The following is a 56,958-nucleotide window of genomic DNA, read 5'->3' as shown; positions in this document are numbered from 1 at the left end:
TGTAATGGCAATTCGCAGGGCGTGTGGAGTTAGTTTGAAACCATTTGCAACTTGCGTTTCTATTCTAACTGCTAGAGCATCGCAACACTCAACGATATCTGAATAGGCTGGCCAACTTGGTGCGGTAATGATAACTTCATTTCCGAAATCCAGCGTTGACATCATGGTCGTAAGTACTACCTGTCTTACACTCCAGGAAAGGGAGATTTGATCGACGTCGTAGTAGAGGTTTTTTTCTCGGCGAAGAAGTTCAGAGACATCACACTTGAGGTCATGATGACTTGAAGAAGTATCTTCGGTATCAATGTCAGGGGTATGCTCGCTTCGCAATAGATGGCGGGCATCAACCGATGTATGGAAATCGGGATTCTGCAAGCCAAGATCCAAAATGTGGAAACCTGCTTCTATCAGTTCTAGTGCTGCGGCCTGAATACTATGGGTGATGCTTGCCATCGAAGCTGCCTCTACTGCACAACAACTTATAATACTTATCTAGCGCCGGAAATGGCTTTTTCTTAAAATACTTCAATTAAGTTTCTAGGCTTGAAGCTGAATAATTGAATTTAGGTATATTAGCAAATATCTACTACATATCAAGAAGCATCTAATGTGCCGTCGAAAATGGTGGAAACTGCTAAAGCTGAAGGGAGCTAAGTTACATGGCAAAGTATTCTCATGCGAAGCTGTATGAAACTGAGTGGATCATGCTCAAAACGGCCTATCTGTTTCAGAATCGTCTAATTGGTCTGGCGCCGCAACTCAACGATACAAACGCAGCTAACAGTGATCCGCGCCATTCTCGCCGCGTCAGAGCGTCACGTAGGCCAACCTGCGATAGCTGCTGAAGGGCATGCGTTTCCGCTTACCTTCCCAGTAGAAGCAAAGGCGCTAAAACTTTCCACGTCGGGCTGTAACGTTCAACATCAGCCCATCAAAGGGCGAGAGTGTAGTCCTTGCCGATAGCTCAAGCATGCCGAATTGCCAATTCCGAAACTGTCATGGGGCCTCCCTAAGCACGTCGGAAGCCTACTGCTCGTCTTGTACGCGATACTGCTCCATGGAAGACCGAATTGGGGTCTTTCCAATACTTGCCTTGTTCAATGATCTACAGACTTCCACGGGGCTCTGGAGATCTGCAACTGGAGAGGGAAACGAGGCCACCATCTTCCGCCAGTTTGCCGTGGCTGAGCCTGCCGCCTACTCAAACGCGACCACGATTTCAACATCCGGCGTCTGCTGGAACACATAAACTGGCAGCCGGCATCTTGGGCATGATCAATGACAGCCTGGGCGCAGGTTTCCTGTCGCTGCTTCAGGGCACAATGTTGGACTCGGCCAAGAATCAAGGCGGCAAGCGCGACTTGGAAATGACCAAACCAAGAAAGGTAATTAGTACCACTTCGGTATGAAGGCGCTTATCAGAGAGTAAATGACGAGTCTGGTCTGATGACTCCGTGGTGGGTACAGCGGTCAATGTTGCAAACGATACTCAGGTCGATAAGCCGCGGCGTAGTGCGGAGCCCCCTATACGGAGCTCTAAAAGCGGTAAGAGAACACTGAGTGTCATGTCATCTGGCAAATCACGCCCGGCGCAGCACTTAAAAAAACATAGCTAAGGCCGTGCCCTGCACAAATCGATCCGCAAGATTGAAAAGGCCAAGGCTCCGATCCGCGCCCCGCGCTGTCGAACCTGTGGATGGGGCTCCGGCCTGTGCTAGGCAATACAGGCGAGGTGCGCCTGTGATGTGGAAGCTGGCCGTTGCGAGATGTCCACCGCGGCGAAAAAGATAGGAAAGCGCTGAAGATCTGAGTGTTTCTGATCGATTGACTGCTTTCAAAAAACGGCGGGGCTTAAGTTTGCCCCGAATACGCGGCTATTTCCGACCATCCTTAAGCTTTCCCTCATGACGAGGTTTGGCGCCAGGAATCCGATTTGCTCAACTGCAGGTCGGATCCTGGCGCCTAACTGAACGATTCAATACGTACCGTCGCCCTTGGTATATGCACTCGCGAGCTGCGGACATTCTGAAAATTCTAATGCCAGCGCTCTCGAGGACTGCGCCAGAAGGGTGGCATCAACGCCTACCGCGACGAATAATGCTCCGTTCTCCAGATAACGTTTAGCCTGCGCAACATCTGAGGTAAGAATCCCTGCAGCCTTACCGTGACTCTGGACGGTGGCTATTCCTTCTAAGAGTGCACGTTGGACTTCTGGAGCAGAGGCGTTTCCGAGGTATCCCATGGAAGCTGCCAAATCCGCTGGCCCAAAAAAAACGCCATCAACACCATCGGTATTTAGGATCTCGACCAAATTATTCAGTGCGGTGGCGGTTTCAACTTGCACCAGTACGCAAATCTCTTCATTGGCTTTGTGCAGGTAGTCTGATATCCCGTTCCAGCGCGAGGATCTGGCGAGGGAACTACCAACGCCACGAACGCCCTGGGGAGGGTATCGGGTAGCAGATACGGCCGACGCCGCTTCTTCTGCAGTATCGATCATCGGAACAAGGAGTGTTTGTGCTCCAATCTCAAGATATTGTTTGATAAGTGCTTTGTTTGCTTCGACTGGCCGAACGACTGGGTGGGACGGGTACGGCGCTGCGGCTTGAAGTTGGGTGAGTACGCTCCTAACATCATTCGGCGCGTGTTCGCCATCGATCAGCAGCCAGTCGAAACCCGCTGTCGCAACGATTTCTGTGGAATAGGAGCTTCCAAGACCGACCCACAATCCGATTTGTCGACGCCCTTCACGAAGAGCCTGCTTAAAGTGATTTTTATTACTTAGCATGTTATTTCCTGTCTTTGATTTAGGAACTATTAAATTTAAGGCTATATGCCGGTGTAAGAGTGTGGCCCTATAGAAGCTAGAATAGTGTATATCCGAGCTGACACTGTTTTTGCTGAAAAACTGTTGTGCAGTTATACAAATGTCTCTATATTTACGTTGTAGTAGTCTTCAGCCCGCTATTGATAAGGTGTCTCTACATGCTCAAAGCGCAACCGTCGATCGCGAAACTCAAAATTGACCGTATAAACCGCAAGATTCTCATTGAACTTCAAAAGAATGGCCGTACCGCAAATGCAGATTTGGCTAAATTAGTAAACTTGTCAGCAACACCCTGCTTGAGGCGAATCCGGGACATGGAGACAAGTGGTCTTATCACGGGTTATCGAGCAATAATAGATCGTAAGAAAGCTGGGTTCGGCTTCCGAGCATTTCTAGGAATTATGCGAAGCAGAGATTCTGATCGACATGTAATGTGGAGCCAGATTACCCAATTGCCAGAAGTCATCGGTTGCTACCTTATAAGTGGGGAGTTTGACCTTTTGGTAGATGTTGTTGCGGAAGATCTCGATTCGTTCTCAAACGTCTTGCTTGAGAAAATTATTGAAATTCCAGGTGTCCGACAAACTAGCACCATGATTATACTTCGTGAGCTTGTATCTGGGGCGTCTTTGCCAATGGAAGCTCTCGATCGCATTGATGATTGAATTATTGAGTTCTACAATTTTTCATGGCTGGTAGAAGGCAAGATTTTGAAATGCCTTATAATCACTAAGCCCGTTGCTGTAAACGAGTAAAATATTGGGCTTAGTGGCAGCTTGTATTGGAATGCACCAATTTACAGTTAGTGAGAAAGAATTTTTGAGAGGAACGCTTGCGCTCGAGGTGAACGACTTTCAATATTCCCAAAGAAAATCTCTTTTTCACAGTCCTCGACTATGGAGCCTGCATCCATGAAGATCACCCGATTGGCTACCTTTCGTGCGAATCCCATCTCATGGGTTACACACATCATAGTCATGCCCTCATGAGCGAGTTCAGTCATAACATCCAGCACTTCTTGCACCATCTCTGGGTCAAGCGCGGACGTCGGTTCATCGAAAAGCATGCAAACCGGATCCATTGACAAGGCACGAGCAATTGCTACGCGTTGCTGCTGCCCACCTGACAATTGACTTGGGTACTTGGTGGCTTGTTTAATCAGGCCGACTCGATCCAGATAAGCTTTGCCTTTTTCATAGGCCACACTTTTTTCGCGTTTCAAAACTTTGATCTGTGCTAATACGAGGTTTTCCTCAATTGTTAAGTGAGGAAAAAGCTCAAAGTTCTGAAACACCATGCCTACTTGGGATCGTAGTTTGGGCAGATTCGTTTTTTTGTCTCCGACGGAGATTCCATTGACATGAATCTCGCCTCTCTGGAAGGGCTCAAGGCCATTCACGGTTTTAATAAGCGTGGATTTGCCGGATCCAGATGGGCCGCAAACAACGACAACGTCTCCTTTGTTAATCGACGTCGTGCAACTGTTCAATACCTGGAATGCGCTGCCGTACCATTTAGAAACTTCGGAAATTTCAATCATTATCATCACCCTGATTATTGTGTATTGGGCTTGAGAGTAGTTATGCGGCAACCTTTCTTTTGAGTTTGTTGACCATGGTCGAGCACATAAAACAAATGATGAAGTATGTCGCGGCTACAAACAGGTACATCTCAACCATGCGGTTGTCACGTTGTGCAATTTTGGATGCTGCTCCAACAAAATCAGTCAATGACAGGACATAAACCAAGGACGTGTCTTGAAACAGTACGATGGTCTGAGTCAGGATTGCAGGAAGCATTCGACGGAAAGCCTGAGGTAACAAGATCAAACGCATGATCTGAATGTATGAAAGCCCCAGCGCTTTACCTGCATTCATCTGACCGGTTGAAATCGACTGCACACCAGCACGCATGATTTCTGCAAAGTACGCCGCTTCAAAAACCATGAAAGCCACGTAAGCGGATGCGACTGCTCCTACCTGCACTGGTCGTTCTGATCCTGTAATCCATGCGCCAACGTATGGCATCATGAAATAAAAGAAGAAGATTCCCAGCACGATAGGGACGGTACGAATCAGGTTTACGATTGCCTTGGATGTGCCCGCTACAAAGGGATTACCGCTTAGTCGCATCACGACCAATATCGAGCCAAAGAACAGGCCGCCAAGTGCAGCGACAACTGTTAACGAGATTGTGAATTTCATGCCTGTGATGAACAGGTAAGACCAAGACTTTTCCAAAATTGAAAAGTCTAAATTTTGCAGATATTCCATCACTTAGCTCCCATCGAACCAGGAATGTAAAGTTTTCGTTCCAGGCGGCTCATCACGAACACGATGATGTAGTTGATGATCACATACACGGCAATGGCGATGCTGAATGCTTCGAATATCTGAAAGGAGAACTCGGCTGTAGCACGCGATTGAGCTGTTAACTCCATTAGGCCGATAGTGAGAGCAACTGATGTACACTTCACCGTATTCATCATGTCATTGGTCATCGGCGGTAAGATTATACGCAGTGCCATAGGGATCAACACATATCGGAAACATTCGAACGGTTTCAAACCAAGCGCTAACCCTGCTTGGTATTGCCCAGTTGGAAGCGCTTGAATGCCCCCCTTCACCAACTCAGCGATTCGTGCGGACATGTAGAAGCCGATACCAATTACAGCAGTGTAGAAAGGGGCGTCCTGCGACTGTTTGATAACGCGTCCAAAATCATTAGGTAAGAACTCTGGGACAACGAAATACCACAGGAAGAGCTGTACGAGTAAAGGTATATTACGGAACAGTTCTACATACCCACGGCTAAATGCCCGAGCAACTTTGGAAGGGTATGCCCTCATTATCCCGATGACGATGCCTACGGACAACGCCAAAATCCATGATGAAACAGAGGTGACTAGCGTCCACATCGTACCGTTGATCAGCAGATCTAAGTAACTCCCTTCGCCAGTAGGCGAAAGCTGGAAAATAACTCCCCAGTCCCAGTTATAATTCATGATGACCTCTTAACTTCAGTTTTTTTACTTATAGGCAGTAGGGTCAATCGAGTCTGAGGCTTTGCATTGCTCTGCAATGCCGACGCAGATCTCATGGAGAAGCTTAGGTTTATTGTCCATTCTCAGGATGCAAGTCCAAACCATTTATTATTAGAAGGCGCTCTTAAGTGAAAGCAGTTCCAGCTATTGCAATTGGCAAATTCTCTTCAGTCGAACGCAGGCTTCCTCGATCTCCTCCAGCGACGCGGCAAACGAAAGCCGTAGGTAACCTGGCGAGCCAAACGCGGAGCCCGGCACTACAGCCAATCCCTCCTGATCAAGCAGCAAGTGAGATAGCGCCATATCGGTTTTTTCTTTAAGTAGGCCAAACTTAAACAGATGCTCAATGGCTTCTTCGACTTTCACGAAAAGGTAAAAGGATCCTTCGCTCGGTATGAAGTCGATTCCTCGTACACCTTTAAGTGCAGCGCACATGGCCGTGTGTCGCTCACGATACGCAGACGCCATGGGGGCAACGAGTTCAGCTGAGTGATTGAGTGCTTCGATTGCTGCAGCTTGTGCAATTGCATTTATCGGCCCAGTGGTCTGAGCCTGAACGAGTTCGAAGGAGGTATGCAGATCGCCCAGGCTGGCAGAGTAACCAATTCGCCAGCCTGTCATTGCGTAGGCTTTTGAGACGCCATTGACAACAACTACGCGATCAGCCAGGTCGGGGCACGCGTTCGCCAGGTTTAGCATCGGCTTGTCACTTACAAGCACGTGCTCGTAGATGTCATCGCTTATGACGATAACGTTGGGGAACTCTCGAATCACATCCCCGATGGCGACGAGCTCTTCCAGGGAATACATCGCTCCACTGGGATTGCTTGGGCTATTGAGCATGATCGCCTTCACTCGCGGGCCCAATTTTGCGCGCAGCTGCTCGGGTTTTAAGCGGTAGCTCTGCTCAATGGGGCACTCAATCGGGACGACGACACCCCCGCAGAATGCCACCATGTCGGCATAACTTACCCAATAGGGTGTCGGGATGATTACCTCATCGCCATCCTCCACGATCGCACTCAAAACGTTATTCAGAGCTTGTTTTGCGCCGCTGGACACAACAATTTGCTCAGGGGTGTAAGACAGCCCATTCTCCCGCTTGAGCTTGGCCACGATTGCCTGGCGCAAAGCGAGCGTTCCAGGTGTCGGTGTGTAGCGGGTTTGACCATTGTTCATGGCCTCGATCGCAGCTGCGCGGATACGTTGAGGTGTATCGAAGTCGGGCTCACCTACTGCCATGTTCACGATCTGCCTGCCCTGGGACTTCAGTTGAGCAGCCTTGGTACTGAGGGTGAGGGTGGCGGGCGGTTGAATGCCGCTAAGTCGCTTCGTCAGGATAGATTTAGACATAATGACCACTTCTATATTTATTTGTTTTTTTGGTCGCGACCAAGGGAAAACGGCGTTCGTCGTGTTTTAGCCCACATTTGGAAGGCCGTAGCCATGGCCGCGTCGTTCTGTGTCTTTATCTTATCTTTTCTGCTTTTTTTGGGTGTAAAATGTTCTTTGTATGCAAATATTTGGTCGATTATGCTAATTATTCCACTTTCATTATTGCCTCTAAGCCAATGGGCGTGCCTTGTCCGACCTCCAATTAGCAGAAGCCACTCATAAATGGCCTATTTTTGGCTGGCCATATCGTTCCTACACTGCCATGGCCGGTTTTGTTAAGTGAGGCCTCAGAGTTGAATTGGTTTGGATGCCCCATAGGCATGTTTAGCTTTCTAATCCCAGAGCGGCATAGATCGCTGATTCAGCGCTACGGGAAGCAGAACCTTAGCGATCGAGTCAAAGGTTGTCGGAATAAGGAAGCCTTCCGTGAGGAGGGCTTTTACCGCCTGAATAGGGCTTGACTGAGTGTTCTAAGTGCCAAGGCATGCACTTAGTAAGTGCCATCACCCGTACTTTTCGCCGCGTTATGCTCTTGGCTAGGCAGAAAACTCTACTGCGAGTTTTCTGGTCGCTTGCGTGAGCAGGGTGCTATCCACCCCTACAGCGATAAAGAGCACACCGCGTTCGATATAACTTTTCGGTCGAGTAGCCCATGCAACCAAGGAAGGTCTCGATCTCGCACTCGTCACGACCGAACGAGGCTTCTAAGTCTGGAGCAATATGACAACTGCAAACGCAGCGTAATCATGCGTCGCGCTGCGGTGCCGATTCGAGCGCGCGAGCTAGATTGCGCGCGTTCTGACCCAAGAACCGGGTAAACCACTAGGTGAGGCGCAGTTGGAGGTTGCTTCGGCTTTGAACGTCAATGAGTGGTTCGTGGAAGAGGGCTGACTATAGATATGTGTGGGCCTTTAAACGACGAAACTCCTATCAATGCCATTGCCTCACCTCAAATCAGGCCTCCAGAACTCTTTGGCTTGCGCCATGATCCATGATCGGAATGCTTCGAGTGGGGCGCTGTGCCGCATGTTATTCGGGTAAACCAAATAGTAGGAATGCATCGCAGTGATCGTCATGGGATGTACTCGAACCAGGCCGCTCGCCCAGGCCGATTTCGATACAAAGAATTCGGGTACCAAGGCAATGCCCAGGCCTGACTCGGCAGCCTTCACCACCATGGAGTGCAGTTCGAACCCTACGGTGCGCGTGGAACCCATCCCATCAGGCATTCCAGCAGCTTCGAACCACTGCGGCCATGATTCGGGGCGGGTCGTGCAATAGAGGAGGGGAAATTTGAGGACATCGAGGGGGGCTTTAATGCATTCGTCGACCAGATCTTTGCGTGCTATCACAACCATGGCCTCACCGAAGAGCAAATCCGAAGTCGCCCTTGGCCAGACCGGTTTGCCGTGATGGATGGCCACCTCAAAGTGTTCGTCTTCGAATGAGAACGGGTTTGTCCTCACTCCCATGTTGATGCTCATTCCCGGATTCTGTTCATAGAAGCTAGGCAGCCGGGGGATTAACCATTCTTGGGCAAATGTTGGCATTACGGCCAGTTCAAGGCTGTTCTCGCCAGTCCCGTGTGCGGCCAATGACAGAGTGTCCCGCTCAATCTTCTGCAACGACTCACGTACCTGCTCACTATATAAGCGGCCTGCCTTTGTCAGCTCTACCCTCTGTTTCACCCGCACAAATAGCCGAATGCTCAGATTGGTTTCAAGTAAGTTGATCTGCCGAGAGATGGCGCTCTCGGTCAGCGAAAGCCCTCGTGCCGCAAGGGCGAAGCTTTCGTGGCGGGCCGCCGCTTCGAAAGCGATCTAGGCTGACATGGAAGGAATGCGTGAGCGACGTACCATGGTTCCTAAAACTCATTAACTGGCAATTTTTAATTGCTTTACGAAGCTTTCAAAGCTGCAAAAATATCTCAATAGGCTTTGATGATTCGGTCGTTTTTGCGCCGTAACGCTGCTACAGCTAACGTTTGCAGACAAATGAGTTTTAAGCAAGACGTCTTGTTGGCCCTGAAGGATGCCTATGTAGAGCTTCTCTCCAGCGTTTGCAAACTCAATCAGTTCCCCCAATCGAGCACTCTTCTAGGCGAAGCTGAGCAACACTGTCAGTGCGGCTGAAATGTTGAAGGAGGCTATCCACTAGGGCGTTGCTTTTGCCTGGTACTGGCTTCCACGTTTAGCTCCTGATCTATCCACGCTTTGCCTTTCGGTCGCTGCATCCAGTCTGAAGACTTGGAATAGGGTGTGGGCCGCCTTATCCGTTGAGACCTTTACACCTGAACTAGGTAAGTCCGACAACACGGTCTTTGATTTGTTAAGCAAGGGCCGACACAAAAAAGTAATGGAGTTGAGCATGATGAGCGGTGCTAAGAGTCTTGTACAAACCTTGCTGGATTCGGGGATAGACACATGTTTCGCTAACCCTGGTACTAGCGAACTGCATTTTGTTGCAGCCCTTGATCAAGTCCCTGGTATGCAGTGTGTGCTGGGCCTGCAGGAAAATGTCGTAACCGGCATGGCTGATGGCTATTTCCGTATTGCGCGCAAGCCTGCATGTACCCTGCTTCATTGCAGTCCGGGATTAGGCAATGGGTTGGGCAATCTGCACAATGCCCGTCGAGCTAATGCTGGCATCGTGAATATTGTTGGGGATCAAGCTACCTTCCACCGCCCCTACGATGCCCCTCTCACGGGAGACACGGTTGGATTGGCGCGCACCGTTTCCCAATGGGTACATACCAGCACTCAAGCCAGCGATCTGGGCCGCGACGGTGCTCTCGCAGCGAGAGCGGCTCGGACATTCCCTGGACAGATTGCTACTCTGATTCTTCCTGCTGACGTCTCCTGGGAAGATGGTGGTCGAATTGCGGCACCTATTGAATCACCTTTACCGCCTGCGATTGACACCCATACGATCGAGAATGCTGCTCGTGTTTTGCGTCAAGACGGATCCAAGGTATTGATCCTACTCTCGGGTCATGGCGTATTCGATGCAGCTCAGTCGCTTGCTTGGCGCATTGCAAAAGCTACTGGCGCTCAACTCATGGCTGACTATGTGATCGGACATGTTGCGCGTGGACGAGGCCGCTTGCCACTAGAGCGAGTTCCATACGGTATGGAAGCAGCAATCAACAAGCTCAAGCCTTTCGAACACATCGTCCTTGTGAGCGCAAAGGCGCCTGTCGGTTTTTTCGGATACCCGGGACTGCCATCTGCTCAGTACTCACCTACCGCGCAAATTCATGAACTGGCTCGTCCGGATCAAGACCCGGTTGAGGCGTTGCAAAGGCTAGTTGATGCGCTGGATGCTCCAGATGCGGCAATCCCTGATTCAGGCCCTCGTCCGAGTGTTGTAACTGGAGCGCCTACTTCGGAGGGCCTGGCGCTGACCCTTGCGGCCTTGATGCCTGAAAATGCTATCGTCTCAGACGAAAGCATTTCTTTCGGCCGAGGCTTCTATGCCTCTACTCACGCAGCGCCTGCGCATGACTGGCTGCATTTGGCTGGCGGCGCGATCGGCGACGGTATGCCGGTAGCGACTGGTGCTGCAATTGCTGCGGGTAAGCAACGCCGCGTTATCAACCTCCAGGCAGATGGCTCGGCAATGTATTCGCTGCAATCGCTGTGGACTCAAGCTCGGGAACAACTGCCCGTAACCACAATCATCCTGAACAACAGTAAGTACAACATTCTGATCGATGAATATAAGAATGTTGGAGCGTTTTCTGGCAGCACAGCCATGAGCATGCTTGATCTTGGCAATCCTGATATTAGCTGGGTGAAACTAGCGAATGGTATGGGGGTCGAGGCGGCGCGCGCAACCACGCTCGAGCAGTTAGCCGATTTTCTTGCTGGCAGCTTCAAAAGAGTTGGCCCATTCCTCATCGAGTTGATGATCTGATTTCGCCTTCCCGATTGGGCGGATCCCCCGTGAAGTTTTTTCGGCATGCAGGTGTGTAGCCTGGCAACCTCTTATCTGCGTGTATGTTGAGCGGTTGCGAAGGCATCTACCAAACCAGCAGGTCGAGAGCGATAAGGGGAAAAGCGTCTACGTTTTTTATGCGGACGCATTACCCTTAAAGCTAGGGCCGGCATGTACCAACGACATACCTATTTCTCACACGCTCGGTTTTGCGAGGTTTGTTCGCGGTTTAAGGCGATACGCATTAACTTGATTTGGTTCGCTACCGAGGCCATGGACATGCGCGCTGGCACCGAGAACGCGTTGGCCAAAGTGGTCACGGTATTCAGCGCGGCGAAGCCGCACTACGCTTATATCTTTGCCAATCGGAAGGCCAAGCGAATGAAAGTGCTGGTTCACGACGGGATTGGTGTCTGGCTGGCGGGGTGGCGGGTGAATCAGGGCAATTCCATTGGGCAAGGCCCTGGATTACCTTTTGAAACGCTGGGTAGCGCTGCCGCGCGACCCGGAAGATGGTGCTACTAGCTATTATCGAATCAATGGATACCAGCCTAATTTGCGCAAGGTCTATTCCGCCGGTTTTGGGAAAAAAATTAGCACAGGATGCTCAGATCATAGGGTGGAAAGGCGTAAAATAGAACTAAAATGAGTTTTGGTGGGGTGGCATGAGTTGATTCGTCTAAAGATTTTAGATGCCGCAAAATCCCTGCACTGAAGAAACATCTGGTGGTAGCATTAATAAATCGAATCTAAGGCATGTCTTTCTGTAAATTTAACGATTTGACAGTGCTTAAGCTATTTAAAATATCGAAGGTATTATCGAGTTTTGTCCATGTGCGCTATTTTTTTGAGATGGTTTGTTGTGTTTAAAATTTCATGTAATCAGTGCCGATAGCCATGTATATGCGGATGGATCAAATCGAGATTTACCTTGATCAAGTATTGAGGTAGGTAGCTAGTGGTCGGGCGAATTTTGCCTTCTGCTTTGCATGGTTTAAATAAACTGAGAGCCTGCGAGTACAGGAGCCGTTTTGGGTCAATCTTGATGTGAGTTGTTCGCAGCGCTGTGAATCATAATATAATCGCTCGCCTTGGGCGCTTCATTAGTTTCCTTGGAAGCGGTTAGCGTCCGCTGGTCTTGATTATTCCTTCGTCTAAAGATTGTGCGCCTAACAATAATAAGTGTGGAGCCGCTCATGAAGTCACTTGTAAATAGCCTCGAGGTTCCGGTAAGCAATCGGGTGCCGGAGATCGCCACCAAGCGAACTCAGGTGCGTTACATGATAATCGCAATGCTATTTATTGTTGCGATGTTAAATAACGCTGATCGGGCTATCTTGTCGATCACTGGCACGGAGATTCAAAGTAGCCTAGGAATTGATTCAATCACCTTGGGGTATTTGTTCGCATCGTTTGCGTGGGCCTATATGCTTGCGCAACTTCCTGGAGGCTGGTTGCTCGATCGTTTCGGCTCAAAACGAGTTTACGGGGTGAGCATTTTCTTATGGTCATTCTTTACTCTCATTCAAGGCTTCGTTCCAATATTGGGTATCGGCGCTTCTATCGTCGCGTTGTTTGTACTGCGCATAGCAGTAGGGGTAGCTGAAGGGCCGGCTTATGCTAATAACAGTCGCGTCGTTTCTTCTTGGTTTCCGTCATCGGAGAGGGGCACAGCGTCCGCAATTTTTGTGTCTGGCCAATACGCGGCAGCTGTTGTTTTTACACCGCTGATGGGATGGTTGACTCATGCACACGGCTGGCCTTCTGCCTATATAGTGATGGGTGTTATAGGAATTGTTGTTGCCTTTGGATGGATGGCGTGGTTTCACTTCCCCAGTCGCCACCCTAAGGTCAATCAGGCGGAGATCGATTACATCCGTGAAGGTGGTGGCATGGTTGACATGGATAGCCAGCCTGCGCAACAACGCAAAGCTAAAGGGGAAACAATTGCCTGCCTCAAACAACTCTTGAGCAATCGTATGTTGCTGGGAATGTATATCGGTCAGTACGGTATAACTACCATTGTCTACTTCTTCCTGACCTGGTTCCCGATATATTTGATCAAGGGGCTGAATATGCCGATAATGAACGCCGGGTTTGTTGCTGCCATTCCCGCAGTATTCGGCTTTCTCGGTGGGGTGCTGGGGGGCGTTTTCTCAGATTGGCTTTTACGTCGTGGACACTCAATCACATTCTCGCGCAAGGTGGTAATTGTAGTCGGGATGATGTTATCTATGTCGTTAGTGCTCTGTAACTGGGCAGGTGGTAACCAAACTCTAGTTATACTGTTCATGACGCTGGCATTTTTCGGTAAAGGGCTTGGCAGTCTAGGATGGGCGGTGGTCGCCGATACGGCACCTAAAGAAGCAGCTGGGATGACTGGCGGTTTATTTAATACCTTCGCAAACATTGCTGGTGTCACCACACCTATCGTCATAGGTTATTTGGTGCAGAAAACCGGCTCATTTGAGTGGGCTCTAATCTTTGTAGCCGCCAATGCACTTCTGACAATAATCAGTTACCTATTTATTGTTGGCCCTATCAAGCGCGTGGAACTTAATTAAGCAAACTATTGTCGGCCCCTGCTCGAGTTAAGTGCTTGGCAGGGGCACAAGCTCTTATGCTCGCCTTCTTTGCTAAAAAGTCAGCAGAGGAGATTGAGCGCTAACCGATAAAACTCGTAAACACGTCCAATCCCGAGCCCGGGTGTTTGGTGTTCTAGGCAGAGCATTTACAGGAGTCTTGAATGGCAGAAAAGTCTAAAAGTTTTATCCCTCGGGAGTTGATGATTTTTTATTTTCCATTTGGGTCTGAAGAGATGTCGGCCCAGATGAGCTTACTGATAGGAGCCCAAGTCTGTGGCCCAGTAGTGTGAATCGACTCGCCGGTAGAAGATACTGCGACTGTGGTAGGCATGTCTTTGAGCTCAAACTCATAGATTGCTTCCATGCCTAGATCTGCAAAGGCCACAACTCTCGATTTGGTAATGGCTTGAGAGACGAGGTATGCAGCACCGCCGACCGCCATTAGGTATACCGCCTTGTGCTCCTTGATCGCCTCGATCGCTACCGGGCCGCGTTCGGATTTTCCGATCATTCCCAACAGCCCAGTTTCGGCTAGTATTCGAGGCGTGAATTTATCCATTCGAGTAGAGGTTGTTGGCCCAGCTGGGCCGACTACTTCATCTCTAACTGGGTCGACGGGGCCTACGTAGTAGATGAACCTACCCTTTAGGTCTACAGGCAATGGATCGCCTTTGTCCATCATTTCGACCATCCGCTTGTGCGCAGCATCTCTCCCGGTCAGCAGCTTTCCACTCAACAAGAGTGTTTCACCAGGTCTCCAGGTTATAACATCTTCAGGGGTAACAGTATTAAGGTTGACGCGGCGAACACTGTCACCTGTTTCCCAAGCAACTTCTGGGTAATCGTCAATGCTCGGGGGGGCTAGTCGCGCAGGCCCTGAACCATCCAGAGTGAAGTGAATGTGCCTAGTGGCGGCGCAGTTAGGGATGATGCAGACCGGAAGCGATGCGGCATGGGTCGGATAGTCGAGGATTTTCACATCCAGCACCGTGGTCAGGCCCCCGAGGCCTTGGGCGCCGATCCCTAGCTGATTGACCTTGCGGTAAAGTTCTATGCGGAGTTCTTCAATTCGATTGCTCGGGCCGCGCTCAATCAGCTCATGTATATCGATAGGATCCATCAAGGACTGCTTTGCCATAACGGCAGCTTTTTCGGCGGTGCCGCCGATACCAATACCGAGCATGCCTGGCGGACACCAACCTGCTCCCATGGACGGAACAGTTTTAAGCACCCAGTCAACAATGGAGTCCGAGGGATTTAGCATTGCCAGCTTGGCTTTGTTCTCAGACCCACCGCCTTTCGCGGCGATATCGATTGTCAGTTCAGTTCCTGGAACTATGGAGTAGTGAATGATGGCCGGAGTGTTGTCCTGAGTGTTCGATCGTTTGCCTGCAGGATCACTTACGATGGATGCCCGTAGGAGGTTATCGGGCTGCGTGTAAGCGCGTCGAACTCCTTCGTTGATCATGTCATTGAGGCTCATCGTGCAGCCCCCCCATCCAATATCCATACCCGCCCGGACGAATACCGTGACAATGCCAGTGTCCTGACAAATCGGCCTGTGTCCCAGCGCGCACATTCGCGAATTGGTAAGAATCTGCGCCATTGCGTCGCGCGCTGCAGGTGACTCTTCACGTTGATAAGCGGAATGTAACGACTTAATAAAGTCTGTCGGATGGTAGTAGGAAATATACTGCAGGCTATCTGCGACACTTTGGATAACATCTTCTTGTTCGATACTACGCATGCTGTGCCAAATCCACTTTTTGTAAGTGCCGCAGATATATGAGTTGTTTGAATGAGGTGAGTGTCAACCACTTATTCGACGTCCCAAAGACTGCTGCTTGTAGGTTGAAATTGATAATGAGAGCCTGTAGGTGTTTTGTGAATTATCGCTTCATTAACGGGGCGTTAATTTTTGATGAACACCACCTAGCGCGGAATCCTCATGCATCTTGATCTGACTGACCTCAAGCTCTTTATCCACATTGCGGAGGCGCCAAGCCTTACCAAGGGGGCCCGGAAAATGTTCATGTCGCCGGCAGCAGCCAGCGTGCGTATCAAGGGGATGGAAGTACGGCTCGGAGCAACGCTTTTCTACCGGGACAGTCGCGGCGTCGAACTCACGGAATCGGGCAAGCGTCTGCTCGTTCACGCTCGCATAATCCTGCGACAAATCGGCTATGTGCTGAGTGAGTTTGCAGAGTATGCAGAAGCAACATCTGGCCACATCCGGATATTTGCCAATAGCACTGCGGTCACCGAGTTTCTGCCTGAAATTTTGGCGCGTTACCTGGCGGATAACCCCGGTGTGACGGTTGATCTTCAGGAACGGTTGTCTCGGGACATCGTACGAGGCGTTTTGGAGGGAGCCACGGACATGGGTATCATCGCGGGGCCGGTTAACACCAGTGGTATCGAGGTGCTCAACTTCAGCACTGATCGACTGGTCGTCATCGTCCCAAAGGATCACGAACTGGTAGATCGCGGGGTAGTGCGTCTTGCCGACATCCTTGAGTTTCAGCATGTGGGGCTGCATTCAGGCAGCACGCTGAGCTCGTTTTTGCGCGAGCGTGCTGAGGAGATTGGCTCGCAGTTGTACTGGCGAATCCAGTTAGCGAGCTTCGAAGCGGTTTGCCGGATGGTAGAGGTGGGGGTAGGCATCAGCGTGGTGCCTGAATCTGCTTCACTGCGGCATAGCAAGACTATGCAGCTTGCTGTGCTGCAATTGGCTGAGCCTTGGGCGGTGCGAGAGCGGAGTATCTTGGTGCGGGAGCTGGACGCGTTGCCTGGATGCATGAAAAAGCTTGTTGAAGCGATTCGCCCCTCGGACGATTAGGAGAAAATTTGACCCGGTGGCAGCTCTGGCTTCCAGTTAGGAGAAGGTCAGTTGACATTTTGGTAACTGACAGGAGAACCCTGTTCCCTATAATCGGAATGGCGAGACCCATGTGATAAATGTAAATCAATAAGATCGGAGTTTCCATGTCCAAGACCTTCGCCAAGCGTATCGGCTTCCTGCAAAAGCGCAACGATCTGACCTTAGAGCAGTTTGCTGCACACTGGAGAGGTGTTCACGCCGTACTGTGTCAGCGCATCCCTGGCCTCAAACGTTACGCCATCAACATCATCGATCGTGAGGCGAACCCTGACGTTCATTACGATGGCTTTTCCGAACTGTGGTTTGACAGCCGCGAAGCCCATGATGCTGCGTTCTCCAGCCCAGAAGGCGTTGAGCTGTTGGCAGACATTCCAAATTTCGTGGGTAAGCTCAGTGGAGTGATGGTCACCGAGGAACGTTTCATCTGGCCAGCCGGCGAGTGAAATAATCTCTGAAACGAGGAGGCAACTGGCTTCCTCGTTTCGTGCCCGTTGCGAAAGTCCGAAGTAGGCATCGATTTTGATGCTCTCTCGGCCGGAGCATAAAAACCTCGCCCGATCAGATAATCATGATCTGCCGCGTTTCGCTCATCATGTTTCCTTCGAATAGTGCCTTTCGAAAACGGTTTTCTGCATTTCTGCATTACAGGCGTACCTCTACCATCGCCGACATTCGATCTTGCGGTATACCCGAGTGGTCAAATTTAACTTGATCTGCTTTTCGCAACTGCATGGGCGGCGGTAATCGACCCAATCATCTGACGATCCTTATACTCCAGATGCTGTTCCACACGGTGTCGTATGCATCCTCCTTTGGGTAGTGCGGCTCGGTCAGCTTGACCAAACCTTCCCAAGGAACTTCCTGATCCATCTCGATCAGGAAACGTTCAAGGCGGGTCTATTGGCGTTTGCCAGCGTATTTGGCATCAGCGATGGTATTTACTCACTGGGGCGCAACCGCTCCTCTTTGAGGACAGGCGTATCTCACTAGATTCGGTAGTTTTTTTCATAGTTTCCTAGCCTACTCTAGTTAAGGTTAATCGCGGGATTAATGATATTTCTGTATTGGAATAGTATGGTGATAATGCAAAAAATTATTTGTTATTTTGCTCCTGAGGGTAATTTAATTGGATTATAAATTGTCGGGGGGTAATGTTAGTATTTGTCTGCAAAACCAACTATCCGCACTATTTTTAATCGCCGATAATTGAATAGATTGATCCCGTCTAGGTGCTCATCTGCTAATTTTTTAGCTATATCACCCATGTCAATCAAGAGAGCCCACTTGTTATCATAAATCAATGGAATTTTTCTGGCGGGCGTGTTAAGTATATGCTTATGCTAGTTCTTTGTTGAGTAAAAGCAGTGGGGATGCAGTGTCAAAAACGTGTTTAATGCCCTTGTTGCTCTTTAGCTAAATTTTGCTAGTGCGAATGGTAATTCTATGACTCAACCATTGACCGTAAGCGCCACGTGGCTCCTAGGAGTCATTGATGAACTCATCAGGCAAGGCATTTCCCCTGAGCAATTGGGGGCATCCTGGGCCCGAGAACTGAAAGGTCTGGCTCCTACGCGTCAACTTCAATTGGTGCAAGTAAGAAGGTTATGGTATCGCGCTATTGAGGTCACTGAAGACCCATTGCTGGGTTTGAAAGTTGGCATGTCGCTACCATTGCAGTCGATGAACATCGTTGCATTGATTTTAGTGCACAGCAGTTCATTGCGCCATGCACTTTCCAATACGGTAAAATTTCAGCAGTTGGTTAGTAATTCGGGACGATTTATTACAGAGTCGCTTTCTGACCACGGCATCCAATTGGTTTATCAGGTTACGCCTAGCCATTTGGCGATGCATCCAGCCCAACTCGACTCGCTGTTTGCCGCCTTTTTGGGGCTGCTTTATCGCTGCATGCCACCTGACCGCAAGCCAAGTTGTGTGGAGTTGCCAGGCACTGACTCGAGCCTAGCTGAGAACTATGAGGCCTATTTCAATTGCCGAGTAATTTTGGGTGGTAAGCAGGGACGTGTTTTATTCGACGCCGAGATGTTGGATGTCCCATGGGAGGCAGCTGACCCAGCATTGCTCCGCGTACTTTTGGGCCGAGCGGAAGCGTTGCTTAAAACTCAGGGCCGCTCTGAAACTCTTGTTGATTATGTGGCCGCGGCGATTGTCGCTCAGGGGTTTACAAGTGCTAATTGCGATACCGTAGCGCGTTCCCTAGATCTCAGTAGGCGAACCCTGCAGCGTCGGCTTGCTGAATGCGGTTCCAGCTTCCGGCAATTACTGGAAGCGGTGCGCATGCAAGAAGCTCTGGAGGGGCTTGCCGATCACACCCTGCCGCTTGTGATGCTTGCTGAGCGGCTGGGTTACGCTGAACCCAGCGCATTCTCGCATGCTGTACGATCGCACTTTGGTAAGGCACCTCGGGCACTTCGTCTTGAACTGGCAAGGACATTGAACGAAAGCGATAAGATCCTTGAACGACACGAAATGGCCCCCTTAAATCGAACCTTTATATGAAGCGGTCTGCTTTGTTAAGTGAGATAAAGCGCAAATCTTACGTTCGGAGCTCTCGAAAAAGGTCTCGCCCAAGTATGGCGCTTGCTGCGACCAAGCCACTCACCATTGCGCCGCTGACTCCTGCAGCCGTCACATCCTGGCCGCTGAAGTAGAGTCCTTCTACCGGGCCATGCGCGCGCATCCATCGCTGAGCAAACCGAAGTGGTGTTTGCTCGTACCCCATAAAATTGCCATGGCTGCGGTTAAGAAAGTGGTTGAATGTCAAAGGTGTGGCCAACTCAGTATGGCCTATGCGCCCACGGATTTGCGGATAGTGCTTCAAAGCCTCAATCAGTAAATTTTCTTTCAACAGTGCAGTCATATCCTCGTACTCAATGCCTCTGTTTTTCCACGTTGTACCTGTAAACCGCTCAAAAACTTTCCAGTCAGTCAAGCCGCATACATCCATCGTGCTTTTTTTCGGGAAGCGTTCAGTCCAACTTGGGTCACGCAAAGATGGATGCGAGATGAAGTACAGTGGCATCGGCTGACCTTCTGGATCGGCCTTGTAACGTGCGAGGTTAGCTGGCAAATCGTTGCTTGGGTGCACCCAAAGATTAGCTGGATGAATATTTAAATCAGCGGTGGGAATGTCGATTCCGATATTAAGAACAGCGAAGCACTGTGTCGTACCAAGGGTTTTCGTAGCCTCGGCCAATGGCTGCGCGAGAATAGGGTCGGAATGAGCCAACAAGGGCACAGTCTGAGAAATACCAATAGCACTCACTACCTTGTGAGCACGTATCATGCTCCCACCTGCCGTTTGCACACCGACAACGCAACCGCTTGCCGTTTCGATACCTACTACCTCTGCCGCGACCAGGCAAGCTCCCCCCGCAGATCTAACAGTGTCGGCCATCGCTTCGGCGATGCGTGGTGCGCCGCCAACCGGGTAACTCGCACCATCTATATAGTGGCTGAATACCATTGCATGGATTGCAAAAGAGGCTTCAGAAGGAGAGTTGCAGTAGTCACCGTAATTCCCACACCATACCGCTTTGAGGTCGGCGTTATCGGTCAGTTCGTTCAAAACTTCCAACACGGTACGGCGCGCCAGTGGCATAAATACAGCCTGTACACGGGAGAATTCCAGTTCCGATATTGACTGCGGCATTGCTCGTTCACTGAAGAAGGATTTTGCTGCCCGATTTGCTTCACCCACCAGTTCTACATAACGATCAATTGCTTGTGCGTCTTTCGGAAAATAATTCTTCAGCCGATCCTTGTACGCTTGTGCTCCTGCAAGGTGATCATACTGGTGCGAACCGACAATGATGCGGTTATAGATTTCGGGCATGGGAGCCCATTGAAGCTTGCCGCGAGAGACCTTATCGAAGAGACGATACAGTCCGCTAGTTTTACGATGAACCTCACCTATGTAGTGCAGTCCTACATCCCACTCGAAACCCTTGCGCTCGAATGACTGCAGACAGCCGCCAAGAACAGCGTGACGCTCCAGCACCAATACCCGCTGGCCCTCTAGAGCTAGCAACGCGGCAGTGCTCAGACCTCCCGCCCCAGAACCTATGACGATCGTGTCGAAGATGCCATCCAGCTCGCCACGAGCTAATGCACGTTTAAAACTCAGATCGTATTCGCTCAAAGTATGCCCCCTGATCTCAACACTTTCAGAATCATTGCGGTTCGGAAATTGTGTAGCCAGGCGCAGTTTGTGTGGGCGACCACGGTGAGTGAATGGCGTCACGCGCCAAAGACTTGTTGTGACGCGACATCCCTTCGTTGTTGGCATCTCAAAACAACTCTGTGTCGCACGGTAGCAATGACAGCTCGGTACTGAAGTTTGAGAATTCATCTGCGATCGTATTCATAAGAATGAGAGACGGGACTGCGATGATGAACAGCGACTTCCGATATATCCGAGTGAAATCAGAGCCTCATGGTTTCGGCGCAAGCATTGCAGGTATTTCGATTGGTGAACCGCTGCCAGCTGTCGTCCTGGAAGAGGTGAAGCAGGCTTGGGCCAGACATTTAGTGATTTGCTTTCCGGATCAACCGCTCAGCCATGAACAGCTGGAGGCATTTACGCTTCAGTTTGGTCATTTCGGGGTAGACCCTTACATCGTCGCGATGGAAGCTCATCCACACATACTTGAAGTCAGGCGTGAGCCTGATGAAAAAGCAGTCAATTTCGGTGCTCAGTGGCACTCTGACTGGAGTTTCCAGGAACAGCCGCCAGCAGGAACCATTTTGCATTCCAAAGTCACTCCTCCTGTGGGCGGTGATACACTTTTTGCTGACGGATGCCGAGCCTATGACGACCTGTCTGAAACAATGAAGGGATTACTTGATAATCTCTTTGCAGTTCATTCCGCCAGGGTGCCTTATGGCAAAGACGGTTTGTTCGCTAAAGAAACAGAAGCGCGCTCAATGAAAATCGTGATCAGTGAAGATGCTGATAAAATTTTCACTCATCCTCTAGTTCGCGTGCACCCAATAACCGGCCGGAGGGCGCTATATATAAGCCCTGTATACACGTTAGGTATTCAGGGAATGAGTCGTGGTGAATCTGCTTCCCTGCTGAGCTATCTCTATCAGCATATGGTGCAAGACGAGTATATCTATCGCCACCGATGGACACCGAACATGCTTACGCTTTGGGACAATCGTTGTACGCTACACAACGCGGACGGTGGCTACGACGGCCATCTACGAGTCATGCACCGAACAACTATCGCGGGTGAGCGGCCTATTGGCGTTATCTCGGCTTAATCTCCAACCAGAATGGGTATCTTTAATGATAGATGTAAGCATTCTTTACCCGAATGAAGCAGATTGTTCCTTCGATTTCGATTACTACATTACTCATCACATGCCTATGATCCAGCAGAAGATGGGAGGGGCCTGCAGCCATTTCACGATCGAAAAAGGTCTTCAAGGCCCAACGCCGGGAAGCAGGCCTACGTACATTGCGATGGGGCATCTTTTTTTCGAATCGCTAGAGTCATTTGTTGACGCATTTGTGCCTCACGCAAAGGCTATCGCAGCAGATATTGATAATTACACTAACGTAAAACCTGTTGTTCAAATTAGCGAAATATTGATCGCATGAAGTTTAACGTCTGGAGAATCGTTCAAGTAGGGCTGAGCACATCACATCAGCTTTTTGCGATGTCCCGAACCGTTGGTCGAGTAGTAGGTCTCCATCTTTGGTCGTTTGTCACTTCAAGCAAGGTTAGTCCGGCACCCTACTTGAGTAACCAGCCCCTGACCAAACTCTCGAATTCGTTCACCGTGATTTCGAGATTGGGATTTGCTATTGGTAGGAGAGTTATTTTCCCTATATTTCAACCAGATTGGCAATGGCGCGATGGGCATGCGGGGCAGGGGGCAGCATCTAGGCTGTCGAATCCTCATAATGGATTCGGTAATGGACTTTAGCATTTGCATCCAGCGCCAGCATCGTCGAGATGTACCATCCTATGACCACCAAAAAACATAAAAGGCAAGCGGAGCGCGCAGGCGTGAGGATGGAGGCCCGGCAGGGCCGAGACTTGGCTCCGCCAGGCTCGGTTCACGACAACCATCCCCTCAGGGACACGCTTATACTCAAACTGGTAACCCGTGCAGTCGCTATGTCCTCAGCAAGCCTTTAACGTTTTCTTGCGCGTAATGGCCACCTCTCCATGATGAAGATTGCTGACTCTAGATGCACTCCCGTGTAAGGGGGGGGCGGGGACTCATCCTTCATTTCTCGAGAGGTCAGTGAGTGCTGAGGCTAGCGCAGCCGCCTGCTGAGGCGTGAACCTAAAGCGCGACTCATCGATTTTGACTGAAATCACGCCGTTGGATTCGGTATCCAGGAGAACAGCGTAGCTGTTGTCATCGTCTATGACTTCACCCTCGGCAATGCCGGGCCGAGTGAAGACGGCGAGCCTAATTTCGTCTAAGTCACCTTCGGGCGAACCATCCTTGAACGTGAAGAATCTGTTCGGGGGCAGCTTTGTACTCATGGTTGATATTCCTCAGAAAATAAGTCGCATGACTATTTAAACGGAGGTGAAATTTAAAACTTGAGTAGAGGTTAAAAAACGACCTTGTCTACAGAGCACATTCCGACAAAGGAGGGTTGGTAGGCCTGAGAGATAGCTCTCATCATCTAGGCTAGGATCGCGGATATTTGAGATCAAAATCAAAAAGCGGCTGCCTCATAGGAGTTTTTTGAGCCGAGCTAGACCTTGCTTGATATGTCCGGCGTTTTCGCCAATGGTTTCAAGGGCGCCACGGACGTTGTTTCCTACATCCGCATGTCCGTGAGCCTCCACATGGAGGGTCAATTCCATGAGTGCAGCTTCGAGAGCGAGCTGATTTTGGTACATTCTTTCCAGAACGTCTGATAACGAATATTCGCTTGCCATTTTCCCTCTCCTCTCCTTGGAATCATCTGAGCATATCCGTTGTGGCACGACCTAGGGTATCAAGCGCATCTCGCGTAGTTTGTCGAACACATCGAAAAATGCTTGATCGCTCGCTTGGTAGGCAGTGAAGCCCATGGCACGGCTTTTCGACATATCCGTTACTACTTCGATTGGTCGACCGAGGTCTGCATCGGTATGCCATGGGGATATCAGGCGACCAATATCGGATTCTTTCAAGCCGTTCTCCGCGACTATTTGCGTCCATGCGGCTTGATCGTCAGCCATCTGCTTCTCAAGAGGGGAGAGTGAAGCGGGATAATCGGCGGCAGGCAAGTCGAAATAGTCGGCAATTCGGCTCCACATCCATTTCCAACGAAATACATCGCCGTTAGTGACGTTGAATGCTTGATTGGCCGCAGCCGGTGTGGTGGCCGCCCACATTTGTTGTTTCGCCAACTGCCGGGCGTCCGTCATATCGGTGAGGCTGTCCCACTGCACCCTTGATCCGGGAAACACAAAAGGGCGATTGGTCTGTTTGCAAATCGAGGCATAGACGGCGAGGGTAGTTGCCATGTTCATAGCATTACCTACAGCAACCCCGGTGACTGTATGCGGGCGATGAACGCTCCATGTGAAGCCGTCCTTTTCAGCAGCAACGAAGAGTTCGTCTTCTTGGGCGTAGTAGAAATTCTCAACGTCCAAACGACCCTGCTCTTCGCGGAACGGCGTTTGCGGGAGGCTGCCTTTTCCATAGGCTTCGAATGGGCCGAGGTAGTGTTTCAGGCCAGTGACCAATGCTACGTGCTCGACGCTCTTGGCTGGGCGAATGGCGGTGAGCACATTGCGAACCATGGCGGCATTAACGCGAATGTTTTCGGCCTCCGTGGCTTGCCGTGACCATGTGGTGATGAACACATGAGTAGGTTTCAGATCCGCAAGCGCATCTTCCAGCGAAGCTGGATCTTGGAGATCTGCCGCGACGGGGATCACGCCTTGCGATTGCGACGGGTGCCTCGATAGCGCGGCGCCCTGCCACTTGTTGTCGATTAGTAACTGAGTGATGGCGCTGCCGACGATGCCACTGGTGCCCACAACCAAAGCTGTCTCGGTCATACGTTTCTCCTGGATTTAGGTTTGGGAGTCCGCCTAAGCAACAGAGGTTCAACCTAAACCGGATCCGTACGGGGGGCCGTCGTAAGAGGATGTCGAACACACCTCCCGAACTCCAGTATTTGGAGCGATGGTGTCTCCCATTTTTAAGCGGACTCTCATGTAGCCCACCTTGCCATCAATATCTCGCCCAAGCAGGGCTTTTGGGCCTACAGTCTTGAGTGTCGCTCACTGCGTAAGGAATACAAATGAACGCGTTGCCTTTAACCTCTGTGCCAAAGCACGTCAGCCTGCTGGGTTATGGCGGTCTGTTGCCGTTTATTTTTCTGGCGCTGCTGATCCCGTTCTCTCTCGAACATCGGCCATTGTTTGAAATTGCGCTTGTTAACTATGGCGCAGTCATCCTGAGCTTCGTCGGAGCCTTGCACTGGGGCTTCGCCATGAGCGTGCAAGACATAAGCGCCGAGCAGCGCTCCGACCGGTTTATCTGGAGTGTCATTCCTGCGCTTATTGCTTGGATTGCCACGTTATTGCCAATGCCATTGGGTTGCTTGCTGTTGGTCATCGGCTTTGTTGTCCACCTCCGGCAGGACAGGCAGCTGTTGCGGGTTATGAGCTTGCCCGTCTGGTCCCTGCCGATGCGATTACGGCTTACGTTCGTGGCGAGCGTCTGCTTGCTGCTTGCCGCGCTCGTTGAGGCGCTTCATTCGTGAAGTCTCGTGTGCCCGACTCACTTCCATCCAAGCACCGCGTCTGAATTAAGACGAGGCTGTTGGGCCTCTTGGCTCGTGGAAAGGTGACATGGGGTCAGTAGCAAGCGGAGCGCGCAGGCGGGAGGATGGAAGCCCACAGGGCCAAGACTCGGCAACGGCGAGGCTTGGTTCACGACAGCCGTCCTCGCAGAGGCGCGCTCGACATTGGCTCCCTAGAGCGCCTTCAGGAGACGCTCAAGCGTCTGATGTTCCCATGTGCTGAGCAACGCAATGGGATCTGTTCCAAATCTAACCCCCGCGTCAAACGACCATCGCCGTCCAGCCGGACTGACGCATTCTTCGCAGTAATCCAGCTGATCGCAGTCGTTATAAATCGACATCTGCCAATCATCTACATTGATCTGGAAGTGGCCGGAATAAATCTCGTCCCACGATTCATGACCAACCTTACTCATGACGCTTCGACCGAAAATTGCCTCCCTCAGTACCTGGGATACCTCTCTTGCGGAGAGCTCAGCCGCAGTGTTTTCGCTAGCGCTATCTACCTTTGATGAACAAGCTGCCGTTCTGGCCTCTTTCAGCCTTTGCTCAGCGTACATAGCCGGATCATCATCTGGTGGAGGGTAGCCTGCGACTGAGAGAGCTTCGGCGCGCTCTTCAATGAGCAGGCGCTCAGGATCACGAGCGACTTGATGGGCTCTGCCCGGCACGCGCCAAATGGCATCCATTCGTGGCTCCTCTGAGGCTGACCGGCTTACTCTCCAACCGGCTTCGTTGGGATCTTTCGATAGCAGGTAACCACCACAGTTGGGCACGTGGTTAGCGATCTCATAATCACGCCAGTCCAACATAGCCGCGCCATCAATGCCGAGCGGCTTGCGATCAATAAGCCAGGCTACAGCGTTGATAACCTGACCATGCGAAAACGCTATGATGTCTTGGGCGGGATGTTCAGCAAGACGCTCCAGGAAAGACTGAGCTCTAGCTATGAAATCTAGAAATGACTCAGCGCCTTCACCATCCGTGAAACCAGGATCTGCTTTGGCCCAATACACCTCCACCCATTCGCGCCGATCAGCGACGGTTGTGCTAGTGCACCGCGCGGGTTCAAGGTAAGTGAATTCTTGGATGGGCCAAGTTTCAAAAGGGATATGAGGAAACACCGATGCGGTCGCCATAGCGGTTGAGTGCGCTCGGGTGAAAGGCGAGGCAACGATCAGAGCCGGAGGATGGTTGAACGACAGAGCCACCAGGTGCGCTTGCTCAAATCCTTTCGGAGTGAGAGGAATGGTCGAGTGATCTAAAGTGGCTTGGCCCGCGTTCGCAGCGCTCTCTCCGTGGCGGATTAGCCTCACATGTTTCATTAACCAACTACTCGCACAGGTTCGGCCATCATTTTCTATAGGATCCTCAAGATTACTGGTACTCACCTTTCAATCAAAAAGTCTCGAAAGCAATCCCTCTATCTGGGTGCCTGCATGGTTGAATTTCAGCTCTTCGAGCTTAGCTGCCCTTCGTTCGCCGGTGAGCAAGCTTAGTCCGTGAAGCGCGTTAAGTAACTTCTGGACATCGCTAATTTCCGAACGCAAGGTAAGCCAGGTAGTGTTCACTCGACGAGCTAACTCGTCGGCCTCATGGCTCAAGCGTTGCGACTCAATTAGCTTGTTAGCGTTGGTGGTGGCCTTAAGATGAGCTAAAGCCTGCTCAAGTTCGTCCAGTAGCTCGGTAACAGCCTCCGACTGGTCAAGTGACACGGGGCGCCCCTCCACATAAATCATGTCCGCCTGAACGCAATAGACAGCTAGCGGCCCTTCACCCCCTCCGGTGCAATCAAGTGCAAGAACGTTCCCTAGCCGAACAGGCTCTGGAATCCAGGTGTGCCCCGTGCACACACGCCAGACCCCTTTGACACCTTCTCGATGGTGCTTTTTGATCCGCTCGCGCCCCCATAGCGCGATCTCTTCTACAGCAGGGATTGATATGTCTCGAGTGAACTCGACCCATGACATCCCGGCAGGGACATCAGCATGAACAACGCCAACCAAACCGCGAGGGGACTCAATTTCTATGACTGTGGGAAGGCTCTCGAGCTTTCCAATGACCATCTCTTTCGATTCGTCGGCTATGGTCGACCACCAGCCTGCACCATGAGCTACATAACGAGCGCTGGGGTTTTCCCTGTAAGCGTTGATAAGCATCTGCTCATGGTTACCTTGAACGGTGAAGAACCACGGCTCACCAAGAAGCTTCAGACCGTCGAGGACTCCAGGCCCGCGATCTATGAGATCACCCACCCCAATGACTCGGTCGATAGTTTTGTCGAAACCGAGCTTCATCAATCCTTTGTAGAGATCAATCGACTTGAAGTGAATGTCACCGATAACGAAGTCGCGACCGGCCTCGTTCCGGGGAAGCCTCAGGACTTTCTGACTCATGCGCGGGTTCCTTCCTCAATGGCCATCTATCAAGTGACCAAACCCGTATTGTCCACCCCGCGACTGCACCTTCCAACAGAAATCTGGACGGACAGGATGACTGCACTCTATTGCGTAGGGCTGAGGTATACCGAATTTCTTCCGTCGATGAAAATGACCAGAGCAAGCGGAGCGCGCAGGCCAGTAAGGCCGGAGACGCGAGGATGGAAGCCCAGAGGGCCATGACTTGGCGTCAGCCATGGCATGGTTTACGACAGCCGACCCGATAGGGCGCGCCATAAACCGCGATTTGCTCAGATTGAAGGATTGCTGATGTTCTGCAGACTTATGTATTCCAATATTTTTGGACTGTGCTTCTGGCAATGCCGAGCTTTTCAGCGATTGTTTTTCTGTCGAAACCTTGCGCTTTCAGGGCTCGAACGTAATCCGCATTAAGCGGCTGCTTAGGCTTACCCTGGGAGCGCTTGATGAGCTTTCCATCACTGAATTGCTCCTCTACCAACTGCCACCCTCCGGACACCTCGAATTCCCTGATTCGCAAGGCAGTACGTTGCAACGCTTCTGAAGGAAGTTCTTCACCCTGCGCAGCAATGGCGAGAGTGACCATAGTCAAAAGGTCGAGGCCTAGGTAGTCAGCGATCTCGTCCAGTTTCTCCAGCGTCGCATTCGCTCGGGCCTGCTCAAGCTTCCCCACGTACGTTCTGTGCGTTGCCCCCGCCAACTCTTCGTAACTCAACCCCTGATGAGCACGAGCTCCTCGCAATGCTCCTGCCAGCGCTTCTTTCAGATGCATGAGTCGGATCCTCAAAACTGAGGATAGAGCCACGGCAAGCGTGTTTCGATAAACAGACTATGATGATATTATCGTGTCATTAGGTTTGTCAGGCGGTCGTCGATCAAGGCGCCACGGTGTCAGGAGCGATGGTTTGATCAGGAGAGCGGGTGGTGGGACATTGCTCGGTGGCCTTGATGCGAGCCGCTCCATAGAGCGTGCATTGGATAGCCTCCGCATGCCTACCTGCAACCATGATCCAAGGCTTCCTGGCATGAACCGAATGCGATTTTTTGACCGAAGGCAGGGATAGGTAGTAATGAAATTTGATTGCGTGAAGTTTTCTGGGAAAGTCGATTACGTTCGGCATACGGATCGTATAAGTGGCGGTTATAAGGCTAATGTCAGTATTAATGGGGCCGTGATACCAAAACTACAGCTGACGAATAAGCTTTATGACGAACTTGAGGCTGGCGAAAATGTGACGTTGTACGGCGTTTTTAAAAATAAAAGAAAAAAAGAAGAAAACGACGGCTTTATATATGGACTTCAGAAAGAGAGCGGCGAAAAAATGTTCGCGACTCACTATAGATATCAAGTTCCTATTTTTATGGCATTTACGGCTGCTATAGCTTTTTGTCTGACATTCGTTGCAGGCTGGTTTGCATCGATATTTCCAGTGCTGATGCTCTTTGGCAAAGATGACCCGAATTACATGTATAACACTACTATATTTGCGACAATTGAAGCGAGTATGGTCGCTGCTTTTTTCCTGTGGCGGGCCTGGCTAATGTTCAGCGTTACGGCGGATCCAGAAAGCTGGGAAACCATTGAGCCAGCAACTCTTTCGAGCCGCTTCAGTAAGTTTTATAAGTAACACGTCTGTCGGTGGGTGGGGTACGTGCAACGTTTGCTCCACTTGCTCCACTTGCTTCACAGCGCGGCAAGATCCAGGTTCGCTGGGCAATGCCGCCTGACTAGCAGATGGAGTCGTGGGTCGTGGGAGAGCGAATTAGTGAACAGTGGTAGGAGCTACCGGGGGAAGAGTGCGGAATCTGATAGCCTTAACGAGGGACAACCTGCATGAGCTCGAAGCCATCGAGCGCCTCGCCTCGACGCTTGGTGCCGACCGCTTCTGTGTTCTGGCATTGCAGATCGCTCACGAACACCCGATCAAGATCGAGGAGTCCTATCTATCTGTACGTAAACTGCAGCACAGCTCGGTCATTGGCATGAGCGCCGCCCCGTTTGAGGCGCTACGCTCCGTATGCGAAGTCATTATTGAGCGAGATCCTGAGCTGCTGCGGATACTCTCATATCGCAATCGACATGAGAGTCGCACGACTATTCCCCATGGACTTTGGCTAGCTCTACTAGACTGGGCTAATGGAGACATGTCTCAGATCTACGCCGTCTGATCGCATGGATTGATGGGCGCTGGGTTCGAAGATCGTTGCCACGTTCCACGATTGATCGCTGACAACAAGGTTGTTGGGAGCTTAGTCGCATACAGAAGGGAAGCATGCGCTCGCTGGCAGAATACAAGGGGGAGGAACAGGCTCAAGCCCATTGACCGCGGCAATTGTAGGTTTCAATGCTCGGCAGACCAAATATGGCATCTTTGTTTTTTCATCGTTGAGATACTGGCTGTCTAAAGTAAAGGGATGACTATGGCTCGAGTCTAAGGATCTTGGCCTGTGGGCAAGCGGAGCGCGCAGGCGTGTGGGATGGACGCCCGTAGGGACGAGACGTGGCTTGCCACGGCTCGGTTCACGCCAGCCATCCGCCGAAGGCGGCACGCCATAACCACCGCCCTGCTTTGTGAAAAGGAGGCTTAAATGACCTGCGATTTATTCCGCGAGCGTGAGAGAACTAGGCGAAGGGTTCTGTGGGCGCTTGCCACCTTCCACCCTGGTGATCCCAGTGCATCCGACCTCCTTCTCATCCTCGATGATCTCGACGACCAAGAGCGAAACGACATCCCCTGTAGCGATAAGCTACTCGACCTCATTGAGGTTCGTAACTCTGTCTCGGTAATGCGTCATAACTCCGGAATCAACATCATTTTGGAGCAGACTATTCCGCACCCCTGGAGAGAGCGTTTCTACCAAGCAAGCGTCGGGTCGACCAGGTTGGTCGATGGGCCATACGCCTCAGGCTGGGATAAATTCCTGGCGAGTTGGGAAGCAGAGATGCGACACCTGGAGCAGCATAGGGCCGCAAGAAATAAATCTAAAAAAGACTGAGCGGGTGAGGGCATGGGACAAGAGGATGACACGGTGTACTGCGATATCCAGATGCCGCTAGCCCAGGGCCGAGAGCTTCTGGAGTTGGTAAATGCACTGCGAGAATCGAAAGCTCATCCGCGTCTCGACAAAGTCTTCGAGCACATGCAAGACGAACTCAGTACATCCATCGATTTCGTCGAAAACCCACCAACCAGGTACTTGTTTCGGCCGACGTACCACTGAGCATCGGCACTAGAGCATCAAGGAGGATATAGGCTAAGGCCAACGTACTAGCTGAAGCTCCTTGATTCGAATCGCCATCGCAATATCCGAAACCCCAAATTGAACAGAAAGTGGAATCAAATTACGGTTGTTGAACCGGGCACACCTTGCCAGCGAAATCTCTCGATCAAGCGAATCCCTTTCTGCGTTCAGAAGCGACCATGGATCTGAAGGGTTGAGGTGGTAACAGGTGGTATCGGTGAAGGGGAAGGGGCCCTTCATTTGAAATTGAGCAGCAAAAGCATCCAGTAGAAGTCGGGCAGGTATCAAAAAACACGCCGCAAAGTAATCAGCCTCCCTTTCCTTGCGAGAGCGACTTTGTCCTCGTGCCGATCCGTCCAAAGGCTTATCACGATGCATCACCTCATCGTCATGAAGCACAAAGTGACCGACCTCATGAGCGCCGGTGAAGCGGATCACATTCATTGGGAATTCGCTGGAAACTGCTATGCGTCGAATCGAGCGATTCATTAAGCCAGCAGCCTTGAAGCGCTCTCCCTCTCGCCCGAACAGTGGAGAACCCAGGTCAGGAAGGAGCTGGTAATCAAGTCCTAAAATATGGGCCGCAACCTCAGGTGCCAGCATCTGAAATGGCGTCAGGTGTCGGTTTGGCCATAAGCGTTCTTGGTTGTCCCAAATTTCTTTATGAAGACGATGGGCTGCTTGCTGGATGCTTTCACGATTCATAGCTTTGTACACCATATGATGTGCTATTTTTTCATCCTAGCCACCATATGTAGTATTGTCAATGACCTGTAATGCCAGGGTGATGTCGGGCTAAAGACATCATTGGGTTTCCGGTGCTCGTGCGCTGGATACTCCAGCCCAGAACCCATCTCGGTGCTTGTTCTGTTGCGATCCAGATTAGCGACTACCCTAGTTAAAGGTTTGCATACGCAGCCACGCGTCCACTTTTTGCCATCGGCCAACCTTGGAAAGCTGTGACCTTGCTGTATCTAGAAGCTCGAGCAGTCTCTGTCTTTCCACTCCAGAGGGAAACCAATCATCAATCTCGACGCTGCAGTGGATAGACTCACTCAATGCCCATCTAACGATCATGTCCGCAGCGGCTCTGTAGTGATCGGCCATGAACAGACGATAGCCATCCACAGACCAGCCGCGCTTCGCTAGCTCATCGGTCACGTCAATGATGCCCAGGTCGCCAAAGTAGCCTCTGGTGTCAGGGTAATGAATGCCTGCTAACGACACCTTCGCCACGCCGGATTCCTGATCAAAATATGCAAGGAAATGCCATCCACCCGTGGTGCTTCCAGGATGGGGGAAATTGATGGCGGCTTTGCCTGTTATGTAGTGCTTATGCGAGACGCGTTTGAGATCAAAGTCGAACAGTGGATGGGGCATGGAATCCTTCCTATTCACGCGTAATCTCACTTGATATCGCCGGGAGCCAGCGTGGCGGCTTTGTCCTATAAAACTGACAGGGCATGCCGGCACCTCTCGCTTGGGTTTGCAAAAGTGAGGGCTGCTGCATCAAAAAACCTAAGGTAACCGCTTTCCTACCGTGCTTGTTCAGGGGGCAAGCCGTTCTACCCAAACTCTGCGTGATGGCATCTTGGCTTAATTCGCGCACGGCTCGGTTCCGGGTGGGTTACAGTGAATTAGTGGCTGCGCAAAGCCTCTACGCGAGAAGGAGTATCTGGGTTGGAAAGGACTTATGCGTTTGTCGACGAATCCGGAAATCATGATCTAGAAACCTCGAAGCAGGGTAGCTCCGGGTTCTTCGTTGTGTGCTCAGTGCTTGTTTCTGAAGCAAGCTTGGGAAGAGCTTATGAGCTCGCTGAAGCGCTGCGAGTGCGACATTTCCAGACAGGTGAGATCAAATCCAGCAAGGTGAAAGTCAAGGATGCAGAACGGCGTGTCCGCATCCTAAGTGACTTGGCAGAGCTTCCTCTGAAGGTCTACTTCACGGTTGTCGACAAGTCGAGGGTGTACAGGGATGGGGGGCTTCAGTTCAAAAAGTCTTTCATTAAGCACGTCAACGGCATGCTCTATCAGCGACTCTTTGTTGACCGCCCAAATCTGCAGATGACCGTTGATGAACACGGCGGTGCAGAGTTCCAGGAGAGCCTGAAAGCGTATGTTCAGGCCCGTTATGTCGATGATCTGTTTGGAGATGATCAATCCTTTCAGACCAAGAGCAGCAAAGATGACGTCCTCATACAGGTAGCAGATTTTTTCGCCGGTTCGGTCGCCCAGATCTATGAGGGTAAAGCTGAAGAAGAGGTCGTTAAAGCCTATAAAAGGATTTTGCGTAATCTGACGCTAGGTCTCGTTGAATGGCCGCCGAAATATCAATCGTTGCTTGCTGCTCCTGCCGACGATTCTCAGTACGCAGATTATCGAGTGCATCAGGAGGCACTTAAGCAGGCGGATCAGTTCATCGCCAAGATAGGTAAACATCCTGACGAAGATGAGCGCTTACAACGCTGCATCCTTGACTACCTTCGGTTCCAAAGCGAGTTTGTCAGTAAGGATTACGTGACGATGGGTGATATAAAAAGTCATCTGGCTGATCGTGGATTCGGCGATCTTAGCGACCAGAAAATCAAGTCAAGCGGGATTGCAAAACTTCGTGATTCCGATGTAATCATCACCAGCGCGTCCAAGGGGTACAAAATTCCCCAAACACGGGCTGACATCAATGATTTCCTGGGCATGACTTCGGGGCAAATAGTGCCGCAGCTGGAACGAATCAAGAAGGCTCGTGATGTCTACATGCTGAGCAGTCGCGGGGAGTACGATATTTTGAAGGCAGCGAACTTGCCAGAGCTTGAGAAGTTGCTGGCTTCACTTGACGTTCTTGGAGAGGGACGTCATTAGTCTTCAATGGCTGCTCCTACCATGGTGGGGCTGATGGAATCGAGAAGGGGGGGCGATTGGGCGCATACACGGATCGAGACCTTGAGCGGAAAATCGTAGCCGCCCAAAAAGACTTACAAGCCTGGGCTGTTACCAACGATCTTTGGTATGAAAGCGGCTTCACCTCCTATGCGAAGCGTGTACAGGGAGAACCTGGCGAAGGGGCGGTGGTTTTCATTCTCTACAGCAGTGGAGAGCTTGCACGTATGCTCGATGAGGATCTAGATCCAAAGCTTCGAGCAGAGCTTGGTGCAATCGCTGACTCGCATGGTTTCTGGTATGACAACTACGACGGCTGCTCCTACTACTTCTACGCCACAACCGAAGAGCTCCAAGAAGCTTACGACCAATTCTTTCACTGGAAATGGGTCTGTAGCCTGATCATCGAAGACTTTGCCGATATCTACGCTGAGCTCTATCAGTATTTTCAAGCTCGCCCTGATCGGCTTTACAGTCTGCATCACCGCGAATTCGAAATATTGCTTTACCGCGTATTCCAAAGCTTGGGATATGAATCAGAGCTGGGGCCGGGAGTTGGAGATGGAGGGGTTGACGTCAAACTACTTCAGCGGAGTCCGTTAGGGGATACCTTGGCTTATGTCCAAGCTAAGCGATATGCCCCTAATCGACCCATAGGTCTTGAGGCCGTGCAGGCTTTGCGCGGGGCGGTAGCAAATGACGGTGCAGACCTTGGCATATTTGTCACCACCTCCCGTTATTTACAGGGAGCGCAGAATTTTGCACATCGATCATCAGGAATATTGGAACTGAAGACCTCTGCGGACGTTGCTCAGTGGTGTCAGCAAGCGCAGGCGGGAATTGTCAAAGACAAATCCGTATTAGTTTCGGCTACGCATTTATTATCAATTCTTCGTCGTATTGAGGATGGCAGTCACGCGCTGGTCGTTCATGCTCACACTGGCTACCGAACAATTGGCAACAGCTTTGCACTTGTACTCAAAGAGACTAAGCACGCTGCTCTACTCATGAGTCTGCCACGGCAGATTATCAGCCAAGACACCCATGGACTAGAGGGGCATGAGATCCCAATTTTAGATAAACGGGTACTTTCTTCTAAAAACGCCGATACGGTCTTCCGCGCAAAACGGTCATTGGATGATCAGGGGCGCGTGAGCTACTGGGATGGGCAAAACCTCTATTCGACCTGGAATCGGCAGCCAAGCCGCTTTAGCCATTTGGACTAACTCCCTTGAGGGGAATTGGTTTGGGTTAAAGTCATAAAAGAAACCAGTCGGCTTTGATCGTTTTACCAAAGGTGAACGGCAGGAATGTACCAGGTACTCACATGGGAGGGAGGATGAAGCTATTTTTGGATTGCGAGTTCACTCAGCTCAACCGAGACACGAAGCTGATTTCGCTAGCACTCGTATCCGAGGCCGGCCACGAATACTATGTTGAACTCACAGACACCTATTTAGTGGGAGACTGCAGCGACTTCGTGATCCAGAACGTCCTGCCTCAGCTCAACCTACCTGTGCATGGGCAACCCTTGGTCGAAGCTCAAACCTCAATGCTCGCTTTCCTGAGCAACCTTGAAGGCCCGCTCGACATTTGCTCCGACGCCCCGGATTGGGACTGGGATTTCTTTTGCCAACTGGCCTACGTAGATCACCGTTGGCCAACTCACGTTACCAACCGCCCAGCAAATCTCATCCAGCTATTTAGACATCTCGAAGCGGATGATATTGGCAACATGACGCTCCCAGAACTTCCCCATCACGCGCTGCTGGATGCTCGTCTTTTAGGCGACCTGTACCGTCGACTGACTGTCGGCTCAAGTCAAGGCACTGGAAATGGGTGATGGTGCGATCCCCTGAGCCGAGTGACAGCACTTGAAAGCTCTCCGCTTGGCCATCTAACTATAATTCCAGAAAACACCTCAAGTTTCTCGAAACGCATCCGTTTGTAGTTATAAGAGCAAAAATTCTAGGGCGTTTCGATGAGCATTTACCAGACTTCAAAAGATTTCTCTGATTTTCGTGTTTCTAAAGAATTCGATTCGTGGCGTGGACTGGATTCTGATGAAACGTATACATGCGCTATCGAACTGCTTCCGACTGCGCGAGTAATGATTGAGCTAGACATTGTAAAGTTCAGCGTTACTCCTGAAGTCGCACTAGAGATTTCATCATGCCTCAGAGAAGCACTGGCAATTGATGGTGACGAGGAAAGTGATCAATCCGACGGAGAAAATCGACCGACTGGATTGTTCAGGGTTCGCAGGACGACTGGAATACGCGGCCTTCAGTATTCGGCTTCTGGCGAGATTACGATTGAAGACGCGACCGATGACGTCTGTGAAGGTTCACCTTCAGGCACCACGTCAATTGTGGCCTGCACAATTGACGGCGGAGGTTTTGAGTTGGTCTTTCCCTTTATGGGTTACTCGTTCACTGAAGATGATGCGGTCTGGCTGAGCGAGCAGTTATTTAGAGCCTGCCAATAAATATCGAAATATCAAATTGAGGGGCGGGCCGCACCTGTATCGCTGCCACGTCATGTGGTCGAACAGACCGCTTAGGAATGACTCCTATCCATGCTGACTGGATGCAATCCATGAGGGGTATGCGTCTAGCGCATTAATAAGGAAGCTGCTCCGTAGCTGTACTGGAGCCTCCTTTATATATTGGTTGGTGCTGGCGATAAGAAGGGGCTCGACCACTCCTAGGCTAAAGCAAGCGGAGCGACGCCGCCAAATTATCGGCCCTCGAGAAAGTACAATCAGCAGGGCGGGGTGGGGCAAAGAGGTCGTTTTACGCCGGTTGAGGCTCCGATTTGGTTGGCCTTTCGGTATCGCTATTTTTTAACCAGGTGTTTGTATAGCTCTCGGGCTTCAAGGATCTGATCCCTGATCTCCTCGGGATCTATGCGCATGCCACCGCGAGGCGTTACCTGGAGCGATTTTAGACTGTTCGCAGCCTTGATGAATTTCTGTTCTTCCGCCTGAATCCACGCGGGGCGCTTGTCTTTCCAAAAGAGCCAACCCATTTGTCCGGCCTCATCTTTGATTGGATGCTCAGCAGTATGTGGGAGCGGTGGCCAATGTCCAAGCAAGAAGGTGAGTCGGATCGCTCTGCAAGCGGAGCGCGCAGACCAAGATGGTCGTAGAGCGGAAGGATGGTAGCCCGTAGGGCCGAGACCCGTCGTAGCGGGGCTCGGTTCACGACAGCCGGCGCCGAAGGGGGCCGCCCGTCTACTGGCAACGCAAATGTTACCGAACAGCTCGTTGATGAAATGACCGAGGCACTACGCCCAGCGCGCAAAGATCGTATGTCCCGCGCAATGCCACCTCGTCACCAGACGACACCCTGACATGGGTAAAGATCGTCGACAGGAAGCGCTTCCTTTCGCCGTTGCCGAGCTCAGACCAAATCCTCGGCTGTCCTTGTGCATCAGGGATCGCCAGACGGTCGAGGAAATACTCTTCCAGGCTGTGCAGACGTTGTTGGCCATCAATCAAAATTTCACTGTTCTCGGCCAATGCCCTGTTACCGATCACAGGCCCGTACCAGTCATTCGTGAGGTAGCTCCCCAGATCCCCGCCTGACCATGCAGCAGAGATAAAACGAGACTTCTGACCAAGGTTCCACTCCAGCCCACGCGACCAGGTTGGAACCGGCATGCCCATAACGAAACGCGCTGCCCAGGGAAAATGCTCTCGAGCGGAGGAGGGGTCTAAGAGATACTTTTCCCAATTGCCCACTAAGACCTCTAGGGGACAATGACTGACGGTGGTGGGCAGAAGACGTTGCGGCATATGGATGTGCAGGGCTGATGTTCCGCCGTCGGCGTAGCGTCTAAAAAAGGAAGTCATGGTTTTCCTGGGGCGTTCATATAAGGCGAAGTGTTCGATTCAATACGGGCGCATCGCCAGGCTTCGACCGTTTCGATGATCAACAGATCTCGTTCGATAGAAATCTCGATCTGGTCGCTATCGATCAACGCTTGTGCATAGCCCTCGGCATAGGCTGCCGCTTTGTTGAATTCGGATGTGCAGGCTGAGGTTTCGATGTAGCCGATCAGTCGCTCCCATGTGCGCCGTTGTCGGTTGCCGAGAATCGTGAAGGGGAACGAAAAGGCGCCGCCCAGGCGCTGTGCGAAGTAATGTGTAGAGAGGGTCAAAGCTGTCGCTCAAAAAGGGTACTTACCTATGACAAACGGTTTCTTTCGGAAAACCTTGAGCCTGAAGTGAGTTTTTTTTGAAGATATACAGGTTTGTCCAAGCACGGCAGCTGGGACTGATACGTTGGAAGACTCTCACATCAGGCAAGCGGAGCGCGCAGGCACGAAGATGGAAGCCCGGAGGGGCAAGATAGCCATTGAAAATGGCTGGCTTGATTCACGACAGCTGGCCCGAAGGGCGTGCCAAACGCCAGTCTGCAGGAATAAGCCGTCTGACTGAATTTTTGCATGCAGTCAGCATTACTCAAACACCCTATTCCAGTCCCGTTTATTGAGCTCGCTGCATGCATCTGGTGCGCCACCGAATACACGTCCGGATACCTTCGCCATGGTGGCCTCAGTTGTGTATTGAATTGGAGTTCCATCCTCGCCAATCAGCACCCCCTTGGCACCGCTCAAGAGCGCATGACCAGCTACGACATCATGAGCGCTAACAGGGTAGAGCGAGATACCACAAACACCGTCTCCAGCAGCAACTTTAGCGAGCCGATATGCAATGGATGGCATCGCGTAAAATTCTGCCGGCGCGCATAGCTGGTTATTGATATCGGGCTTGTCAGTAGCTGCAGCGCTAACCATCACGGTAGCAGTCTCGGAAAGTTTTTGATCAGAGAGATCGACAACGATGCGATTGTTATTTCTGAGCAGATGATCCATACCCTTTGCCCAGCCAATGCAGTCAGAGATTCCGGACGGGGTGACAGGCGCGTGCACTACCCCAAGCACAGGTTTGCCGTCATGGAGCAACCCCACAGATATGGCAGAGCCTGCTAGGCCCCTCAAAAAATCGCTGGTGCCATCGTTAGGGTCGACGACCCAACAGAATGGATATCCAGTAAGAACATGGCCTGTTTCCTCGCCCCACCAATCGCAATCCATGAGGGTCAGCAGTTCGGCCCGGAGCAGAATCTCAATCTCGACATCAATCTCTGCTTTATCTCCTGATCCTCTCCGTCCACCTGGACGTACACATTCCTGTGCCAGTAAAACACCCGCTCGCTCTACGGATTCGATCACTTGGTGGAGAATGTGCAGCAGCCATTGATTAGTCATGGTGACCTTTCTCGATAATTAGAGAGCGGAAAACAGAGGAGGAATCACTTGGTCTGCCAGCCAAGCGTAACCCTCCCGCCTTGCCAGAGCTGCAGATCAAGCCATTGATCGAGACGAGCTCGTCATACGTCATCTAATCTGTAGAGTTTGATCTTAAGCAATCTAAACACGTTGGCCAGATCGTGATCGTCAGGAAACCACTTGGAGAGTTCGACATTACAATGCACCGATTAGCCGAAGGCCCAAGCGAGAATTTATTCAGCGAAGCAAAGCTCGGCTTGCTGAGAATTCGTCACTGAGCGATTACTTGAGGGTTTTGTAGAAGGTCGTGGCACTGGCAACTCATCACACGACGAAATCGCCAGATTTTTGAGAACTCCCTCATGGCCTAGGCTCGCCAGTTCCTCTTGGGTGCGACGCAGCAACGCGTTAACAGACTGCCCGGACTCGGCGCAGAGAGTGATGGCTACTAGAGTGAGAGGGTTCACACTTAGTGGGCCACTCAGAGCGGTAATCATCTCAAGGGTGGGGCTTGACTGAGCTCGCTCCAATTTCGAGACGTATGTTCGGCTACTGACTTCGGCGAGGTTTCTCTGAGTCAGTCCTTTGCCGGCACGCATCGCTTTAAGCACAGAAGCAAAAGCAATCTTGAGCGACATAAGCACGTTCCTGATTTGAGTCAGTCCATTTGAGCATCGATGCGCCGGAGAGAGCCATTCTAGATGAGTGAAGGCTATCACGGTATCGCAGTGCTATACGCTCTTGACGAACTGTGCGGCGTGCATGTGCCGGAGATCACTCATTTGAGGTTCCTTAGAAGCTGACTAACTAACGCTCCAAGCGGAGTCAACTGGGTACGTGGATAGCATGTATCCGAATGTTCAGAACTGCTGGCAGTGATGTCTCTCAGTCAGCAGTGCATCAAATTGTGGGACACAAAAAAGCCGCCTAATGGCGGCTTCGTTGTGTGGGAGGCTCAGTAGCTATTCAAATGCTTGGCATTCGATTCTAGAATCTCGCCAGCCAAAATTCTGCGGGCACGAGCAGACAGCTCTCTGCTGATCTCTTCGGCAGTCTTAGGGCGTGTTTTAGGTTTCGCAGCACAAGCTTTGCGAACCAGAGTAACGCGAACCTCACTGGTCATGATAAACCTCCGATAGGTACGTCAGGAGTCACGAGTGGTCTTCAGTAACGCTAACATCTTGCCTAGATGGTAGCAAACCGGCACCATGAATTGGGCGAATTGATCAGCTCGGTCTGCGTTTAGCAGCATGTTCTCAGCGTTGCGGCTCACATTCAAGACGCCGATGAGCTCATCGTCATGAAAGACCGGTAAGCTTAGGATGGATTTCGCATGCTTCAGGTCACGGTAATACTTACCGATTTTTTGCTCATACCGGCCGTTCATTTCGCTGACTTCTTCACGTTGGGCGGTAACCCAACTGCTCACCACGCTCGATGTGTTGGAGATATATTCAGGCTGCCCTGACGACGCGACGCGCGGCGCTCCAGGAAGATTAGGATGGTGGAACTCAGCATCGAAGTCCATATCCAAGGTGTAGGGTAGGCATACCTGGTCAAGTCCAGTATCTGCTCTATCACCGCCTGATGAAGTGGTTGTAAGTTCATCTTCTAGAAATAGGATGCCTGAGCAGCGCTGCAGTGCAACCTCATAATTCTGGTTGTGCAGGAAAAAATGGTCATGCATAACCCAAACCTCGCGGGTAAAACGTCGAGCCCGCGCCGCTTCGGGTGATGCTGAATTGATCTGGGCCTGAGCCCCTGCGTCCGACTCACCAGCGGTGCCTGCAAGTTGTGCCGCCCCCTCACTAGCCTGAATATCGGCTTCTTCCTGATATGCCTCCTCTGGTTCAGGCATCTGCTGCGGGAGCACAAGACTGTCCAGTTCCACCTCGTCCTTAGGAAAAACACTCATGATATTGGCTTGGTAAGCAACATGCTTATTGGTACCTGATACCCCGTCCCATAGCCTTGTCAGCGCGAGAATGCTGTCCAGCATGGAGCGCATATGTTCAGCTACTTTTTCGCGGGTGATAGTGGGATCAGTTTTGGATGCCCTGCGTAGCTGACCGATGGTGGCCTGGGTGTCTACATATTCCTGAATGAACTGTCGGGGGGGGAGGTAGGTCAATCTACTTTCCATTTCCTCATTCTGCTTACGCAAGCTCACCTGCATCACTTCATTCTGGCGCTCCTTCTCGTCCGTGACCGCACTCAACGCGCGCTCCCGTCGATAAACCAGCCACAGTGCAATAGTCGAGAGTACGAGAGCACTGATAGTGTGCTTAAAACTTTCCTGAAAATTTAAGTCTGTGACACGGCCAAGCTCCGTAAGGATCGGGCCGCTACAGACGGAAATGAAAGCAGCACTGGATACGCTAGCTAACGCAAGTAGAAACGAGCCCCACTCAGAAGCAAAGAAGCTGGGCTCTTTTTTGGAGGATGCTGGATTTTGGATCTCCGCCTTAGCTTGGGAGGAGGCTTTGTTGGCATCACTGCACATGATCACTTCCTTGCGGTGTCCTGCTACGCTGTTCAAGACAATTTAGGTTTTTATGCTGGAAATTTGAAACTGGGCGACGTCAGAGATCTAATAAATCCATGCGTCCAACGTAGGCGGTCAAATCGCAGGTGCCGGCATTTCACGCATTCAAGCACCATCAAATTTAATCAGATTGGGCCGAAGTTTCGAACATGTGACCCAGTCACTAGCTGAGATCCCTACCGTGCCGACGCGGGGGGCGCTGCAGAATCTAAAGCGTCTTAGACAGGATGTGCCCGAGGGCTGCTGTATGAGCGTTCGCGGCGGCTAAAGCCGAGCATTGATCCAATCCCATACTGCTTTATCCAGCCATCCTTGATGGGCGCCAGCAATAACCTGGGTTACAAAAAGCCGGTCATTCGGATCGAGCCTACTTCTCAGGTCTACGCAGACTTGTTCCGCTGTAGCGCTGGAGCTAACCCATCGTACCGACTCCAGCCCGTGATCTGTGACGTTCTGATAACGATCCAGATGCTGAATTAACGCGGCTCTTGCTTGATTGTAGGCGTAGGAGCCGTGCTCTTTGTTCAAGCTCCATGTCACCATGAATACTGACATCTATCACTCCTTGTTGAGCTATTGATGGCATGATCGAGATTAAGCTATGAATTTTCAAGCATCAACCTCGGGTATGCCTGTGTCGTAAGTTTTCAGGCAGCACCCCCGAAGGGCATCAATACACTCGTTGCAGGACTGTGCTGACACATCTCACTTTTTCGGAGGCGGCGGTGGCGGGGGAGCAGCAGGCCTCTGGCTGGTAGTCTGCTTGTTTATGCCATTATTTACATGAACCTTGCCGTCAGATTGGTTTGTCATGGGATTACCTTTTGGTGGGTGGTGGAGGGGCCTTAGGTGGAGTTGCCGGGCGCTGAGCGAATGGCTTGGGTGGATTTGAATGTCCGCCACTCGGTTTGCATGGTTGGGGCGATATACCTCTTTCCTCGTACATTTCGACCTCTATTTTTTCGGCGCTTTAGGGGGAGCGGGCGGTGGTGCTGAGGGGCGGATGTTAGCTGGTGCAGGAGGATTAACATTCATCCCCTCATTACCAGTTCGCTGTTCAAGCACGTGATGCCTAGGTTTATTTTCGTTATTCACTTCTGATCTCCTACTCTAGAAATTCGACTAGGTACACATCGCTGTTTGCAATTAAATAACTCTCGATGCCGGGCGTGTCGACCCACTCATTCTCTTCGTTCATCCAGCTTGGCTGTGTAATGAGGAAGTGCCCATCTTTAGGCTCGGTTGGCCATACTGCCGGGTACCCGAATAATCGCCGTCCATCAAGCAGGGTAAGCACCACGCTTTTGCCTTCGCGTTTGCGGAAGGCATAAATCCACTCGGGATACGACGAGCGAGACGTCAAGGTCAACCACCTACCAAATCTGTACAGGTAATCGTGGTTCGAAGCGAAGGCTAGCAATAGGCCTAGAGATGTCGCTAAGCCTATTCCCCAAACGCCTTCTACTTGAACCGTCCACTGCCCTAGCTGAAAGTGATGCTCGCCAATGTAAAACAACACGGGCTTGATGCCTGACACCAGCATCGTTATCAGCCCAGTGCTGATCAGTGCTTGAACTGTGCGCTCAAACTGCGCAGGCTTTTTAACATCGGCCAACCAATAGAAGATCATGGTGGTCAGAAAGCCAGGAACAAGCGTCTGTACCAATGGGATGATTTTCGTTGCTAGATCTTCCATTGCCTGTCTCTCTTACTTGATTGGGCGGACGCCTGAATCATCCGTTGGCTCAAAGCCGGCGCTTACACCGCTATCGTTCTTAACCATGGTCGAGAGAGGAGGCATGTCATCTCTTATCAAGAGAAAAACTCATCCCCAGGTATCTTTGATAGAAAGAGACCCATCAGAGCATAAAAATTTCGGACGCCTTCGACATTTGAGATATCGCATTTGCTTGGGGCCCTTCGGTGGAGGGGGTAGGAGCCACATCTTCATTGAGCCACCGCCTGACTCTGGTGTGCGTAGCACGATGTAGCCGCGATTATCGCGAATGTAGCCATTCGCTATAAATCCTAGATGTAAGCCTGGATAGGAGTAGACCGAACCTTCGTGAAAGTAGGCGAGTGGACGGCCACAGTATGCATATAAGTGCTCGTCGTCATCTGTATACGCGATCGGCTTGTGTTGCATATCATAGAAATCTAGGCTCATGAGGCTCTTCATTGCAGCGATGGGAGAACAGGGCACTTGTGTGCCCCGAGCTCTGTTAAGCAGTCAAATCACTTGGCTGCTTTAGGGCGAATGACGATACGAAACGGCTGACCGTTCGCACGTCGAATCACCTTCCCCGTCTTGGTGGTGATGGTCATGCGATAGATGACCTCACCTTCCTCGTCTGGCTTTTCGAACATCTCAATCTGGGACATAAAATGTCTCCTGATGAGGTAGGCTCAAACACAGAACTCGCTCCCTTGCGAAAGGAGCCCACAGGGACTACCATCGCAAAGCTTTCTTCAACGAAGCGCGAGAGACATCTGGAGCCTGTTCAGACGTCTTTTCCCAAAGGCCGGTCAAGGTGCGAACTTGATCGGCTTTTTTGTTTTTGGCTTTCCATCATCTAGTCCAGCTCAGGCTCAGGAGCCTCACCACGGTGCTAGTGATGAATATGTATCATGGCCATTTACAAAGCCTATCATCATCATTTTGATGACGTCAACTGCTCATGTGTTATGCTGGGTGATAGGTGACGGGCGTGACCGACTATTAGATTCGATGGAGATGACATGATTGATTTGAGCGAGTACAGCCAAGCGCAACGGGAGCGCCTGGTGTACATCGATTTCCGCCTCTACTTCACAGGCGCCGTCTCACGTGCGGATCTCATGGATAGGTTTGGCGTGGGCGCCGCTGCTGCCACCCGTGATTTCGCTCAGTACAAGGATGTTGCTCCACAGAATACCGAGCTCGACACGGTCACGAAGCAGTACGTGATACGCGAAAAATTCTCGCCTCTGATCGCGCACGCATCTGAGCGAGTTCTCACTGCGCTTTCGCAGGGATTTGGCTATGGTCTGGATTCGTATGAAAAGCCGCTGATCCCCCACGAGTCGGTTTCGCTGCTCAGCAAACCTAAGGTAGAAGTTTTAGCGCCCATCACCCGGGCAATACACCTTAAGCGGGTCGTTAAAATCAGCTACACCTCTGGTTCAGGTCAGTCAGAGCGAATCATCGTACCGTTCGCTATTGGTTGTGACGGTCTTCGCTGGCACGTTCGGGCGTTCGATCGGAAACGTAAAAAGTTTGCAGACTTCGTTCTAACTAGAGTGGGGCATGCCGAGATTCAGATGGGGGAGAAAGCGGGAGACGATGAAACGCCTAAGCATGATGATCAGTGGAATCGGATGCTTGAGTTACCCATCGTTCCGCATCCCGATAAAGACTCTACAGAGATCGTTAAGCGTGACTACGACATGCTTGATGGCGTGCTCAAACTACGAGTTCGCGCCGCCATGGCGGGCTACGTACTGCAGCAATATCACGTCGATTGCTCGCCTGATCACAGCATCACGGATAAGGCCTACCGGTTATGGCTAAAGGATCCTCTCGCACTTTACGGAGTAGAGAGCTCCATGTTCGCTCCAGGCTACCAAAGTCCTAATTAATTGCCGGCCAAAGGCGCAGCACCGGAGAAAAGCTGTTCGCAATAGGCTCTATCTGTTCCTCACCCGTTGTTGGCCAGTCGATTCAAGAGTGCCCGGCTGGTCACTAAGGCTATATGAAGACGCATGGTTGAATGGTCTTCATCCGAAAGGCCTTTATGCGAACCATCTGAGTGCAACATCTTCATCAATCCGTTGAGCATACCTTTCCCATCTTGGTTCCATTCTGAACGGCTTTCCGATAAAAAACCGCGATTGGCCAACGCTTGAAAACCGTTGTTCAAGCCCGGGTGAAGAGGGAGGTCAGCGGACGCAATCTGCGTTGCTATCTCCAGAACGAGGCTCTCGATGAATGTCCTGATCTGCGCGTTTGCTGCCGCCCAGTCGCCTCTCGTATGCGCGTCAATAGCCTGGTCAAGATGACCGCAAGATCTGACGAAACCAAATCGTTTCAGGTGCTGGTGAACTTGATCATCGCCCGCAGGCAAATCCACATTTTTTGGCAAGCTTCGCCTTAGCCAAGGAGGTGTGCCCTGTCCGCAGTCGCCAGCATCCCAGGAAACAGTGAACCCATCCCGCGCTAGGCAGCGCTCGAATTGTTCCTGATGCTCATGTACGGAAGGCAAGCTCATGAGCCGAACGGCTTCACGAATCAGGGCTTCGCCATGCGTCATCTGACCTTCTCGTGCCCAGAAAACGAGCCCTGCTCGCTCCAATAGTGTCTTATTGAATACAACCCTTTTTTTCGGAACCGACAGCTCACCTCCGAAAGGTACCCACTGATCAAGCTCAAGCCGCTGCACCATCAAGTCAAAGCCTGCGTTTGTTCCTGCTTTCTCAATAAAGTCCGATGCGGCCAGTAGGGTCTGACGAGTGAAATGCAACTGCTCAGACATCATGTCCTCCAACGATGGTTAGTTGTGCTGCTCTCGAAGTCAGGCAGAGTTTTCCGGGATTCGGCACTTGGCGTGCTTGCGAGTGGCACGGGTGACGAGCCGTTCACTTTAGCAGTCTGGATGAGCCAGTCAGCGCGGAAATCCCCGGCTTTACTCCTGGCGTCCTGTAAGCCCTTTCGAAAGTGCATCTGATATTTGAGCGATCTGAAATCCGGGCAAGCTGAGCGCGCAGACGTGGAGGGTCGCAGGCGTGAGGATGGAAGCCCGAAGGTACGGGGCGCCGACTTGCCAAGGCTCGGCTTACGGCAGCCATTCCCCGTAGGGGCAGGCACCAATCCTCACTTGCGTGAACCGCTGAGTCAGGTACCCAACCAGTTAACACTTCGCATCGCTACCTCTTCACCAGATCTTTGTATCGGTCTTGTGACTCCAGAATCTGATCCCTGAGCTCTTCAGAATCAATCCTCATCCCGCCACGAGGAGTTGTCTGCAGCGTTTGCAGGTTGTGCACAGCTTTAATTAACTCTCGTTCTTCTGCCTGTACCCATGCAGGGCGTTTGTCTTTCCAAAATAGCCCATACCATCGGGTTTGTCCCATGCCTGCTTGGATGGAGGGGAGCGGTAGGCAACGTCTACTCGTCGATGAGCCCTTTGCCGACATACTCCCTGTGAAGTTGCTCGGCTGCGCAAGCCTTACAGAGTATTCAAGGTGTTCATCGAGCATTTGCCACAGGGCTCCTAGGCGCAAGCGGATGACTCCATAGAGAAGGGATGCTGAGCGGTGAACGCTGGCATATGTCCACCACCACAGCACCGACGCGGCAGGTGAGTGAGCGATAGAAATTGGCTCAAAACATTTTCGGGAGAATGATTTGTAGTTGAAGAATTACGAACCACACGAAAAAGATGCCACTCATCAAATACAGAATCATTAGGATAAAACGACGGATCGGGTGCATTGTGTTTTGCCAAACTGCAATCGTTTGAGCAAACGCTATAGCCCCTGCATGATCTGCGAACAAGTGATCCAATCCTTCAGCTTCGTGCCGTATGTTCACGGTGCTTCGACTCTCAAGATGCGAAGATATGTTGATAGGGCACCTGTACCAGCCCACAACCAGATCTCCCACCTTTGAATTGGGATTGTCCTGGATGTCGTATTCATTGAGAGAGCTGATGGTCAAACGACGCATTAAGGGGCGGCTACCCTCGTAGATGTATTGCGGCGAGAACTCCTCCATATCCGAAGAGCGATCGCCCCTTCGCCACATAGTGACATTCCGTAGGTTGCGATACTCGCAGAGAGCGCGCTCAATGTGAGCGCACGCATAAGCATCAAACCCTGCGAACGCAGGCACACCATATCCGGACATAATTGCGATCGCCGTCCGATCTTCGGACTTCTGCTCATCCAGCAAGTCAGGATGCGGCCACCAATTGCGTTTGCTCCACCAGCGTCGCAGCTCATCCTCAACCAGCGTACGAAGCCATACACTGGATTGATTTTCGAGTAACCCAGGCTTGGAGGAAAGGGCCTGTTTCAACAAAAGAGGGCACCAGATTTCATACCAAAGCACAGCGATGAGGTAGGTCAGGCCTGCTAACAAAAGCCACCTGAAGGGAGCTCCTGCGTCACCTGCCTCACCATGCATACCAGGTGCGGCTTGATAGAATGCACTGATCAATCCTCCAAAAGCGGCAAATCGCACTGCAGTGGTAGTCTTCAACTGAGACCAGAAGATCCAGCCTGTGCGCTGCCTTAGCCAGTGATATCTGACTTCCTGCCGAGTTGAGCGCTGATTCGATAACGGACTCTTATACATGTCCTGTGCGGGGAATTCGTCGAAGTACCACGCCAAAGGATTCATCTCTCGAAATCTAGCCGCACGCTTGCGACGTCGATGGGCTTTTACCATCGAGTAATATTGCTCTGCGGTTTGATAAAGATCATCAGGTTTTGCCTTCTCTTCATTGTCGTTTTCAATTTCAGACATACGCATTCCGTTGTTCATAAAAAATGAGGATCCGCAGTTTAGAGCGTGAACGGTCAGATTACAGCTCGTACAACAACGTAAGCGGAGCGCGCATGCCGCTAGGCTGAGGCGCGAGGATGGAAGCCCATCGGGCCGAGACGTAGCAGGCCGCTCGGTTCACAGCAGCCGTTCCGAAGGGCACACACATAGAATTCCACGAACATTCATGTCAAAGCGGCAACGTTGGAATATTATTTCTCATGTCCGCTAAAGTTTTTTGAGCGACAGACCGTTTATGTTTGTATTTAGTTGCGATGGTAAAGGCGTATGTTGAACGAAATTGGTTTTTCGATGAGCACTTTCTTCAATGTTGAGCGTTTGATGATATATCGTGCTTTTATCGATAAAGAGAGAGTGTTTACTGGCTTGGTAGAATCAACCGGTAACGTTATGACGTGCGTTATGGAGGACTCTGATTAATGCTTTACAGCGCAACAATGCTTCCTTTCACCGTTGCCGAGCTCAGACCAAATCCTCGGCTGTCCTTGTGCATTAGGGATCGCTAGACGGTGGAGGAAATACTCTTCCAGACTGTGCAGACGTTGTTGGCCATCAATCAAAATTTCGTTGTTTCCGGCCAATGCCCTGCCACCGCTCTCTGCCTCGTACCAGTCATTCGTGAGGTAGCTCCCCAGATCCCCGCCTGACCATACTGCGGAGATGAAGGTTATTACGATCACAAGTGGCCCGGCAACGTGTTCAACAGACCGGTCAACCTGATCGACTTATACAATGAGAGAGGTTTTCAGGTAGAAGAAACGCCAGAGCTTCCGCATCATGCGTTGCTCGACGCAAGGTTGTTGATGCATTACTACAAGAAGTATCTCAAGGCGTAAGCTCATCCTCCTCTGGCATGTTGAACGGAGTACCGGGAATAAACTCGATGTGGTTTTGCTTCAATCTGCATTCTTTAGGCTCGAATAGCGCATCAAATAGTGCGTCAAGCAGCTCAAGAATCTCCTGGATTAGCTTCTGAACTTCGTAGTCCTTTGCTGTGAATTTGACGTAGACAGGCTTTCTTCTGCGCCCGCTGACTGCGATGAACTCATAGAAATAGATTCGAGCTCTTTCTTGTTCTTCGCTATCTCTTCTTGCAATTTCATCCTGAAGCTCTGAAAAGGTTTCTGGATCATAATGTATTCCTTCTTGTGTAGTTAGTTTTTGCCAAGTCAACCTTGAGCGCTTGAGCTGCCTGCCGCTTATATGTTTGCCGTCAAACTCAAAGCTGATGCCTTTCGGTTGGCCTTCTTCGTTTAGTGTCAGGTTGATGTAGACCTTTTGCTTCCTCAGGGCGCGGACGAAGTCGAACATGTCGCCATTGGTTGCCTGGGTACGTTCGATTGCCCCGGCGATCTTCGCGATCATCTTGTGCTTCAGCGGGAGTTCGTTATCGCGGATCGAGGCTTGGAGCTCTGCGTGAGTAATCGAGACGCCCCACGTGTCTTTCGACTTCGGAGCTTTGCTCAGATTGAAGCGGTCTTCGATGCCCGACACTGAATCGAGGCTGATGCTTCGCTCATTGCTGTCTTTTACCATGCTGAATTCGTCATTGAACCTAATGCGGTTCGCTACGATGTGGACGTGTTGGTGATCCTTGTCTTGGTGCATCACCGCAACGAACTGGTTGGTTTCGTCGAAGCCTAGATCTGTCATGTACGTCTGGACTGTTGTGCGCCACTGGGACGTCGTTAAGGACTCTCCTGGGCGCAGGGACAGCATGGCGTGGAAGACTGGCTTTATGGGCTTCTCGGAGTCGGTGGAGAAGCGCCTGAGCGACTCCACTTGATCGAACTCCCTGATCATCTCTGACAGGTCTGATTCGTTGCCTTGCTGGACGCCTGGCAGAGGGTCTTTGCTCATTGTGTTGAAGCTGATCGTCCGGATGCCGGAGATCTCGTGGTCGTGCTTGGTGCAGCCAAATATGTACCGGATGCGGCCTTTGAAAGAACCAGCGGACTTGGGAAAAATCTTGCCGATCATGCAACACCTCCCAGGTTCACCTGAGCTATGAGTTTAACCTTTGTCAGAAGCTCGGAGCCTGGGCGGTCTGCGTTGATCATCGATGCAAGGTTCATCAGTTCGCGGGCTATCTGTACGACGTCCTGGGTGACTTTGGGCTTAACCTGGCTGTTGGCAACGTAGTCACGGATGAACGCGCCAGCGGACTTATAGCCTGCCTCAGCGACTTTCGCATTTAAAGTATCGAGCTCAGCTTTGTTTAGTCGCAAAGTGATACGGGATTCTTTGTTTTTTCTCTCAACTGTTTTCATCTTGACTCACCTTTATTGTTTTTATATGAACTTTGCTCTAACGCAACACCCGAAGGGATGTGAGTATCTAGTCGCTTATTGTCTGACGTAGACACAACTGGCTAAAAAGAAGCTCTAGATCTATTGTGCAAAAGGAGCTTTAGGTGGATCTAGTGGTTTTGCTAATTATTTTGAGTTATTTGCTTGTATACCTAAATTTTCGCAAGGTGTGAATGCGAAATCGCAGTGTTGGAGTGCGAAATCACTTTAGTCGCTTGCGGTTTTACTTTAGGTAAGTGCGGAGCTCGCAAGGGATGAGTGCGAAATCGCAGTATGGTCTTGCGACTTAGCTTTGACAGTAAGCAATATGGAGGGTATATCAGTTGTAGAAGGTTATACTTGGGAATATACCAGTCTCTTTACCTCCTTCAACGATACTGTCAAATGAATCAAAGAATTTCTCTGGTGTACTGAGCTTTGCTGTCCATGTCACAAGCTCTGGATATCCCATTACGTAACATGAAGAATCCATTTCTTTACCCAGCCCAAGAACTCGTTCCGAGTAGCTTTCCCATTCATTGATGAAAGTTTCCTGGACAACTATAAGGTTTCGGATCACTTTGTCGTGCGTTTCAATCTCAAAGATATCTTCGCCAAAGTGAAACTGCAGGTTCTCACCACGTCTCAGGTACTTAATCGCTCCTCTCGTTTGATCAATAGCTTTATCAAGAGCCTTTGAAACTGTCGAGATCTTTCTTTTTAGAGTTCGATCTAAGGACTTCTCCGTGTTTGGGCTGTCCTTGGCCTGAATCAGCAGCAGATATTCATCGGAGGCAACTAAAACGTCGACGAACTCTTCATTGTTATCTGTGCGAAGTGGGTTCAGGAATATTGAGTCTTCATGAAATACTTTCTGAAGTAGCTTAACAATATCCATCTCTTGAAAGCTACCTGGCTCTAGCCTCTCAAGGGTCGAGTGGCTCACAGATGGGCATTTTTGAAACAGGTTGTTCATGGGTACTGCGTCTAAAATGAATAAATCCTCGATCATAAGTCGTTCAAGGAAATTAACCTTGATCGAGTTCTTATCATCCTGAAGCGATCTGCGCATGAACCAGTGATTAGTTAAGTCACGAATTTCATAAGCAGCCTCAAGGCTTGATGGGGCAAGCTTGTATTGGCTTTTGTCGAACTCTGCGAACTTTTCGTTCTGCGACCTGTAGCCAAGAAGTTCGCGATTGTTGTCGTCAAAGAAATGAATGTCGAAGCTTTCCGATGAAAGCAGGTCAAATATGGAGTGTCCCATTTCATCGTCTAGTAGGGGAGTAACAACCATCAGTGGGTTGAGCTCATCATCTTCATATGTAGTGACTAGGCCGTGGTAAGTCTCTCCGTTCATCCGACATGGGACTAGATAGAACCCGATGCGCTGCTTGGCTTTTGCGGCTAGTACGGCCTCCTTGGGCACTTTGATTATGAGGAGGAACGTACCTTCCTTGTCGTTTGCAATCGTACTTATCCCGTGATGTAGGTCTCTCACGTGCTGCATCAGATGTGGATAGCGGATGGTCAGCATTGTGTCTCCATGACGCTGGCATAAATCAATGTGCCACTACTCATAGCATGAAAGTGGCAGCTATTCTGTGCAGGAGAGGGGAAAGTAGGTAGTGCCAGTCGGTAGTGCCATGGCTGGAGGCACTTGCGCTCACCGTGGAGTCCAATCGGTATGTCCAATATTTTCGCTGTCAGGGTAGGTGGGCGGTATCGATGTCTGCGCACAGAATGTACACGATCAGAGCAAAACCCAATGAATTCAGGCTTTGGTGATCCAATCCATCATCGGGGCGACGGAGAAGCGGCGGGAGAGTGGGGCGGGTGTGGCGGAGATAGGGGACATTGGCGGTTCTGGATTGGGTGGGGCTGGGAGGTGGGGGAGTTTATCAGGATTGAGGGTGGTGGGCTTGCAGATGCTCTTCCATGGTACTCGTCGCATTTAAGAGTGCTTTTTTCGATCAATCGACTAGCTAGGGGTGGCGATTTGATGGCCGAACATCTATTTTCTAGAGCAACAAAACCACAAGCTTGTGAAAGGAAAAGCAATGGACGCTCAGCAAGAAAAGGTCTTTTTTGACGAACGTGAAGTAAAGGTTACCAACAGCCGGTTCATCCTTCCGGGGCAAAAGACGTTTGCGATGAGTGGAGTCACGGCTGTGAAAACCTCTCAAATAAATCCTAACCGTACTTGGCCCGTACTGCTGATGATCGTTGGGGTGATTATCGGATATAACAAAGGTATCAATACGGTTTCCGTCGTCTTGTTTTTTGCAGGTCTTGCTTGGTTCTTTATGCAGAAGACGATCTACACAATTGTGCTTACTACGTCCTCTGGAGAGCAACAGGCGCTGCAAGATGTGGATCTGTCCTGGATTTCCAGAGTCGTCGGCGCGATAAATGACTCAATCATTCATCGGGGATGAAAAAGTGACGGATTTATTTAGAGGCTGAGGTTTCGGCGGTAAATAAATCCGTCCCTTTGCTCCGCTTTGCTCAGAAAGCTTGGATTGGTACTGGCAATGCCGGTCACATGTTGCGAATGTCTTCATTCGCAGCGCTATATTGGGTCACGGCCGCTTCGGCGGCGGGAGCCCTCAATCAGGTATTTACTGCAACGGATCACTCGACGAAGTGGACCCTGGGCCTAATAGGGCGCCGCTATTTATCCTGCGCTCGACCTGAAACTCATCGATCAACTTCTGAACGCTCTCAGGTCTGGGTACCCGTATTCCTTTATTACCTGACTCGGTTTCCTGAAGGTATCGGTCCGACAAATCCTGGAGGCTTGAGCCTAAGGTGAAATCCTCAGCTTCTATCATGTCCTGGAGGAAGTATTCGATCGACCTCATTGCTTGGGGATAAAGAATAATACGAGTTTCAGCCAAGCCGGCTTTATACGGTTCCATCAACTGTCCTATCTCAGTACCTTTGTGATTGCGACCTCCCCAATTTGAAATTTGAGCCGTGCCTTTATCGACGTAACTATCAATGCTTTCTTGCGAGAGGAGCGCTCCTCCGCTTTTTTGAAAATACTCGTAATGCTCGCGCTGAAGCCTATCCATAATTTTCTCAGGGCCAAGATTTATTTCCTTTGGGAGAATGCTAGTGCCCGCGCACAACGCGATACAAATTTCATTAAGCTTCTTCAGAACCTTGCGGTCAGGGTGTTCGCCTATCATTTCTTGCATTATGTTCACGAACTTAGGGCTGAGACCAAGATTGTTATAGTGAGCCGCGACGGTATCGATCTGACCAGTAGATTGCCTATTCAAAATATCGATAGCTTTTACATCAAACCTACTCTGGGATGATCCAGGGTATTCCCCATCATCCCCTTTATAATACTTTGCATCATAGGATCCTTTGCCAACCTGATGTGTTGCCGTTTTTTGAATTGCGTTATCCAACGTCAGAGAGCTGGCCTTGATTTTGTCAATTCCAGATAGGTAATCGCAGGTGATCTGAATATATTTGCCGAATAAAAAGTAGTGCCTGGCCTTTTCTTTTACATGATGCTTCAATACATCTCGCAAGGGGCCACTGAAAATGGCATTGCTACTGGTTCCAATCTTTATCCGGCTAACTTGTGTTGCCCCTCGGGCAGTCGTGGAAATTATTTGTTGTCCCTTAACATATAATCCGCTCATAGCGCTCCCATCGATCAGATTCAATAAGGCCAGCAAGATCCAATTAAGTACTGTAATCCATGCCGCCTGATGTTCTATATTAAACATTTAGGATTGTAGTCTTGGCTCCAAGTTCTTCCAGTCTGTAGTCAAAATTAGCCTTTTCCGTGCATCCTGCCGAACGCGCACAATCGGTTACGCTTCTGACTCGAATGGCACTTATTTAACCTTCTTCGGGTGCCTATTCCTCCGTACCTCAGCCTTTGCCGATCGACGTGTTTGCATCAACCCTGGGTAGGGCTTGGATCTTCGTTTTAGAGCGCGAGGCTCTATCCTGTCAGGCCGGTTTCCGACACGTTTGTAGGCAGTCAACTTGTGTTGACTCAACAACTCATCGCCTTAAAGCGAAAAGTTTATTACTTTCCCATCCGCTCCGGGTGGTTCATCTAGTGATGCTAACTAACTTTAAGTGTTGACGATTATGATTGTTTTATACGATCACCGGTAATCGCCGCTTGTTACCGTCCGGACGCATCAAGTAATAAGTCAATCAGCAACTGAAACTTGCACGAATTCAGCAGATGCAGGCGGGTATTCACCAGGCATGGTTTCGACTCCTTTCGAGAAAAAATACAAGCAAAGTACCGGTAGTGCCCCTGTCAGGCAGTTATTACGGCTTGCTTAGAAATTGCTACAAAGCGAAGAAGTTACCGCGGATTAGCCCATGTGGCTGGGACGTTGGGGGAGTGCTATGCCCAATCCATCATCGGGGGCGACGGACAGCGCCTGAAAAAGGAGCGCAGTGGTCTTTGCGCTGGTGACAGTAATCGGTTCGATCAGCGTGTTCGTAGAACCTTCCCAAACAGAAAAACACGCCCGTTTAAATGAAGCTTGTTGCTGCAGTCCCGTTCCTACACCACCTTGCGCCTCCCCCTACACCTAAGACAGAATCCGCTGGCTTGTGCGTCTAGCTCGCGGGTTCTATCGTCCCTGTGTCACTGCAAACCAGTGATCGGGTTTGGTAGCCCGCTTCGTTTCTAGACTCATGGCGTCACCGTGTGCAGTCCTGTCCCAGGACTCGGATTTCATGGTGGTCATGCGTGGGGCTCATTCGTGGGCGCCGGGTTCTAGTGCGACCGGTCTACCAACCCGCGTATGGCCGCCACCTATCGTTTGGTAGCGAGGGTGATGGCTCCTTTTAGTATTCGCGCTAGAGGTTCCATCTATGTTCAAAGTAACGCCCAACCCACCAGAAACCGACCCCGCATCCCCCTACGAATCCCTCGATTCCCGCAAACTCCACGAAGCCGCCGAGCGCGCCCTCGATCACTACCTCACCCCGGCCAGCCAGATCATGGCTTGCGGTGATCAATCCAAACCGATGTTCCTCGCCAACCCGGCCTACGACACTGAATCCCTGCTCGCCAACGCCAGTGAGTCGCTGGGTTCCGCCACCACCATGCTCAACGATTTCGCCGCGTTGCTGGATATCTCGCACCGCAAGACGCTGCTGGGCATTGCGCAGGTGGTGATGTTGGGGGAGTTGGCGGTGAATCAGGCGTTGGATAACGTTGAGTTGAAGGCGTAGGGCGCGTGCCTCTGTGGCGAGCGGTCAGGCCGGTGCCACGGAGGGCTGTATCAGCTCGATTGTTTGAGGTGGGCTGACAGTTCTTTCCAGACGTCCCGATAGCTGAAGCGCAGCCAGGCGGTATGTAGATTATGAAGTTGCCGGCGAAACCTGCTGTTCCTGTTGGCGAGCAGCATTTGCTCGATTTCCCGGTTCAACCAGTCGGGTTCGAAGCCTGTCCAGATCGGGGGAAGTACGCATTCCAGGTTGTCGGCGCAGACGACGGCGACTTCCGAGTAGAGGATGTTTTTGAGCAGTTCCGGCTCGTAGCCTTTGATTTGCTCAGCGATGTAGGGGTAGTCCACCCCAGTGTCGACAAAGATGTCGGACAGGGCGGCCCTGATTTTGTACAACTCGCTGGGAGTTGGTGAGTGTCCCATGAACCTGAACCCGTGCTGTCGATCCGCAAAGTTTCATCTTGCCACACGCGGTGAAGGCCTACGATGCTTGCACAAGATCATCCCAAGGGGAGCCGTACCATGCGCACCAATGTCGTCAAAGTGCTGTTGATCGCTGCAGCTGTCTCGGTATTGAGTGCCTGTTCGGGCTCCGGTGGCTTGACCACCACCAGTTGTTTTTCCTCGGATTGCCAATCGCCGGAGGGTCGCAGTAATGCGACGACGCTCAAGTTTGGTGGCAACAGTATTGGCAGCAGCTTGAATCAGTACAGTTCCGGGATGTTGCATGACGATTGATGGAAATCGAGGCTGATACTGAACTTGTGATGAGGGGATTTGGCGAAACGTCGCACCGCCCCGATGGGTCGCGGACTCCGCTTTTAAAACAGAGGACTGCTACGCAGTCCATCGGGGATAAATCCCCTCGCCACAGGTGTAATTCGCTCCATTGGTGTATTGGCTCTACAGGTGCAATTAGTTCCACAGGTTCACCTGTTTCCTCAGGCTCCACCGGTTCAGTGTTCAGACAATAGAAAAGGCGCCCATATCGGGTAATGCCGATCAGTTAAGCGCAGATCCCCTGTGGGAGCGGGCTTGCTCGCGAAAGCGGTGGGCC

At 51.0% G+C, this 56,958-nt stretch carries 52 protein-coding genes and 4 pseudogenes (1 of these 56 only partly in view); 21 read left to right on the top strand and 35 right to left on the bottom strand.

The features are described 5' to 3' along the window. Positions 1–453: the 5' portion of an aminotransferase class I/II-fold pyridoxal phosphate-dependent enzyme gene (locus PseAD21_RS12210; protein WP_102355887.1), read on the bottom strand. Its footprint begins 702 nt before the window's first position; the window shows 453 of its 1,155 coding nt (coding positions 1–453); it begins with the start codon at positions 451–453; the stop codon falls past the left edge of the window. A gap of 700 nt (positions 454–1,153) precedes the next feature. On the opposite strand from PseAD21_RS12210, the pseudogene PseAD21_RS30275 reads away from it, so the two are divergent. Beyond that, positions 1,154–1,506 (top strand): annotated as a pseudogene (locus PseAD21_RS30275) (IS5/IS1182 family transposase); the annotation flags it as partial. A gap of 469 nt (positions 1,507–1,975) precedes the next feature. Here PseAD21_RS30275 and hpaI read toward each other — a convergent pair. Continuing rightward, complete coding sequence (hpaI, locus tag PseAD21_RS12205) at positions 1,976–2,788, bottom strand: 4-hydroxy-2-oxoheptanedioate aldolase (protein WP_102355886.1); 813 nt, start codon at positions 2,786–2,788, stop codon at positions 1,976–1,978. A gap of 197 nt (positions 2,789–2,985) precedes the next feature. On the opposite strand from hpaI, the gene PseAD21_RS12200 reads away from it, so the two are divergent. Then, positions 2,986–3,492 (top strand): Lrp/AsnC family transcriptional regulator, encoded by a 507-nt coding sequence (locus PseAD21_RS12200; RefSeq protein WP_102355885.1) that lies wholly within the window; start codon positions 2,986–2,988, stop codon positions 3,490–3,492. A gap of 137 nt (positions 3,493–3,629) precedes the next feature. On the opposite strand, the gene PseAD21_RS12195 is transcribed toward PseAD21_RS12200, so the two are convergent. The 6 genes and pseudogenes from PseAD21_RS12195 to PseAD21_RS30270 form a co-directional block, all read right to left on the bottom strand. Further along, positions 3,630–4,367, bottom strand: a complete 738-nt coding sequence (locus PseAD21_RS12195) for an amino acid ABC transporter ATP-binding protein (protein ID WP_102355945.1) — start codon at positions 4,365–4,367, stop codon at positions 3,630–3,632. Between the two features lie 40 nt (positions 4,368–4,407). Then, positions 4,408–5,100, bottom strand: coding sequence for an amino acid ABC transporter permease (locus PseAD21_RS12190; RefSeq protein ID WP_102355884.1), 693 nt, complete (start codon positions 5,098–5,100; stop codon positions 4,408–4,410). Then, the gene (locus PseAD21_RS12185; RefSeq protein ID WP_102355883.1) at positions 5,100–5,831 is read right to left on the bottom strand and encodes an amino acid ABC transporter permease; all 732 of its coding nucleotides are present in this window, start codon (positions 5,829–5,831) and stop codon (positions 5,100–5,102) included. The genes PseAD21_RS12190 and PseAD21_RS12185 overlap by 1 nt, the downstream gene beginning before the upstream one ends. A 183-nt stretch (positions 5,832–6,014) precedes the next feature. Then, positions 6,015–7,223, bottom strand: a complete 1,209-nt coding sequence (locus tag PseAD21_RS12180) for a pyridoxal phosphate-dependent aminotransferase (protein WP_102355882.1) — start codon at positions 7,221–7,223, stop codon at positions 6,015–6,017. Positions 7,224–8,209: 986 nt separating this feature from the next. Continuing rightward, on the bottom strand, positions 8,210–8,890 hold the full coding sequence (locus PseAD21_RS12175; RefSeq protein ID WP_218244974.1) for a LysR substrate-binding domain-containing protein: 681 nt from the start codon (positions 8,888–8,890) through the stop codon (positions 8,210–8,212). Positions 8,891–8,929: 39 nt separating this feature from the next. Beyond that, a pseudogene (locus tag PseAD21_RS30270) lies at positions 8,930–9,085 on the bottom strand (LysR family transcriptional regulator); the annotation flags it as partial. A gap of 547 nt (positions 9,086–9,632) precedes the next feature. On the opposite strand from PseAD21_RS30270, the gene PseAD21_RS12170 reads away from it, so the two are divergent. From PseAD21_RS12170 to PseAD21_RS12160, 3 genes are all read left to right on the top strand, one after another. Continuing rightward, positions 9,633–11,180 carry an acetolactate synthase large subunit gene (locus PseAD21_RS12170; protein WP_256588133.1) on the top strand — a complete coding sequence of 516 codons (1,548 nt, stop codon included), beginning with the start codon at positions 9,633–9,635 and terminating at the stop codon, positions 11,178–11,180. A gap of 192 nt (positions 11,181–11,372) precedes the next feature. Beyond that, a complete protein-coding gene (gene tnpB / locus PseAD21_RS29485) occupies positions 11,373–11,726 on the top strand; it encodes an IS66 family insertion sequence element accessory protein TnpB (RefSeq protein WP_146011277.1) in 354 nt (117 codons plus the stop codon). A gap of 671 nt (positions 11,727–12,397) precedes the next feature. Continuing rightward, a complete protein-coding gene (locus PseAD21_RS12160) occupies positions 12,398–13,765 on the top strand; it encodes an MFS transporter (RefSeq protein ID WP_102355881.1) in 1,368 nt (455 codons plus the stop codon). 229 nt (positions 13,766–13,994) lie between these two features. On the opposite strand, the gene PseAD21_RS12155 is transcribed toward PseAD21_RS12160, so the two are convergent. Continuing rightward, on the bottom strand, positions 13,995–15,533 hold the full coding sequence (locus PseAD21_RS12155) for a fumarate hydratase (protein ID WP_102355880.1): 1,539 nt from the start codon (positions 15,531–15,533) through the stop codon (positions 13,995–13,997). A 201-nt stretch (positions 15,534–15,734) separates the two neighbouring features. On the opposite strand from PseAD21_RS12155, the gene PseAD21_RS12150 reads away from it, so the two are divergent. Both PseAD21_RS12150 and PseAD21_RS12145 read left to right on the top strand, forming a co-directional pair. Continuing rightward, complete coding sequence (locus PseAD21_RS12150) at positions 15,735–16,625, top strand: LysR substrate-binding domain-containing protein (protein WP_102355879.1); 891 nt, start codon at positions 15,735–15,737, stop codon at positions 16,623–16,625. Between the two features lie 146 nt (positions 16,626–16,771). Next, complete coding sequence (locus PseAD21_RS12145; protein WP_102355878.1) at positions 16,772–17,110, top strand: EthD family reductase; 339 nt, start codon at positions 16,772–16,774, stop codon at positions 17,108–17,110. Positions 17,111–17,477: 367 nt separating this feature from the next. Here PseAD21_RS12145 and PseAD21_RS29760 read toward each other — a convergent pair. Beyond that, positions 17,478–17,600 (bottom strand): annotated as a pseudogene (locus PseAD21_RS29760) (IS5/IS1182 family transposase); the annotation flags it as partial. A gap of 510 nt (positions 17,601–18,110) precedes the next feature. Between PseAD21_RS29760 and PseAD21_RS12135 the strand changes: the two are divergent. After that, positions 18,111–19,187 carry an AraC family transcriptional regulator gene (locus PseAD21_RS12135; RefSeq protein WP_102355877.1) on the top strand — a complete coding sequence of 359 codons (1,077 nt, stop codon included), beginning with the start codon at positions 18,111–18,113 and terminating at the stop codon, positions 19,185–19,187. A gap of 37 nt (positions 19,188–19,224) precedes the next feature. Here the strand turns inward: PseAD21_RS12135 and PseAD21_RS12130 are convergent, their stop codons facing one another. Beyond that, a complete protein-coding gene (locus PseAD21_RS12130; RefSeq protein WP_102355876.1) occupies positions 19,225–20,829 on the bottom strand; it encodes an NAD(P)/FAD-dependent oxidoreductase in 1,605 nt (534 codons plus the stop codon). 251 nt (positions 20,830–21,080) lie between these two features. On the opposite strand from PseAD21_RS12130, the gene PseAD21_RS12125 reads away from it, so the two are divergent. Together PseAD21_RS12125 and PseAD21_RS12120 are read left to right on the top strand one after the other, a co-directional pair. Next, complete coding sequence (locus PseAD21_RS12125) at positions 21,081–21,956, top strand: TauD/TfdA family dioxygenase (RefSeq protein WP_256588132.1); 876 nt, start codon at positions 21,081–21,083, stop codon at positions 21,954–21,956. 25 nt (positions 21,957–21,981) lie between these two features. Next, positions 21,982–22,296, top strand: coding sequence for an EthD family reductase (locus PseAD21_RS12120; protein WP_102355874.1), 315 nt, complete (start codon positions 21,982–21,984; stop codon positions 22,294–22,296). A 628-nt stretch (positions 22,297–22,924) separates the two neighbouring features. On the opposite strand, the gene PseAD21_RS12110 is transcribed toward PseAD21_RS12120, so the two are convergent. The 3 genes from PseAD21_RS12110 to PseAD21_RS12100 all read right to left on the bottom strand — a co-directional run bounded on the left by PseAD21_RS12110 (position 22,925) and on the right by PseAD21_RS12100 (position 24,715). Continuing rightward, a complete protein-coding gene (locus tag PseAD21_RS12110) occupies positions 22,925–23,197 on the bottom strand; it encodes a hypothetical protein (protein ID WP_102355873.1) in 273 nt (90 codons plus the stop codon). Between the two features lie 195 nt (positions 23,198–23,392). Further along, positions 23,393–23,602 carry a hypothetical protein gene (locus tag PseAD21_RS12105; protein WP_102355872.1) on the bottom strand — a complete coding sequence of 70 codons (210 nt, stop codon included), beginning with the start codon at positions 23,600–23,602 and terminating at the stop codon, positions 23,393–23,395. A gap of 51 nt (positions 23,603–23,653) precedes the next feature. Further along, positions 23,654–24,715, bottom strand: coding sequence for an SDR family oxidoreductase (locus tag PseAD21_RS12100; RefSeq protein WP_102355871.1), 1,062 nt, complete (start codon positions 24,713–24,715; stop codon positions 23,654–23,656). A gap of 245 nt (positions 24,716–24,960) precedes the next feature. Here PseAD21_RS12100 and PseAD21_RS12095 point away from each other — a divergent pair, with 245 nt between their 5' ends. Then, positions 24,961–25,425 carry a DUF3429 domain-containing protein gene (locus PseAD21_RS12095; RefSeq protein ID WP_102355870.1) on the top strand — a complete coding sequence of 155 codons (465 nt, stop codon included), beginning with the start codon at positions 24,961–24,963 and terminating at the stop codon, positions 25,423–25,425. Positions 25,426–26,180: 755 nt separating this feature from the next. On the opposite strand, the pseudogene PseAD21_RS30005 reads toward PseAD21_RS12095, so the two are convergent. The 3 genes and pseudogenes from PseAD21_RS30005 to PseAD21_RS12080 form a co-directional block, all read right to left on the bottom strand. Continuing rightward, positions 26,181–26,789, bottom strand: a pseudogene (locus tag PseAD21_RS30005) (histidine phosphatase family protein); the annotation flags it as partial. A 69-nt stretch (positions 26,790–26,858) separates the two neighbouring features. Continuing rightward, on the bottom strand, positions 26,859–27,860 hold the full coding sequence (locus PseAD21_RS12085) for a metallophosphoesterase (protein WP_102355868.1): 1,002 nt from the start codon (positions 27,858–27,860) through the stop codon (positions 26,859–26,861). A gap of 325 nt (positions 27,861–28,185) precedes the next feature. After that, positions 28,186–28,653 carry a transcriptional regulator gene (locus PseAD21_RS12080; RefSeq protein WP_102355867.1) on the bottom strand — a complete coding sequence of 156 codons (468 nt, stop codon included), beginning with the start codon at positions 28,651–28,653 and terminating at the stop codon, positions 28,186–28,188. Positions 28,654–28,951: 298 nt separating this feature from the next. Here PseAD21_RS12080 and PseAD21_RS12075 point away from each other — a divergent pair, with 298 nt between their 5' ends. Then, positions 28,952–29,509: a hypothetical protein gene (locus PseAD21_RS12075; protein WP_102355866.1), complete on the top strand. Its 558-nt coding sequence runs from the start codon at positions 28,952–28,954 to the stop codon at positions 29,507–29,509. Positions 29,510–30,890: 1,381 nt separating this feature from the next. Next, positions 30,891–31,103, top strand: coding sequence for a hypothetical protein (locus tag PseAD21_RS29995; RefSeq protein ID WP_102355863.1), 213 nt, complete (start codon positions 30,891–30,893; stop codon positions 31,101–31,103). 33 nt (positions 31,104–31,136) lie between these two features. Here PseAD21_RS29995 and PseAD21_RS12055 read toward each other — a convergent pair whose 3' ends face one another. Then, the gene (locus PseAD21_RS12055) at positions 31,137–31,829 is read right to left on the bottom strand and encodes an ImmA/IrrE family metallo-endopeptidase (RefSeq protein ID WP_102355943.1); all 693 of its coding nucleotides are present in this window, start codon (positions 31,827–31,829) and stop codon (positions 31,137–31,139) included. A 189-nt stretch (positions 31,830–32,018) separates the two neighbouring features. Continuing rightward, positions 32,019–32,504 (bottom strand): hypothetical protein, encoded by a 486-nt coding sequence (locus tag PseAD21_RS12050; protein WP_102355862.1) that lies wholly within the window; start codon positions 32,502–32,504, stop codon positions 32,019–32,021. Positions 32,505–32,804: 300 nt separating this feature from the next. Between PseAD21_RS12050 and PseAD21_RS12045 the strand changes: the two genes are divergently transcribed. From PseAD21_RS12045 to PseAD21_RS12030, 4 genes are all read left to right on the top strand, one after another. After that, positions 32,805–33,983: a DUF3800 domain-containing protein gene (locus tag PseAD21_RS12045; RefSeq protein ID WP_102355861.1), complete on the top strand. Its 1,179-nt coding sequence runs from the start codon at positions 32,805–32,807 to the stop codon at positions 33,981–33,983. 56 nt (positions 33,984–34,039) lie between these two features. Next, the gene (locus tag PseAD21_RS12040) at positions 34,040–35,227 is read left to right on the top strand and encodes a restriction endonuclease (protein ID WP_102355860.1); all 1,188 of its coding nucleotides are present in this window, start codon (positions 34,040–34,042) and stop codon (positions 35,225–35,227) included. 113 nt (positions 35,228–35,340) lie between these two features. Beyond that, on the top strand, positions 35,341–35,844 hold the full coding sequence (locus PseAD21_RS12035) for a 3'-5' exoribonuclease (protein ID WP_102355942.1): 504 nt from the start codon (positions 35,341–35,343) through the stop codon (positions 35,842–35,844). A 138-nt stretch (positions 35,845–35,982) separates the two neighbouring features. Continuing rightward, positions 35,983–36,489 (top strand): hypothetical protein, encoded by a 507-nt coding sequence (locus tag PseAD21_RS12030; protein WP_146011276.1) that lies wholly within the window; start codon positions 35,983–35,985, stop codon positions 36,487–36,489. 765 nt (positions 36,490–37,254) lie between these two features. On the opposite strand, the gene PseAD21_RS12020 is transcribed toward PseAD21_RS12030, so the two are convergent. The 9 genes from PseAD21_RS12020 to PseAD21_RS29650 form a co-directional block, all read right to left on the bottom strand. Further along, the gene (locus PseAD21_RS12020; protein WP_102355857.1) at positions 37,255–37,857 is read right to left on the bottom strand and encodes a hypothetical protein; all 603 of its coding nucleotides are present in this window, start codon (positions 37,855–37,857) and stop codon (positions 37,255–37,257) included. Next, positions 37,854–38,165 carry a hypothetical protein gene (locus tag PseAD21_RS12015; RefSeq protein WP_102355856.1) on the bottom strand — a complete coding sequence of 104 codons (312 nt, stop codon included), beginning with the start codon at positions 38,163–38,165 and terminating at the stop codon, positions 37,854–37,856. Before PseAD21_RS12015 ends, PseAD21_RS12020 begins: the two co-directional genes overlap by 4 nt. A gap of 300 nt (positions 38,166–38,465) precedes the next feature. Next, complete coding sequence (locus PseAD21_RS12010; RefSeq protein ID WP_102355855.1) at positions 38,466–39,278, bottom strand: inositol monophosphatase family protein; 813 nt, start codon at positions 39,276–39,278, stop codon at positions 38,466–38,468. 254 nt (positions 39,279–39,532) lie between these two features. Beyond that, on the bottom strand, positions 39,533–39,898 hold the full coding sequence (locus PseAD21_RS12005; RefSeq protein WP_371859058.1) for a helix-turn-helix domain-containing protein: 366 nt from the start codon (positions 39,896–39,898) through the stop codon (positions 39,533–39,535). Positions 39,899–40,443: 545 nt separating this feature from the next. Next, the gene (locus PseAD21_RS12000) at positions 40,444–41,802 is read right to left on the bottom strand and encodes a hypothetical protein (protein ID WP_102355853.1); all 1,359 of its coding nucleotides are present in this window, start codon (positions 41,800–41,802) and stop codon (positions 40,444–40,446) included. Positions 41,803–42,108: 306 nt separating this feature from the next. Beyond that, positions 42,109–42,399, bottom strand: a complete 291-nt coding sequence (locus PseAD21_RS11995) for a hypothetical protein (RefSeq protein WP_102355852.1) — start codon at positions 42,397–42,399, stop codon at positions 42,109–42,111. A 550-nt stretch (positions 42,400–42,949) separates the two neighbouring features. Further along, entirely contained in the window at positions 42,950–43,540 is a 591-nt protein-coding gene (locus PseAD21_RS11990; protein ID WP_102355851.1) for a DUF6338 family protein, read from the bottom strand. Between the two features lie 129 nt (positions 43,541–43,669). Continuing rightward, positions 43,670–43,990, bottom strand: a complete 321-nt coding sequence (locus tag PseAD21_RS30265) for a 4-fold beta flower protein (protein WP_371859057.1) — start codon at positions 43,988–43,990, stop codon at positions 43,670–43,672. A gap of 89 nt (positions 43,991–44,079) precedes the next feature. Then, entirely contained in the window at positions 44,080–44,226 is a 147-nt protein-coding gene (locus PseAD21_RS29650) for a hypothetical protein (RefSeq protein WP_010220512.1), read from the bottom strand. Positions 44,227–44,583: 357 nt separating this feature from the next. On the opposite strand from PseAD21_RS29650, the gene PseAD21_RS11985 reads away from it, so the two are divergent. Then, positions 44,584–45,462 (top strand): YafY family protein, encoded by an 879-nt coding sequence (locus PseAD21_RS11985; RefSeq protein WP_102355850.1) that lies wholly within the window; start codon positions 44,584–44,586, stop codon positions 45,460–45,462. 59 nt (positions 45,463–45,521) lie between these two features. On the opposite strand, the gene PseAD21_RS11980 is transcribed toward PseAD21_RS11985, so the two are convergent. The 5 genes from PseAD21_RS11980 to PseAD21_RS11950 form a co-directional block, all read right to left on the bottom strand. Further along, entirely contained in the window at positions 45,522–46,355 is an 834-nt protein-coding gene (locus tag PseAD21_RS11980) for a hypothetical protein (protein WP_102355849.1), read from the bottom strand. Between the two features lie 848 nt (positions 46,356–47,203). After that, positions 47,204–48,349, bottom strand: a complete 1,146-nt coding sequence (locus PseAD21_RS11970) for a hypothetical protein (protein WP_102355848.1) — start codon at positions 48,347–48,349, stop codon at positions 47,204–47,206. Between the two features lie 864 nt (positions 48,350–49,213). Then, on the bottom strand, positions 49,214–50,368 hold the full coding sequence (locus PseAD21_RS11960) for a relaxase/mobilization nuclease domain-containing protein (RefSeq protein WP_102355847.1): 1,155 nt from the start codon (positions 50,366–50,368) through the stop codon (positions 49,214–49,216). After that, positions 50,365–50,658, bottom strand: coding sequence for a hypothetical protein (locus PseAD21_RS11955; protein ID WP_102355846.1), 294 nt, complete (start codon positions 50,656–50,658; stop codon positions 50,365–50,367). The genes PseAD21_RS11960 and PseAD21_RS11955 overlap by 4 nt, the downstream gene beginning before the upstream one ends. Positions 50,659–51,016: 358 nt before the next feature. Continuing rightward, positions 51,017–52,213, bottom strand: coding sequence for a hypothetical protein (locus PseAD21_RS11950; RefSeq protein ID WP_102355845.1), 1,197 nt, complete (start codon positions 52,211–52,213; stop codon positions 51,017–51,019). A gap of 523 nt (positions 52,214–52,736) precedes the next feature. Here PseAD21_RS11950 and PseAD21_RS11945 point away from each other — a divergent pair. Continuing rightward, positions 52,737–53,114, top strand: coding sequence for a DUF6232 family protein (locus PseAD21_RS11945; RefSeq protein WP_102355844.1), 378 nt, complete (start codon positions 52,737–52,739; stop codon positions 53,112–53,114). 183 nt (positions 53,115–53,297) lie between these two features. On the opposite strand, the gene PseAD21_RS11940 is transcribed toward PseAD21_RS11945, so the two are convergent. After that, positions 53,298–54,425 (bottom strand): hypothetical protein, encoded by a 1,128-nt coding sequence (locus tag PseAD21_RS11940; protein WP_102355843.1) that lies wholly within the window; start codon positions 54,423–54,425, stop codon positions 53,298–53,300. 1,117 nt (positions 54,426–55,542) lie between these two features. Between PseAD21_RS11940 and PseAD21_RS11935 the strand changes: the two genes are divergently transcribed. After that, a complete protein-coding gene (locus PseAD21_RS11935) occupies positions 55,543–55,905 on the top strand; it encodes a DUF6124 family protein (protein WP_102355842.1) in 363 nt (120 codons plus the stop codon). A 50-nt stretch (positions 55,906–55,955) separates the two neighbouring features. On the opposite strand, the gene PseAD21_RS11930 is transcribed toward PseAD21_RS11935, so the two are convergent. Continuing rightward, a complete protein-coding gene (locus PseAD21_RS11930) occupies positions 55,956–56,324 on the bottom strand; it encodes a hypothetical protein (RefSeq protein WP_102355841.1) in 369 nt (122 codons plus the stop codon). A gap of 99 nt (positions 56,325–56,423) precedes the next feature. On the opposite strand from PseAD21_RS11930, the gene PseAD21_RS11925 reads away from it, so the two are divergent. Continuing rightward, positions 56,424–56,639, top strand: a complete 216-nt coding sequence (locus tag PseAD21_RS11925; protein ID WP_102355840.1) for a hypothetical protein — start codon at positions 56,424–56,426, stop codon at positions 56,637–56,639. Positions 56,640–56,958 lie beyond the last annotated feature (319 nt).

This window comes from Pseudomonas sp. AD21 (assembly GCF_002878485.1).
Lineage (GTDB): Bacteria > Pseudomonadota > Gammaproteobacteria > Pseudomonadales > Pseudomonadaceae > Aquipseudomonas.
Note: the sequence above shows the minus strand (reverse complement) of the source record. Positions and strands in the feature narration are given on the sequence as shown.

Excerpts from the sequence above, each read along its gene's own strand:
- PseAD21_RS12000 (WP_102355853.1), bottom strand. The coding sequence starts at position 41,802 with ATGTGCAGTGATGCCAACAAAGCCTCCTCCCAAGCTAAGGCGGAGATC.
- PseAD21_RS12050 (WP_102355862.1), bottom strand. The coding sequence starts at position 32,504 with ATGCCCCATCCACTGTTCGACTTTGATCTCAAACGCGTCTCGCATAAG.
- PseAD21_RS12095 (WP_102355870.1), top strand. The coding sequence starts at position 24,961 with ATGAACGCGTTGCCTTTAACCTCTGTGCCAAAGCACGTCAGCCTGCTG.
- PseAD21_RS30265 (WP_371859057.1), bottom strand. The coding sequence starts at position 43,990 with ATGCAACACAAGCCGATCGCGTATACAGATGACGACGAGCACTTATAT.
- PseAD21_RS11970 (WP_102355848.1), bottom strand. The coding sequence starts at position 48,349 with ATGTCTGAAATTGAAAACGACAATGAAGAGAAGGCAAAACCTGATGAT.
- PseAD21_RS12035 (WP_102355942.1), top strand. The coding sequence starts at position 35,341 with ATGAAGCTATTTTTGGATTGCGAGTTCACTCAGCTCAACCGAGACACG.
- PseAD21_RS12150 (WP_102355879.1), top strand. The coding sequence starts at position 15,735 with ATGCATCTTGATCTGACTGACCTCAAGCTCTTTATCCACATTGCGGAG.
- PseAD21_RS11940 (WP_102355843.1), bottom strand. The coding sequence starts at position 54,425 with ATGTTTAATATAGAACATCAGGCGGCATGGATTACAGTACTTAATTGG.
- PseAD21_RS12125 (WP_256588132.1), top strand. The coding sequence starts at position 21,081 with ATGAACAGCGACTTCCGATATATCCGAGTGAAATCAGAGCCTCATGGT.
- PseAD21_RS12005 (WP_371859058.1), bottom strand. The coding sequence starts at position 39,898 with ATGCGTGCCGGCAAAGGACTGACTCAGAGAAACCTCGCCGAAGTCAGT.
- PseAD21_RS12105 (WP_102355872.1), bottom strand. The coding sequence starts at position 23,602 with ATGGCAAGCGAATATTCGTTATCAGACGTTCTGGAAAGAATGTACCAA.
- PseAD21_RS12075 (WP_102355866.1), top strand. The coding sequence starts at position 28,952 with ATGAAATTTGATTGCGTGAAGTTTTCTGGGAAAGTCGATTACGTTCGG.
- PseAD21_RS12110 (WP_102355873.1), bottom strand. The coding sequence starts at position 23,197 with ATGAGTACAAAGCTGCCCCCGAACAGATTCTTCACGTTCAAGGATGGT.
- PseAD21_RS11930 (WP_102355841.1), bottom strand. The coding sequence starts at position 56,324 with ATGGGACACTCACCAACTCCCAGCGAGTTGTACAAAATCAGGGCCGCC.
- PseAD21_RS11945 (WP_102355844.1), top strand. The coding sequence starts at position 52,737 with ATGGACGCTCAGCAAGAAAAGGTCTTTTTTGACGAACGTGAAGTAAAG.
- PseAD21_RS11935 (WP_102355842.1), top strand. The coding sequence starts at position 55,543 with ATGTTCAAAGTAACGCCCAACCCACCAGAAACCGACCCCGCATCCCCC.
- PseAD21_RS12135 (WP_102355877.1), top strand. The coding sequence starts at position 18,111 with ATGACTCAACCATTGACCGTAAGCGCCACGTGGCTCCTAGGAGTCATT.
- PseAD21_RS12010 (WP_102355855.1), bottom strand. The coding sequence starts at position 39,278 with ATGACTAATCAATGGCTGCTGCACATTCTCCACCAAGTGATCGAATCC.
- PseAD21_RS12030 (WP_146011276.1), top strand. The coding sequence starts at position 35,983 with ATGAGCATTTACCAGACTTCAAAAGATTTCTCTGATTTTCGTGTTTCT.
- PseAD21_RS12020 (WP_102355857.1), bottom strand. The coding sequence starts at position 37,857 with ATGACTTCCTTTTTTAGACGCTACGCCGACGGCGGAACATCAGCCCTG.
- PseAD21_RS11995 (WP_102355852.1), bottom strand. The coding sequence starts at position 42,399 with ATGTCAGTATTCATGGTGACATGGAGCTTGAACAAAGAGCACGGCTCC.
- tnpB (WP_146011277.1), top strand. The coding sequence starts at position 11,373 with ATGTACCAACGACATACCTATTTCTCACACGCTCGGTTTTGCGAGGTT.
- PseAD21_RS11980 (WP_102355849.1), bottom strand. The coding sequence starts at position 46,355 with ATGTCTGAGCAGTTGCATTTCACTCGTCAGACCCTACTGGCCGCATCG.
- PseAD21_RS11960 (WP_102355847.1), bottom strand. The coding sequence starts at position 50,368 with ATGATCGGCAAGATTTTTCCCAAGTCCGCTGGTTCTTTCAAAGGCCGC.
- PseAD21_RS29650 (WP_010220512.1), bottom strand. The coding sequence starts at position 44,226 with ATGTCCCAGATTGAGATGTTCGAAAAGCCAGACGAGGAAGGTGAGGTC.
- PseAD21_RS12170 (WP_256588133.1), top strand. The coding sequence starts at position 9,633 with ATGATGAGCGGTGCTAAGAGTCTTGTACAAACCTTGCTGGATTCGGGG.
- PseAD21_RS29995 (WP_102355863.1), top strand. The coding sequence starts at position 30,891 with ATGGGACAAGAGGATGACACGGTGTACTGCGATATCCAGATGCCGCTA.
- PseAD21_RS11955 (WP_102355846.1), bottom strand. The coding sequence starts at position 50,658 with ATGAAAACAGTTGAGAGAAAAAACAAAGAATCCCGTATCACTTTGCGA.
- PseAD21_RS11985 (WP_102355850.1), top strand. The coding sequence starts at position 44,584 with ATGATTGATTTGAGCGAGTACAGCCAAGCGCAACGGGAGCGCCTGGTG.
- hpaI (WP_102355886.1), bottom strand. The coding sequence starts at position 2,788 with ATGCTAAGTAATAAAAATCACTTTAAGCAGGCTCTTCGTGAAGGGCGT.
- PseAD21_RS11950 (WP_102355845.1), bottom strand. The coding sequence starts at position 52,213 with ATGCTGACCATCCGCTATCCACATCTGATGCAGCACGTGAGAGACCTA.
- PseAD21_RS12190 (WP_102355884.1), bottom strand. The coding sequence starts at position 5,100 with ATGGAATATCTGCAAAATTTAGACTTTTCAATTTTGGAAAAGTCTTGG.
- PseAD21_RS12160 (WP_102355881.1), top strand. The coding sequence starts at position 12,398 with ATGAAGTCACTTGTAAATAGCCTCGAGGTTCCGGTAAGCAATCGGGTG.
- PseAD21_RS11925 (WP_102355840.1), top strand. The coding sequence starts at position 56,424 with ATGCGCACCAATGTCGTCAAAGTGCTGTTGATCGCTGCAGCTGTCTCG.
- PseAD21_RS12080 (WP_102355867.1), bottom strand. The coding sequence starts at position 28,653 with ATGCATCTGAAAGAAGCGCTGGCAGGAGCATTGCGAGGAGCTCGTGCT.
- PseAD21_RS12085 (WP_102355868.1), bottom strand. The coding sequence starts at position 27,860 with ATGAGTCAGAAAGTCCTGAGGCTTCCCCGGAACGAGGCCGGTCGCGAC.
- PseAD21_RS12120 (WP_102355874.1), top strand. The coding sequence starts at position 21,982 with ATGATAGATGTAAGCATTCTTTACCCGAATGAAGCAGATTGTTCCTTC.
- PseAD21_RS12200 (WP_102355885.1), top strand. The coding sequence starts at position 2,986 with ATGCTCAAAGCGCAACCGTCGATCGCGAAACTCAAAATTGACCGTATA.
- PseAD21_RS12155 (WP_102355880.1), bottom strand. The coding sequence starts at position 15,533 with ATGCGTAGTATCGAACAAGAAGATGTTATCCAAAGTGTCGCAGATAGC.
- PseAD21_RS12185 (WP_102355883.1), bottom strand. The coding sequence starts at position 5,831 with ATGAATTATAACTGGGACTGGGGAGTTATTTTCCAGCTTTCGCCTACT.
- PseAD21_RS12055 (WP_102355943.1), bottom strand. The coding sequence starts at position 31,829 with ATGAATCGTGAAAGCATCCAGCAAGCAGCCCATCGTCTTCATAAAGAA.
- PseAD21_RS11990 (WP_102355851.1), bottom strand. The coding sequence starts at position 43,540 with ATGGAAGATCTAGCAACGAAAATCATCCCATTGGTACAGACGCTTGTT.
- PseAD21_RS12100 (WP_102355871.1), bottom strand. The coding sequence starts at position 24,715 with ATGACCGAGACAGCTTTGGTTGTGGGCACCAGTGGCATCGTCGGCAGC.
- PseAD21_RS12145 (WP_102355878.1), top strand. The coding sequence starts at position 16,772 with ATGTCCAAGACCTTCGCCAAGCGTATCGGCTTCCTGCAAAAGCGCAAC.
- PseAD21_RS12180 (WP_102355882.1), bottom strand. The coding sequence starts at position 7,223 with ATGTCTAAATCTATCCTGACGAAGCGACTTAGCGGCATTCAACCGCCC.
- PseAD21_RS12195 (WP_102355945.1), bottom strand. The coding sequence starts at position 4,367 with ATGATTGAAATTTCCGAAGTTTCTAAATGGTACGGCAGCGCATTCCAG.